Raw genomic sequence first — 56867 nt, 5'->3', positions numbered from 1 at the left:
GCACCTTGCCGCCGGTCACCAGCGCCGCCGCCAGGAACGGCTGGGCGTTCGACAGGTCCGGCTCGATGGTCAGGTCCCGGCCGAGCAGGGCGCCCGGCGTGACCCGCCACACGTTCGGCTCGCCGCCCGACTCCGGGGTGTCCACCTGCGCGCCGACCGAGCGCAGCATGTCGACGGTCATCCGGATGTGCGGCATGGAGGGCAGCGCCGAGCCGATGTGGCGGACCTCGACGCCCTGGTTGAAGCGCGGGCCGGACAGCAGCAGGGCCGACACGAACTGGGACGACGAGGACGCGTCGATCTCCACCGTGCCGCCGTCCAGCGCGCCACCGCCGTGCACCGTCAGCGGCAGGGCGCCGCGGCCGTCGTCGTCGATCCGGGCGCCGAGGACGCGCAGGGCGTCGATCACGCCGTTCAGGGGACGCTCGTACGACCTCGGGTCGCCGTCGAAGCGGATGGGGCCGTCGGCGAGCGCGGCGACCGGCGGCAGGAAGCGCATCACCGTGCCGGCGTTGCCGACGTCGACCGTGGCCGGGCCGGCCAGGCCGGTGGGGAGCACGCGCCAGGCCTCGCCGGAGCCGTCGGGGCCGACTCCTTCTTCGATGGCGACGCCCATCTCGCGCAGCGCACCGGCCATCAGCAGGGTGTCGCGGGAGCGCAGCGGGCGGCGCAGCCAGCCGGGCTCGGAGGCGAGGGCGGCCAGCACGAGGGCGCGGTTGGTGACCGACTTGGACCCGGGCACGTGGACCGTCGCATCGACGGCTCCGCTTGCGTGCGGGGCGGGCCATAGGGCGGTGTGTGCGGGGTTTGGGGCCATGGGCCCCACTTTAATGGTCGGTCGTGGTTCGGGTGCGGCGCCGTTGGGGCTGGTCGCGCCCCGCGGCGGAGCCGCACATCGATACGGCCCCGCGCCTCTGACGGGGAGTTCTCACCCCTCCAGGAGCCAGCGGCCCCCGCCTATCAACGAACAGAGCGACACGGCGTGGAACAGGAACAGCCACAGCCCCGCCGGAACATGCGTCAGCCGCGACAACTGGTCCGCGTCCGAGTCCCCCGCCCCGCCCCGCGACCGCTTCGCCTGGAGCTCGAACGCCGGACGCACCCCGCCGATGAGCAGGAACCACACCACCGCGTACGCGAACGCCGCCTGTACCTGTGGTCCCGTCAGCCAGGACACCACCACGAAGGTGCCGCCGGTGAGGACGACGGTCAGGGCGCCGTACGCGTTGCGGATCATCACCAGCATCGCCACCAGCAGGAGCGTCGCCAGCCAGAGCAAAGCGGTGATGTGGCCGGCGCCGAGGAGGGCGGCGCCGCCGAGGCCGAGGAGCGGGGGAGCGGTGTAGCCGGAGGCCGCGGTGAGGATCATGCCGATGCCGTGCGGCTTGCCGCGGCTGACGGTGAGGCCGCTGGTGTCGGAGTGGAGGCGTATGCCCGTCAGGGTGCGGCCGGTGAGCAGGGCGATCAGGCCGTGGCCGCCCTCGTGGGCGATGGTGATCGCGTTGCGCGCGATGCGCCACAGGACGTGCGGGACGACCACGGCGAGGGCGGCGACGAGAGTCGCGATCACCACCCACAGGTCGGGGTCGGGCTGGGAGCCGAAGACCTCGTCCCAGAGGGAGGCGAGCGAGTCGGATGCGGTGGTGTGCATTGTCGGCGGAGGCTCCCGTGGGTGTCGTCGAATCTGGCAGTGTGGCACGTATGTGCGGACGGTATCTGAGACGCCGATGTAGCAGCGATCGTTCCTGGCAGCAAATGTGCAGGTCACAGCGTTAGAGCCCCGGAGTGATCCGGGGCTCTTGCTCTACCCGTGCTGACTGTGGCCCGTCTGTCCCTTTTGCGCGCGGCCGGCACCGCTGCGGTGCCGGCATCTGTCCAGACTGGAGCCCCAGTTCAGCCGGAGTGGGTCTCGTCCACCACGTACCCTCGCCGCTTGTCGACGACATTGCGCAGGGGGCGGCCCTCGATGTGGCGGGTGAGGTTGTCGAGGAACACCTCGATGAGTGCCTCCCGCTCGCTCGTGGTCTCGCCGGCCGTGTGCGGGGAGATCATCACGCCGGGCATGTCCCACAGGGGCGACCGGGCCGGCAGTGGCTCCTGGTTGAAGACGTCCAGGGCGGCCCCGGCGAGTCGGCCGTCCGCGAGGTGGTGGATGAGCGCCTCCTCGTCGACGAGGCTGCCTCGGCCGACGTTGATCAGCCGAGCTCCGGTCTTCATCGCCGCCAGCGCGGACGCGTCGACCATGCCCCGGGTGGCCTTGGTGAGGGGGGCGGCCAGGACGACGTAGTCCGCCTCCCCCAGCGCCGTGCGCAGGGTCGTACGGCCGTGCACCGTACCGAAGTCGGGGTCGTCGCTTCGGGCCGTTCGCCCGGCGCCGCACACCCGCATGCCGACGGCGCGCAGCTGCCGGGCGATGGCGCGGCCGATGGGGCCCGTGCCCCAGACCAGGGCGGCGCGTCCGGTGATGCTGTCACTGGGACGGGGACGCCATTCGCGACGCTGCTGGTGTTCCCAGGTGCCGGGGAGGTCCTTGGCCAGGGCGAGGATCAGGCCGAGTACGTATTCGGCGGTCGGCTGGTCGTAGACGCCTCGCGCGTTGGTCAGGGTGACGCCCGGGTCGTCGACGAGGGCGGGGAAGAGGAGGGAGTCCACGCCTGCGGAGGACGCGTGGACCCAGCGAGGCGCCTTCTCCGGGTTGTCGGGCCATGACTCGCGGATGGCCGGGGTGATCGTGACCCAGGCCAGGAGGGCGTCCGCGCCGGGGAGGAGCAGGGGCAGCTCCTCCTCGGTCGCGTAGACCGTGTCCGCGAGCCGCTCGATGAGTCCTGTGGCGGGAGGCCGGCTGCCGCGGTACAGGACGACGAGTCGGTCGGGCATGTCAGGCTCCGGTGGGGACGGCGATGTACTTGTACTCCAGGAACTCGTCGATGCCGACGCGTCCGCCCTCGCGGCCGAGGCCGGACTGCTTGACGCCGCCGAAGGGGGCGGCGGGGTTGGAGACGAGGCCGGTGTTGAGGCCGATCATGCCGCTTTCGAGGCGTTCGCTGACGCGCAGGGCGCGGTCGAGGTTCTGGGTGAACAGGTAGCTGGCCAGGCCGCGGTCGGTGTCGTTGGCGGCGGCGACGGCTTCGTCCTCGTCGTCGAACGTGATGATGGCGGCGACCGGGCCGAAGACCTCCGTGTCCATGATGGCGGCCTCGGTGGAGACGTCGGCGAGCACGGTGGGCGGGTAGAAGCAGCCGGGGCCGTCGGGGAGTTCGCCACCGGTGAGCACCTTGGCTCCACGCTTGACGGCGTCGCGCACCAGCTCGTCGGCCTTGCTGCAGGCCGCGTCGTCGATGAGGGGGCCGACGTCGGTGCCGGGTTCGGTGCCGGGGCCGACGGTGAGGGCGGCCATGCGGGCGGTGAGACGGGAGGTGAACTCGTCGGCGACGGAGGTGTGGACGAAGATGCGGTTGGCGGCGCAGCAGGATTCGCCCATGTTGCGCATCTTGGCGACCATCGTGCCTTCGACGGCCACGTCGAGGTCGGCGTCGTCGAAGACGATGAGGGGGGCGTTGCCGCCGAGTTCGAGGGAGGTGCGTACGACGGTGTCGGCGCACTGGGCGAGCAGGAGGCGGCCGACCTGGGTGGAGCCGGTGAAGGAGAGTTTGCGGATCTGTCCGCCGCGCAGGAGCGGTTCGACGACACCGGCGGCGTCGGTGGTGGTGACGATGTTCAGCACACCGTCGGGCAGGCCCGCCTCCTTGAGGATGGCGGCGAGTGCGAGGGTGGACAGGGGGGTCTGGGGGGCGGGCTTGAGGACGATGGTGCAGCCGGCGGCGACGGCGGGGCCGATCTTGCGGGTGCCCATGGCCAGGGGGAAGTTCCAGGGGGTGATGAGCAGGCAGGGGCCGACGGGCTGGCGGGTGACGAGGAGGCGGTTCTTGCCGTCGGGGGCGGTGGTCATACCGCCGTCGATGCGTACGGCTTCCTCGGAGAACCAGCGGAAGAACTCGGCGGCGTAGGCGACTTCCGCACGTGCCTCGCCCAGGGGTTTGCCCATCTCCAGGGTCATGAGCAGGGCGAGTTCTTCGGTGCGGCTGATGATGATGTCGTAGGCGCGGCGCAGGATCTCGCTGCGGGCGCGGGGCGGTGTCGTGGCCCAGGCGGCCTGGGCGGCGACCGCGGCGTCGGCGGCACGCCGGCCGTCGGCGCGAGAGGCGTCGGCGACCTGGCACAGCTCCTCGCCGGTGGCGGGGTTGTCGACGGACAGGGTCCGGCCGGACTCCGCGTCCTGCCAACTCCCGCCTATGTAGAGCTGCTTGGGAACGTCACGGATCACGGGCATGGTCATGGCGTGTTTCTCCTTCTGAGGAATGTGCAGGGGTGCCGCGCCGTCAGCGAATGCGGTCCAGCGTCCGGTAGTAGGCGCCCGCGAAGGGCAGGAACCAGGCGGTGCCGTTGTAGAGGGGGATGCGGGGCGGGGCGATGTCGCGGACCGGGCTGACCTCGGGGTGACCGTCCATCACCTCGGCCATGACCTGCCCCATGTGCGTGGCCATCTGCACGCCGTGGCCCGCGTATCCCATGGAGTAGTAGACGCCGTCCTCGGTCTGCCCGGCGTGCACGATGCGGTCCATCGCGAAGCCGACGGAGCCGCCCCACACGTACTCGATCTTGGTCCGGGAGAGTTGGGGGAAGACCTCGCACATCTCACGGAACAGGACCTGCCCGCTCTTCTTGTCCGAGGTGGGGTCGGACGGTGCGAAGCGGGCGCGGCCGCCGAACAGCAGCCGGTTGTCCGGGGTGAGCCGGAAGTAGTGGCAGACCTTGTTGGAGTCGACGAGGAGGCGGCCCTTCGGGATGATGTCCCGGGCGAGCTCCTCACCGAGCGGCTCGGTGACGATGATGAAGCTGCCCACGCAGACCTGCTGGCGGCGCAGCCACGGGAAGTTCTTGTCGGTGTAGGCGTCGGTGGCCATCATGACCTGCCCGGCGCGGATCACACCGCGCTCGGTGCTGACCTCGAAACGGCCGGCGGCAGTGCGCTGCACGCCGATGGCAGCGTTGCGCTCGTGGATCTCGACACCGGTGCGCTCGCACGCATCGGCCATGCCGCGCACGAAGCGGCCGACGTGCAGTGCGGCGCTGAGCGGGTCGAGCAGGCCGCCGTGGTAGGCGTCGGATCCGATCTCGGAACGCAGCTCGGACTTGCCGATCAGTGTGGTCTCGTGTCCGAAGTACTTGGCCAAGTCGTGCTGTTGGGCCTTCTTGCTCTCGAAGTGCGCGGGGCGGGATGCGACGCCCAGGCGTCCGACGCGACGGAACTGGCAGTCGATGGACTCCTCGTTCACAAGCCGCTCGACGGTGTCCACGGCCTCGCCGTAGGAGTTGTAGATCTCGCGGGCCCGTTCGAGTCCGTACCGGCCGATGGCCTGCTGTACGCCGATGGTGAAGCCCAGGTTGGCCATGCCGCCGTTGCGCGCGGAGGCGCCGGTCCCGATCTGGCTCTTCTCGACGAGTGTGACACGGGCGCCCTTGCGGGCGGCGTGCAGGGCGGTCGACAGGCCGGTCAGGCCGGCGCCGACGACCACCAGGTCGGTGTCTTCGGAGAGCGGTTTGCCGGAGCGGTCGGGGAACGACCCGGCGGTCTCTACCCAGTACGGGATCGTCTTCATTTCGGACTCCTGCGGGAGGGATGTAGGGGACCCGGCTGGGCACACACGGGGGTGCCCGGCCGGTGGCTCTGTCAGCAGCCCGGCAGCGCTCGGCCGGCGCGTTCAGGTTGGGGAGCTGGGGCGGGGAGGTCAGGCGAGGGGTTCGGCGGGGAGGACGCCTTCGCCGTTGCGGTGGCCGCCGAGTTTGCGGACGAGGGCGACCAGGGCGAGGGCGAGGATCGCGAGGGCGATGAGGACCGCGCTGACCGCGGTGACGGTCGGGTCGACGTCGAACTGGAGGGCGTTGAAGACCAGCACCGGCAGCGTTCGGGTGTCGGGTGTCGACATGAACTGGGCGATGAAGAACTCGTCGAAGCTGGTGATGAACGAGAACACGGCGGCGGCGATGAGACCGGGTGTGGCCAGCGGGAAGGTGATGCGCCGGGCGATGGTCATCCGGCTGGCGCCCATGCTGGCCGCCGCGTCCTCCAGTCGCTCGTCGATGCCGCGCAGGGTCGAGATCAGGATGAGGATGGCAATGGGTGCGGCGAGCACGGTGTGTCCGAGGGCGATCGCGAGGGGGCTGCCGAGCATCCCGGCCGGTTCGAAGAACAGGAACATGCCGAGCGCGATGACCACCTGCGGTATGAGCATCGGGGCCAGGACGAGGCCGTAGACCGCTGCGTGCAGGGGGAGACGGCCGCGGGCCAGGGCCGTGGCGGCGGTGGTTCCCAGGATGAGGGAGAACACCGTGGTCAGCGCCGCGACCAGGCTGGACAGGGCGATGGAGGTGGCCCAGTTGCCGCCGGGCGCGACCATCTGCTCGTACCAGCGGGTGCTGTACTGCTCGGGCGGGAAGGTACCGATGCCGTCGGCCCCGAAGGAAGTCACCAGGATGATGACGATGGGCATCGCGAGGAAGAGCAGGATCGCGGTGGCGCCGAAGGCGCGGGCGATGTGTCCGGCTCGGGTGGCGGGCAGTTCCATCATGAGCTGCCTCCTGCGGCCGTCTTCTTGCGGCGGAGCTTGGCCAGGCCGAGCACGCCCAGGCCGGCGAAGGTGAGCAGGAGCAGGATGACGCCGAAGGCGGCCGCCGAGTTCCACTGGTCCTGCTTCATCACCTGCTGGTCGATGAGCGCGGCCACGACGGTCTGGTGGTCGCCGCCCATCAGCGCCGGGGTGATGTAGTAGCCCAGGCACAGGATGAAGCTCAGCAGACCTGCCGTACCCACACCCGGTGCGACCAAGGGCAGATAGATGCGGCGGAAGATGGTCAGCCGGGACGCGCCGAACCCTGCCGCCGCGGCCAGCAGCCTGCGGTCCACACCCCGCATCACACCCTGCAGCACCAGGACGGTGTACGGGAGCATCACGGAGGTGGTGCCGATGACGACACCGGTCTCGTTGTAGAGCATTGAGTACGGCGCGCCCGGGACGTGCAGGGATGTCAGCAGCGTGTTGATCAGGCCGTGTTCACCGAGCATGATGATCCACCCGTAGGTGCGTACCAGGGCACTGATGAAGTGCGGCACGACCACGATCAGCATCGCCAGGGCGGCGAACACCGGCCGCATGCGGGCGATGGCGTGGGCCAGGACGAACCCGACCAGCAGGCTGAGCACGGCCGTCTCGGCAGAGATCCGCACGGTGGACATCAGTACCGAGAGGTTCACGCCGCTCAGCGCGTCGGCATACCAGTGCAGGGTGAAGCCGCCGGTCTCGCCCTTCAGGCTGAGGGAGAGCACGCCGATGATCGGGTAGACGAACATCACCAGCAGGAACACCGTCACCGGGACGGCGTTGACCAGCGCGAGCCGGGAGCGGTGCCCGCGCATCGCGGACGTTTTCACGCGCACCTTGGCGGGTGCGAGAGCGGTGCCGGCCACGGCTCACCCCCCGTCCGTCTCGTCGAAGACACTGATGTCGTCGCGGTCGGCGGTGACGCAGACCCGCTCCCCCACGCGCGGCGGGGTCTGGGCCGTCTCGATCCGCAACGGAGGCGTGCCGGGCGCGGCGCCGTTCAGACGGACGGTGATCCGGGTCAGCGAACCCACGTACACCGCTGTTTCGACCGTGCCGGAACAACAGCTCTCCTCGGCACTGACCAGGCGGAGCTTGCCCGGTCGGACTGCGGCCCGGACCCGCTGTCCCGGAATGCACGGGTGCGCGCGGGCTTTGAGGACGCCGCCGGTGTCGAGGCGCACCGTGGTGCATCCGTCCTCTCCACCGTCCTCCACCTTCCCGGTGAAGAAGTTGGCGGCGCCGAGGAAGTCGGCGACGAAGGGCGTGCACGGACGTTCGAACAGGGCGCGCGGGGTGTCGAACTGCTCGATACGACCGTCTTTCATGATCGCGATGCGGTCCGACAGGACCAGCGCCTCTTCCTGATCGTGCGTCACATAGATGACGGTCAGGCCGAGTTCGCGCTGGATGGACTTGATCTCGGTCTGCATCTGGTCGCGCAGCTTCTTGTCCAGCGCGCCCAGCGGTTCGTCCATGAGGACGATCGGCGGTCGGTAGACCAGGACCCGGCACAGCGCGACACGCTGCTGCTGGCCACCGGAGAGTTCGCGGGGCTTGCGGCCGGCGAACTTCGACAAGCCCGCCGCCTCCAGGGTCTCCCCGACCCGGCGGCGGATCTCCGCCTTCGCCACCCCCCGCAGCTGCAGGGGGAAGGCGACGTTCTCCGCGACGGTCATGTGCGGGAAGAGCAGGTACTGCTGGAAGACGAAACCGAAGTCACGCTTGCCCGGGTTGAGCCCGGTGATGTCACGACTGTCGACTTCGATGGTGCCGGAGTCGGGCTCGGTGAACCCGGCCAACATCATCAGCGTGGTCGTCTTGCCGGAACCCGACGAGCCGAGGAAGGTGACGAACTCACCCGCCGCGATCTCCATGTCGACACCGTCGACCACCGTCGTCCCGCTGTAGGACTTACGCAGCCCCGTCACCGACAGGGATTTACCCGTCAGCGAGGAGGAGCGAGGGGCCAGGGCAGCGGCGAGGTCGTCGGCGGACAGCTTTCCGGCGGCCAGACTCTGGGTCCGCTCAGGCATCGGACCACTCCTGCCAGCGCTTGGTGACGGCGTCACGGTTCTTGTCCCACCAGGCCACATCGGCGTCGAACCCGGTCTTCAGGTTCTTGGGCGAGGTCGGCAGCGTGGCCAGGACGTCGTCCGAGAGCAGCTTGGTGGCGGCGGCGACGACCGGGCCGCCCGCGCCCGGGTTGAGCTTGGCGAACCCCGCCTGGATCTCGGGGCGCAGTGAGAAGTCGATCAGCTTGTAGGCCGCGTCGGTGTTGCCCGCGCCCTTCGGGATGCCCCAGCCGTTGGTCATCCTGCGGGCGCCGTTCCACTGGTAGGCGACCGGCTGCCCCTGCTTGATCAGCTCATCCGCGCGGCCACCCCAGATGCTGGTCATGACGACCTCCTTGCGGCCGATCAGGACCGCCGGCAGGGCGCCGGTGTTCCAGAACTTCTTCACATCACCGCGGATCCGCGACATTGCTGCGAACGCCCGGTCGACGTCCAGCGGGTAGAGCTTGTCCAGCGGAACCCCGTCGGCGAGCAGCGCGAACTCCAGCTCCGGCAGGTCGACCTCCGCGCTCTGCAGCGAGCGCGGGCCGGCGAAGGAGTCCGTGTTCCAGAAGTCGGCCCAGCTCTTCGGGACACGCTTCAGGCTGTCCGTGCGGTACGCCATCACGCTCGCCCACACGTTCTTGCCGACCGCGTGCTCCGCCAGTTGAGGCTCCGCGATGCCGGCGCCCTTGACACTCTTCAGCCGGTCGTAGTCCACCGGCTCCAGACACTCCAGACGCGCCATCTTCTGGAAGGTCAGCAGCCCGTTGTCCATCAGGTCGACCTGCGGACGGCCCTGCTTGACCTGCGCGATGACCTGCGCCGACTGGTAGTTGACTGTGGTGACCGTGATACCCGTCTCTTTGGCGAACGGCTCGTAGATCGCCTTGGTCAGAGCGTCGTTGTAGACGCCACCGCTGTTGCTGACGACGAGACTCTTCTTGCCGCCGCCCGAAGAGCCGCGGCTTTCGCCGGTGCCCATCAGGGTGCCGCAGCCGGTCACTGCGGTGGCAGCGGCTACTGCGCCTGCGGTGCGGAAGAGGGTTCTGCGTCCTATCCGGTTGCCTTCCATGGCGGTGCCTCCTGGAGATCGCTGGGGATACGGGGAACCCGTGATGCGGGGACGTACGGGTCCCGGACGGGGGACGTGGGACGTGGGACGCCGTAGGTCGGCGGACGGAATCGCGCAGGGCTCACAGGGGGCCGCGCGAGACCTGGGGAAGACCGAGAAGAAAGTGCTGCGTTGTGCGCGTGTGCTGGGGGGCCGCGTCAGATGCCGAGCATGCGGTTGAGGTCGTCCAGGGACTTCACCGGCACGTAGTCGTAGCCGTGGGTCACCGGGTCGTAGCCACGGTCCAGGAGGATCAGGTTGCGGAAGCCCATGTCGTGCATCGGCATCAGGTCGTAGCGGGTGTGCGAGGAGACGTGCACGAAGTCCTCGGGGGACGCGTCGAGCTGGTCGAGCATGTACTCGAACGCGGCGTATCGGGGCTTGTAGTAGCCGGCCTGCTCCGCGGTGTAGACCGCGTGGAAGTCCGCCCCGAGCCGGGGCACGCTCTCCTCGAGGAAGGAGTCGTCGGCGTTGGACAGGATCACCAGCTTGTAGTGCTCGCCCATCTTCTTCAGCGGTTCCGGCACGTCGGCGTGGGGGCCCCAGCTGCGGACGCCGTCGGCGAACCGCTTGCCCGCGTCCGGGGCCGCCTTGAGGCCCCACTTGCGGCAGACCCGCTCGAAGGAATCCTGCAGCACCTGCTCGTAGGCGTAGTACTGGCCGCGGACCTGGTCGTAGCGGTAGCCGCGGAACTCCCGTACGAACTGGTCCCACTGCTCAGCGGGGATCTGGTCGCCGACGAGCTCACGCGTGATGGGGGTGATCGGGTACTCGATCAACGTGCCGTAGCAGTCGAACGAGACGTACTTCGGGCGGAACGAGGGATTGCTCATGAAGGTGCTCCACTCTTGTGCTTGGGGGAACTGGATATGGCCGGTTCACGGCTCGACCGTTTTCAGGCATGCCCATGACGGTTTTTTCGGAGTTGTGCGACGAGTCCTGCCGAGCGGTCCCCCATGGGCTCGGCGGGGTCGAAGTGACCGTGGATCAGGCGACGCCGACCCCGGCCGGTGCGAGGAAGCCGACGGGATGATCCGTGGTGCCGTTGAGCGCCAGGTCGGCGGCGATCTCTCCCATGGCAGGCGAGAGCTTGAAGCCGCTGCCGGAGAATCCGGCCATCACGACGATGTCGTCCTCGCCGGGCAGATGACCGACGAGCGGGTTTCCGGACTCGGTGTAGCCCTCCATGTAGACCGACAGCCTGATGGGGTCGGGGTTCAGGTCGGGCATGAGTTCACGGATGAGGTCGCCGAAGGTGGCGAGTTCCCCGGGGCGGACCGTACGGTCGAGCCGTTCGGGCTCGGGCACCGGCAGATAGCGTGCGAGGGAGAGGCCGAGCTTGACGGAGATGCCGTCGGGGGACGGAAGCCCGTAGCAGTCGTGGGGTGTGCTGCGTACGAAGGCGGGGGCGCCGCCCGCGAACCAGTCGTGGCGGGTGGGGAGGTGCCAGGAGCTGATCAGCCGGCGGATGTCGACCGACCGCGGAAGGTCCGGGAGCAGCGTGTTGATCCACGGACCCACCGTGACCACCGCGGCGTCCACGTGGTCGGTGCCGTGGTCGGTGACGATGTGCACGCCTCCGCCGGGCGCGGGCGCGACCTCCCGCACCGGGGTGTAGCGGTGCAGCCGGGCGCCCAACTGTTCGGCGCGGGTGGCGGCGGCCTGGATCGACGCCTCGGGCCTGATGACGGCGCCCATCCGGTCGAGTACGGCGGTGTGTCCCTCGGGGAGGCGATGCTGGGGGTAGCGGCGGGTGAGGTCATCCCGGTCCAGCACCTCGTGGTCCAGATCATGGATGGCACTGGAGGCGAGCAGGGTGCGCATGGACGGTGAGGTGGTTTCTCCCATGATCAGGCAGCCGCTGCGGCGTCGCAGCGAACGGCCCGTCTCCTCCTGGAGCTGGTCCCACATCCGGTTCGCGAGCCGCAGCAGCGGAACGTACCCGGGTTCGCCGAGGTGGGCGGCGCGGAAGATGCGGGTCTCGCCTCCGGCCGCACCGCGGTCGTGACCTGGCGCGTACCGGTCGTAACCGATGACCTCGGCACCGCGGGCCGCCAGGCGCCACATGGCCTGGCTGCCCATGCTGCCGGCACCGATCACGGCGACACGCTTCCGGGTGCGCATGAGTCGCTCCTTTCGCCGAGGGCGGCGTGGGTGGCAGTCGTGGATCCAGCACCTGCGGCCGGTCGGATCCGGCCCTGCTGGGGATGCCATTCACTCTGGCCGCGGCCGATCCTGCAGGTCAACGCACACTCTGTTCCGCGTTGGGGCCTTCTTGAGACGGTCTGTCGCAGCGGAGGAACCGGCTCCGGGAGTTAACAGCACCCCTCTTGCCACGGTGATGGCCCGGTGCGAAGGTGTCCCCCGATCCCTCGGAGAAAAGCACTCCCTATGCCGCCGAAACGGCCCTCAACCGGGCACTTCCTCACCATCGCGGAGGTTCTGCGCCTCCCTGTGCTCGTCGAAGGGCTGCCGCGCGTCCTGGCCGGTGAGTCAAGGCTGGACCGCGCGGTGCGGTGGGTGCATGTCACCGAGCTGCTCAATCCGGCAGACTTCCTGGAGGGCGGCGAGCTGGTGCTGACGACCGGCATGCCGTATCCCGAGGACGCCTCGAAGCTGCGTGACTACGTCGACCAGCTCGCCGACGTCGGCGCGGTCGGCCTGATCCTGGAACTCGGCCACCGCTACCAGAAGGTGCCCGACGAGCTGGTCGCCGCCTGCCGCGCACGCGAGCTGCCGCTGGTCGAGCTCGCCCGCGGCGTCCGGTTCATCGACGTGACCCAGACGGTGAACGCCCTCATCATCGACGCCCAGGGCGCGCTGCTGCGCCGCGGCAGGGAGATCCAGGACATCTTCACCGCCCTGACGCTGCGGGGCGCGGCTCCCGAGGAACTGGTGCACACCACCGCGGAGCTCACCGGAGCCCCCGTGGTACTGGAGGACCTCACCCACCGGGTCCTGATGTGTGAACTGCTCGGCCGGCCGTACGAGCCGGTGGTGTCGGCCTGGTCCCGGCGTTCCCGGGCCGCGCCGACCCTGGAGAAGATCGCGCCGAGCGGCCCGGAGGGCTGGCTGATCGCCCCGGTGGAGGACCACCACGGGCTGTGGGGACGGCTCATCCTGCTGGACGGCCGGCAGAGCCCGGAGCCCGACCCGGAACACGTCCTGGTGCTGGAACGTGCGGCGGTCGCCCTGACCATGGCGCGTCTGGCCGGATCGGCATGGTGGGAGCGCCGGGCCCACCGCTCCGTGCTGCGGGACCTGTGCGAACGGCGTTTCCGCTCCCCCGCCGACGCCCGCGCCCGAGCCGAGGCGCTGGGGCTGCCGGCCTTCGGGCACCGCCTCTTCGCCGTACTGATCCGCCACACACGTACTGGCGCCGAGGGCGACCAACTCGACGAACGGATCGCGAAGGAACTGGCGAAGACCGGCATCCGTGCACTGGTCGGCGAGACTGCCCCGGGTCGGATTGGCATCCTCCTCGCGCTGGCGCAGGCCAGCGCCTGGCAGCCGGTCGCCGAGCGGATCGGTCGCCTGGCGCGCGAGGAGCTCGGCCCCGACTCTGTCGTCGCCGTCGGTCCCGGCGTGACCGACTTGTCGGGGATCGCCCGGTCATGGCAGGAGGCCGAGCAGACCGCCCAGGCCATCACGCCGGCATCCCTGGACCGGTGGTTCTACGTCCCCGCCGACATCGAACTGCCGGAACTCCTGGGCGTACTGCGGGACGACACCCGTCTCCAGCGGTACGCGGAACGGCAGCTGACCCGCCTCGTGGAACACGACGACCGCAATGGCGGCGACCTCCTGTCCGCGCTGCGCGCCTATCTGACGGCAGCCGGAAACAAGTCGGTCGCGGCGAAACGGGCCGGCATGTCCCGGCAGGCGTTCTACCAGCGCCTCCACACCATCGAACGGCTCCTGGGATGCGATCTGGAATCGGGCCTGGAACGCACCTCCCTGCACGTCGCGGTGCTGGTCCTGGACTCGCGGGGACCGGCGGCTCCCGGCGCGTGACATGCGACGGACAGAGACCGGTGTGAATCAGGCTTCGCCCGCCTGGTGGACGAGGACGGCGATCTGTGTGGTTCTCCAGGCCCAGCCTGGTGATGATGCGGCTGATGTGGACCTTCACGGTGGCCTCGCTCATGGGGAGCGTTCGGGCGATCTCCGCGTTGGCGGCTCCGGTGGCCACGGCGGCGGCCACCTCCCGTTCCCGGCCGGTGAGCCGGGACATTTTCCCTTTGGCCTCGGCGGCTTTGCTGCCCGCTCCGGTGGCGAAGCGGTTCAGCAGCCTGACGGCCGGAGCGAGGATCGCGGTTCACCGAGAACAGGAAAAGTGAGGTCAACGGCGTCCCGATGTACTTCGCCGCGGCCCTTCTCGCCCTGTCCGTGATCGGCCCGTGGGTGGTCGGTGCGGGCGACGGGGGTCGGGATGCCGAAGCGGGGATCGGTGCGCCGAACGGTCTGCCATTCTTGGACGTGTCCCGGGGGCTCGACACAAGAGCATCAAGGAGACGGCGGACACGTACGGGCAGATCTGGCGTTTGCGCAGGTCGGAGGGGTGCTACAGATGTGCGGACGGTATGCGGCGAGTCGTGGGCCCGAGGACCTCGCAGGAATCTTCGAAGTCGAGAAGTGGGAGCCCGAGGAGGCCCTGGCGCCCGATTACAACGTGGCCCCGACCAAGGAGGTCTACGCCGTACTGGACCGCCCTCTCAAGGACGTGGAGGACCCGAAGCCGGTTCGACAGCTGCGCAGGCTCAAGTGGGGACTCGTGCCGTCCTGGTCGAAGACCCCCGAGGGCGGCGCCCGGATGATCAACGCCCGTGCGGAGACCGTCCACGAGAAGCCGTCGTTCCGCCGCGCCTTCGCCACCCGGCGCTGCATCATCCCCGCCGACGGCTACTACGAGTGGGTCACCGGCACGCAGGAGCGGGACCTGGAGGTCGAGGGCAGGAAGAAGCGGCCGCGCAAGCAGCCGTACTTCGTGCTCCCCGCCGACGGGTCGGTGTTCGCGATGGCCGGGCTGTACGAGTTCTGGCGGGACAAGACGCTGCCCGACGACCACCCGCACGCCTGGTGGGTGACGTGCTCGGTGATCACCACGGAGGCGGAGACGACCCCGCTGGCCGTCGCCCCGGCGGACGGGCCGCACGTGCTCGCCGACATCCACCCGCGGATGCCCCTGATGCTGACCCCGGACCGCTGGGACACCTGGCTCGACCCGTCCCGCACGGACCCGCACGACCTGCGCGAGCTCCTCGCCCCGCCGCCCGCCGGGCTGATGCGCGCCTTCCCCGTCTCCACGGCCGTCAGCAATGTCCGCAACAACGGACCGGAGCTGCTGAAGGAGCTGGAGGGCCCCGAAGAGGGCACACTCTTCTGACGTGACGAAAGCAACGAACGTGACCAATGTGACCAGCGGCACGGAAGAGACCGTCGAGACCGACGCCGGTACCGCCCGCATCACCTGGCACAAGGCGAAGAAGCCCCGGCTGCTGCTCGCCGTCAGCCATGGAGCCGGCGGCGGCATCGGGGCCCGCGACCTCCAGGCCCTCGCCCACGCCCTCCCGGAGCACGGCGTCACCGTCGCCCTCGTCGAGCAGCCCTGGCGGGTGGCGGGGAAGAAGATGGCGCCCGCGCCCAAGACCCTCGACCTCGGCTGGCGCGGGCTGTGGCCCGCCCTCGCCGAGCCCGGCCTCCCGGTGATCTCCGGCGGCCGCAGCGCCGGCGCCCGCGTCGCCTGCCGTACGGCCGTCGAGCTCGGCGCGCATGCCGTCCTCGCCCTCAGCTTCCCGCTGCACCCGCCGGGCCGGCCGGAGAAGTCCCGCGCCGAGGAACTGCTCGGCGCGGGGGTGCCCACGCTGGTCGTCCAGGGCGGAAACGACCCGTTCGGGAAGCCGGAGGAGTTCCCGAAGGGGGCGTACGAACTGATCGAGGTGCCGTACGGCGATCATGGCTTCGTCGTGCCGAAGCGGGCGGGAATCGGCCAGGAAGAGGCTGTGAGAGTCGTCTCGGACGGTGTCGCGAGGTGGACCCGGTCACTCGGGTAAAGCTTCGGGAATGTTGAGCGGAGGACCTCTGTTGAGGCGGACAGAAGTGCTGAGGAAACCGGCACCGACGTCGTACGAGAGGAAGTCCGCCGCATGGGTTCGACCTACTGCCCGAGCCGCAGCAGCCGTGCCGACCTGGACTGGACGGTGCTGCACGCGGCCAAGGCTGCTCCTATTCGGGCGGCGGGCGGACCGGATCGTGTTCTATCCTCCGATTCTGGTGGGACCGGTCTCGGTCCTGCCCGGAATCTTGAGGAGGTGGGTCCGGTTCCCGGTACCGACGCAGGGACCGAACAAGGCCAGGCGGAGCAGCCCGAGGGCCAGGGCAGCACGAGCGCGGAGTCGACCGCGGAGCGCAGCGCGCGCTTCGAGCGGGACGCGCTCGAGTTTCTCGACCAGATGTACTCGGCGGCGCTGCGCATGACGCGCAACCCGGCCGACGCCGAGGACCTGGTGCAGGAGACGTATGCCAAGGCGTACGCGTCCTTCCACCAGTTCCGTGAGGGCACGAACCTCAAGGCGTGGCTGTACCGCATCCTCACCAACACGTTCATCAACTCGTACCGCAAGAAGCAGCGCGAACCCCAGCGCTCGGCGGCCGAGGAGATCGAGGACTGGCAGCTCGCGCGTGCCGAGTCGCACATGTCGACCGGTCTGCGCTCCGCGGAGTCGCAGGCGCTCGACCATCTGCCCGACTCGGACGTGAAGTCAGCGCTGCAGGCGATCCCCGAGGAGTTCCGCATCGCCGTCTATCTCGCGGACGTAGAGGGCTTTGCGTACAAGGAGATCGCGGACATCATGGGGACACCCATCGGTACGGTGATGTCCCGGCTGCACCGGGGCCGCCGTCAACTGCGCGGCATGCTCGAGGACTACGCCCGCGAGCGCGGACTGGTCCCGGCCGGCGCCGGAGAGTCGAACGAAGCGAAAGGCTCGGGCTCATGAGCTGCGGAGAGCCGCACGAGACGGACTGCAGTGAGGTACTCGACCATCTCTACGAGTTTCTCGACCGGGAGATGCCGGACGCCGACTGCACCAAGTTCGAGCACCACTTCGAGGAGTGCTCGCCGTGCCTGGAGAAGTACGGCCTGGAGCAGGCCGTGAAGAAGCTGGTCAAGCGGTGCTGCGGACAGGACGACGTGCCGACCGACCTGCGTTCCAAGGTCATGGGGCGGATCGAGCTGATCCGCTCCGGGCAGACCGTGCCCGAGCATGACGTGACAGCGACCCAGGTCACCCCGCAGGAGTCCTGAACTCCCGCCCGGGAACGGGCTGTCGTCACTCGAACGTGCTAATCCGCGGGTTATCGGCCCGCGGACTCCCCCCGCCCCGCCTTAGGCTCCGGACGCTGGACAGTCATGGCCGGGCTCGGGGGAGGGGCGTATGGAGGCGATTCCGGCACGGGCGCGGGTGTACGTGGCCTGTGTGGTCCTCGGTGCCCTGTGCTGTCTGCTCCCCCTGCCCACCGTGCGAACGCCCTGGTGGGCGGTCCTGCTGCTCGCCGTGCTGTACGCCGGCTGCGAGCGGGTCGCCGCCCGGTGGCGGTTCACCGGCACGTTCTACCCCGTGCTGCTCGCCGGCGCCTTCCTCCTGCCCCCGCCCGCCGCCGCACTGGTGGCGGTGCCGGGGGCGCTGCTGTCCGGGGTCGAGCAGCGGCCGCGATGGCTGCGCCGACTCTGGCGGGCCGCCCAGCTCGTCGTCAGCGTGTGGGTGGCCGCCCGGGTGCACGGGGCGCTGGACGGCCGGGACGCCGTCGGCACCTCCGACTTCCCGTACGCCCTCGCGCCGGCCGGGGCCGCGGTGCTGGCGTTCTGCCTGGCCCTGACCGTCCTTGACGGGGGGATCCTGGCGTTCGCCGTGGGGGCACCGCCCGCGCCTTCAGGGCAGCGGGGGAGGGTGCCGGTGCGGCGGGCCTGGCGGGGGCTGTTCGTACGGTCGCTCGCGCCCGTCGTCGTGCACGGGCTCGCCGGGCTGATGATGGCCGTGCTGTGGCGCAGCCCGTACGGGCCCGTCGCCGCGCTGCTCGTGCTGCTGCCGATGTGCGTGTCCTGGTGGGTGTTCGCCCAGTACCACCGGGAGCGGGCCGCCCATCAGGCGACGATCCGGGCGCTCGTGCAGGCCGTCGACATCAAGGACGGGTACACGCGCGGGCACAGCGAGCGGGTCGGGCAGGCGTCGATGATGATCGCGCGCGAGCTGGGGATGCCCGACGAGCGCGTCGAGGTACTGCGGTTCGCCGGGATCCTCCACGACGTCGGGAAGTTGGGGGTCCCCACCCGGTTGCTGCGCAAGGACGGTCCGCTGACTCCCGAGGAGCGGCGGGTGATCGAACTGCATCCCGAGTACGGGCACGAGATGGTGCGCGGGATCTCCTTTCTCGGGGAGGCCCGCGCGGCGGTGCTGCACCATCACGAGCGGCTGGACGGGAGCGGCTATCCGTACGGACTGGTCGGGGGCCAGATCCCGGAGTCGGCCCGGGTGGTGGCGGTGGCGGACGCCTTCGACGCGATGACCTCGACGCGCTGCTACAGCAGGGCCCGGCCCGTTCCGGTCGCCCTGGAGGAGCTGGAGCGGTGTGCGGGGACGCAGTTCGACCCCCGGATGGTGACGGCCCTCGTCCGCGCCCTGAGCCGGTACGGCTGGTGCCCGGCCGTCACCGCGGACGAGGCTCGCCCGCCGCGTCCCCGCCCCTCGGCCCCCAGCAGGCCGGGAGCGCGTCGATGAGCGGATGCCGGCCCCCTCTGCTCCTCACCCTCGTCCACGCCTCCGCCGCCCTCCTCGCCGCCGTCTGTCTCGCCACCACCCTCTGGACCGGCCTCGACGAGCGGGGTACGGCCCTCGCCTTCGGGGTGCTGGTCACCGTCGGCGAGCTGTCCCGGTGGACCGGGGCGCAGGTCAGGGAGGCCGCGCCGCTCGGGGCCGCGGGGGCGTTGTCGTACGCCCTGCTGGGCGCGGACGCGGGGGAGCCGACGCAGCACGGTGTGGCACAGGTCGTCACCGTCGTCCTCGCCGCCGCCCTCCTCGGCAGCGTGCCGCACATCGCGCGGGGCCAGCGCGGGACGCTCGACCATCTCGCCCGGCGGGTGCTGACCGTCGGCTTCGCGGCCGTCTGCTTCCAGCCCCTGTACAACCAGGGCACGGTCAGCGGCTGGGTCGGGCCCGCCCACGCCCTGCTGCTGCTCACGTTGCTCGCCCTCACCGCGCTGTGCGACGCCGTGCTCGCCGCCGCGCTCGCGCACTCCCGTACCCGGTGGCCCTTCGCTCCGCTGCTGCGGGACGAGCTGCGGGCGCTGCTGGGGATCGGGTCCGCCGTGTGTGCGACGGGGGCCGTGATGGCGCTCGCGGTCGCCGTGGTGGGGCTGTGGGCGCTGCCCGTGTTCTCGCTGCCCCTGCTGCTCACCCAGATGTCCTTCCGGCGGTACGCGGCCGTCCGGGCCACCTACCGGCAGACCATCGCCTCCCTCGCCCGGGCCACCGAGATCGCCGGGTACACCCCGGCCGGGCACGCCCGCCGGGTCGCCGCGCTCGGGCAGGCCGTCGGGCGGGACCTGGGGCTCACCGAGCCGGAGCTGACCGTGCTGGAGTACGCGGCCCTGATGCACGACATCGGGCAGCTCAGCCTCGTCGATCCGGTGCCGGCGGGCGCCACGGCCGGGCTGCCCGCGCAGGAGCAGCGCCGGATCGCGCTGCTGGGCGGGGCCGTCGTACGGCAGACCGGGGTGAACGCGCAGGTGGCGATGGTCGTGGAGCGGCAGGCCGACCCCTGGCGGGAGCAGCCGGTCGCCGCGCGGGTGGTGCGGGCCGTGAACGCGTACGAGGAGAAGGCCCGGGACGCGGGGCCCGGCGGGCCGCTGACGGCGCTGGAGGAGCTGCGGCTGGCGACCGCGGACGAGTACGCGCCCGAGGTCGTCGAAGCGCTGGCCCGTGTCCTGTCACGGGACTGTCTGACCCTCCCCCTCGCTGGGTAACCCATGGGTAATGAGCGCCCTTCCAGCCGTACGTGGTTGGATGCGAAGAAGAGGGTGTCCGGGGGCACAGCCAGCCCACTGAACGGAACTGGCAGGCGGGAATCGTGAGGATCTTCGGCAAGGGACGGCACCGGCCCTCCGCCTCTTGGCGGCAGGCCACCGACCGTGCGTTCACGCTGATCGGGGACGGTCGGTACGAGGACGCGGGGGCGCTGCTGACACGCGCCGCCGACCTGGAGCCCTGGCTGTCCGAGTCCTGGTTCAACCTCGCCCTCCTGCACAAGTTCCGGCACGACTGGGAGCAGGCCCGGGCGGCCGGTCTGCGGGCCGTGGCCCTGCTCGACCGGGAGACCGGCGCACCTGACTGGTGGAACGTCGGCATCGCGGCCACCGCCCTGCAGGACTGGCCGCTGGCGCGCCGGTCCTGGCAGGCGTACGGCCTGCGGGTGCCGGGCGGTGCCACCGCCTCCGGCGAGCCGGTCGGCATGGACCTTGGCAGTGCGGCCGTACGGCTGTCCCCCGAGGGCGAGGCCGAGGTGGTGTGGGGACGCAGGCTGGATCCCGCGCGGGTCGAGGTGCTGTCCATTCCGCTGCCGTCGTCCGGGCGGCGCTGGGGCGAGGTCGTGCTGCACGATGGTGTGCCCCACGGGGAGCGGACCACCGCCGCCGGGCACTCCTACCCGGTGTTCGACGAGATCGAGTTGTGGGCGCCCTCGCCCGTGCCCACCTGGGTGGTCCTCCTGGAGGCCGCCACCGAGGCCGACCGGGACGCCCTGGAACAGCTGGCCGCCGACGCCGGCTTCGCTGCGGAGGACTGGTCCTCGTCCGTACGGCTGTTGTGCCGGATGTGCTCCGAGTCCCGGATGCCGTCCGACGAGGGCGACGGCGAGCATCTCGACCCGCACGACCACAGCGAGCCGGGGCATCCGGGGCCGCTCGGCCATGTCACGGACGGGCAGCTGTGGGTGCCGGAGCGGGAGTGCGGGGTGGCTGCGCCGGCTTCGCTGGTGCGGGGGCTGCTGGACGGGTGGGTCGCGGACAGCCCGGATTCTCGTGACTGGCGGGACCTGGAAGAGGTCTGCTGAGGCCGTGCCGCCTCGCCGACCCCTTTAGGCTGTACTCGCAGAATTCCCAGGCATGCAGGAAGGCATACGTCGGTCATGGCGCAGCAGGACACCGATCAGCAGCACGCGGGCGTGCTTCCCGTGGACGACGAGGGCTTCGTCATCGACACCGAGGACACCGAGGAGCGCGAGAACGCCTGGCGTGAGCGCGGCACCTCGCGGCCCATCACGGTGGTCGGGAACCCGGTGCTGCACAAGGAGTGCCGGGACGTCACCGAGTTCGGCGCGGAGCTGGACCAGCTGGTCGCGGACATGTTCGCCTCGCAGCGCACCGCCGAGGGCGTGGGCCTGGCCGCCAACCAGATCGGCGTCGACCTGAAGGTCTTCGTGTACGACTGCATGGACGACGAGGGCAAGCGGCACGTCGGTGTCGTCTGCAACCCGATCCTCGTCGACCTGCCCGCGGACAAGCGCCGGCTGGACGACAGCAACGAGGGCTGTCTGTCGGTGCCCACCGCGTACGCGCCGCTCGCCCGGCCGGACTACGCCGAGGTGACCGGGCAGGACGAGAAGGGCAACCCGGTCAAGCTGCGCGGCACCGGCTACTTCGCTCGGTGTTTGCAGCACGAGACGGATCACCTGTACGGGTACCTCTACATCGACCGGCTCTCCAAGCGCGAACGCAAGGACGCGCTGCGGCAGATGGCCGAGAACGAGCCCCGCTACCCCGTGGTCGCCAACGACTGAGTGCTCTGCCGCCTCACAACTCCCTTACGCACGGCGTCTGGTCAGGAACACCCCCTGACCAGGCGCCGTTCGTCTGTCCTTCGCACATTCGATCGCTTGCGCTCTCTTAGTGATCCAAATCCAGACACACAAGGGGAGAATCTCAGCACTGTGGGCTAGTGAATGGAGCAAATCCGTTCCCAGAACGGTCAGTTGTAGGGCTGAATGGGATGAGCGGGGATACGCAACGGGCGCACGCCCGGCACAACGGGAGAGGTGTGTGCGCCAACTGGCGGCTGGAAGGGGTTTGTTCGTGCCTGCTTTCCCACACAGCACCACATCGACACCGACGGCGATCGCGGTTCCACCATCGCTCTCTCTCCAGGTGATCGAGGCAGCGTTTCCCAGGCAACTTCATCCGTATTGGCCCAGGCTCCAGGAGAAGACCCGTACCTGGCTCCTGGAAAAACGGCTCATGCCGGCGGACAAGGTGGAGGAATATGCCGATGGCCTGTGCTACACCGACCTCATGGCGGGGTACTACATCGGCGCCCCCGACGAGGTCCTCCAGGCGATAGCGGACTACAGCGCGTGGTTCTTCGTCTGGGACGACCGCCACGACCGTGACATCGTGCACCGCCGTCCGGCCGCCTGGCGGCGGCTCAGGTTCCGTTTGCACGCGGCCCTCGACTCCCCACACCACCATCTGCACCACGAGGACGCACTGGTCGCCGGGTTCGCGGACAGCGTGGCGCGGCTGTACTCGTTCCTGCCGCAGACCTGGAACGCCCGGTTCGCCCGGCACTTCCACGAGGTGATCGAGGCCTACGACCGGGAATTCCGCAACCGCACCGAAGGCGTCGTCCCCACGGTCGAGGAATACCTCGCGCTGCGGCGGCTCACCTTCGCGCACTGGATCTGGACCGATCTGCTGGAGCCGAGCGCCGGCTGCGAACTCCCGGACGGCGTGCGGAAACACCCGGCATATCGGCGGGCGGCGCTGCTCAGCCAGGAATTCGCCGCCTGGTACAACGACCTCTGTTCGCTCCCCAAGGAAATAGCGGGCGACGAGGTGCACAATCTCGGAATCAGCCTCATCACCCACCAGGGGCTGACTCTGGAAGAGGCGATCGCCGAAGTCAGGCGACGGGTCGAGGAATGCGCGTCGGAATTCCTCGTCGCCGAACGGGACGCCTTATGTTTCGCCGACGACCTCGCCGACGGAACGGTACGCGGAAAGGAACTGAGCGCCGCCGTGCGGGCCTGTGTCTGCAACATGCGGAACTGGTTCAGCACCGTCTACTGGTTCCACCACGAGTCCGGCCGGTACATGGTCGACAGCTGGGACGACCGGTCCACGCCCCCGTACGTCAACAACGAAGCGGCAGGTGAGAAATGACCGTCGAATCTGTGAAGCCCGCGGCCCCGGAGGCCCGGGAACTGCGCGAGCCGCCCCTGGCGGGCGGCGGTGTCCCCGTCCTCGGCCACGGCTGGAAGCTGGTGCGCGACCCGCTCAGCTTCATGGCCCGGCTGCGCGACCACGGCGACGTCGTACGCCTGAAGCTCGGCCCCAAGACGGTGTACGCCGTCACCGCCCCGGCCCTCACCGGAGCAATGGCGCTGAGCACCGACTACATCATCGCCGGCCCGCTGTGGGAGTCGCTGGAGGGACTGCTCGGCAAGGAGGGCGTGGCCACCGCCAACGGGCCCACGCACCGACGCCAGCGGCGCACCATCCAGCCCGCCTTCCGGCTCGACGCCATCCCCGCTTACGGGCCGATCATGGAGGAGGAGGCGCATGCGCTGACCGAGCGCTGGAAGCCCGGCGAGACCGTCGACTGCACCTCGGAGTCCTTCCGGATCGCGGTGCGCATCGCGGCCCGCTGTCTGCTGCGCGGCGACTTCATGGACGAGCGCGCCGAGCGGCTGTGCGTCGCCCTCGCCACCGTCTTCCAGGGCATGTACCGGCGGATGGTGATTCCCGCGGGACCGCTCTACCGGCTGCCGCTTCCGGCCAATCGCCAATTCAACCGCGCCCTGGCCGATTTGCATCTCCTCGTCGACGAGATCGTCGCCGAGCGGAGGGAATCTGGTCAAAGGCCGGACGATTTGCTGACGGCATTGCTGGAGGCGAAGGACGAGAATGGCGAGCCCATCGGGGAACAGGAGATCCACGACCAGGTCGTCGCCATCCTCACACCCGGGAGCGAAACCGTCGCGTCCACGATCATGTGGCTGCTCCAGGTCCTCGCGGAACATCCGGAACACGCGGACAGGGTGTGCGCGGAAGTCGAATCCGTCACCGGCGGGCGCCCGGTGGCATTCGAGGACGTCCGTGCACTCAGGCACACGAACAATGTCGTCGTCGAAGCCATGCGCTTGCGGCCCGCCGTATGGATTTTGACGCGACGGGCGGTGCGCGACACCGAACTCGGCGGGTATCGCATTCCGGCCGGTGCCGACATCGTCTACAGTCCGTACGCGATCCAGCGCGACGGGCGGTCCTATGCGGACAACCTGGCGTTCGACCCCGACCGTTGGCTTCCCGACCGGGTCAAGGACGTGCCCAAATACGCCATGAGCCCGTTCAGCGTGGGCAATCGCAAGTGCCCCAGCGACCACTTCTCGATGGCCCAGCTGACGCTCATCACGGCGGCGCTGTCGGCGAAGTACCGCTTCGAGCAGGTGTCCGGTTCCGACGACGCGACCCGGGTGGGGATCACCCTGCGTCCGCAGCGGCTGCTGCTGAAGCCGGTCCCCCGGTGAGAGGTCAGGCCGCCTCGGGGCCCCGGAACGTGCGCCGGTAGGCGTTCGGCGTGGTGCCCACCGACCGGACGAACTGGTGCCGCAGCGCGGCCGCGTTCCCGAACCCTGTTCGACCGGCTATCGCGTCCACCGTCTCGTCCGTCGCCTCCAGCAGCCGCTGGGCCAGCAGCACGCGTTGGCGCAGGATCCAGCGGTAGGGAGTCGTACCCGTCTCCTGCTGGAAGCGACGGGCGAAGGTGCGCGGGGACATGTGGGCACGGTCGGCGAGCTGCTCGACGGTGACCTCCTCGTCGAGGTGCTGCTCCATCCACACCAGCACCTCGCCGACGGTGTCGCACTGCGACCGGGGCAGCGGCCGCTCGATGTACTGCGCCTGCCCGCCGTCCCGGTGCGGCGGTACGACCATCCGCCGGGCGATCTTGTTGGCGACCTCGGGCCCCTGCTCCTTGCGCACGATGTGCAGACAGGCGTCGATACCGGCGGCGGTGCCGGCCGAGGTGATCACCGGGTCCTCGTCGACGTACAGCACGTCCGGCTCGATGATCGCCCCCGGATAGCGCCGGGCCAGCTCCTCCGCCTGCCGCCAGTGCGCACTGCACCGCCGGCCGTCCAGCAGCCCCGCCGCGCCGAGCACGAAGACGCCCGAGCAGACGCTGAGCACCCGGGCGCCGCGGTCGACGGCCCGGACCAGGGAGTCCAGGAGCTCGGGCGGATAGTCACGCGTGACGTAGTCGCTCCCGGCCGGCACGGCGATCAGATCGGCCTCCTCCAGCCGCTCGAGGCCGTACGGCGTGGAGACGGTGAGGCCGCCGACGTGCGTGCCCAGCGAAGGGCCCTCCGCCGAGACGACCGCGAAGTCATAGGCGGGCAGGCCCTCGTCGCGGCGGTCGATGCCGAAGACCTCGCAGACGACGCCGAGTTCGAAGGGATGCACGCCGTCGAGCAGGACGGCGGCCACGTTGGTCAGCATGCTGCCAGTGTGCCTCGGAAGTGGCAGTAAATCGAGGGTGTACGGCAGTCCTGCCACTGTTGGTAAGGAGTCTGGGGGGCGACAGTAGTGACATGACTACCGCACAGACAGAAGGACTGATCGCGATGCTCACCGTCCTCGGAATCCTCGTCCTCCTGGTCCTCCCGTCAGTGATCGGGATCGTGCACGACAGGCGCGTCGACCGTCAGATCAGGGAGGCCCAGGAGGCCCGGAAGGTCGCGGAGGGTCAGAAGTCCTCGTCCAGGTCCACGGTGCCCTCCACCGCGACCTGGTACGCCGACGGCCGCCGCTCGAAGAAGTTGGTCAGCTCCTGAACACCCTGGAGCTCCATGAAGGAGAAGGGGTTCTCCGAGCCGTACACCGGGGCGAAGCCGAGGCGCGCCAGGCGCTGGTCGGCGACGCACTCCAGGTACTGGCGCATGGAGTCGGTGTTCATGCCCGGGAGGCCGTCACCGCACAGGTCGCGCGCGAACTGCAGCTCGGCCTCGACGGCCTCCTTCAGCATGTCGACGACCTGCTGCCCGAGCGCGTCGTCGAACAGCTCCGGTTCCTCCTTGCGGACGGTGTCGACCACCTCGAAGGCGAAGCTCATGTGCATCGTCTCGTCCCGGAACACCCAGTTGGTGCCGGTGGCGAGGCCGTGCAGCAGACCCCGGCTGCGGAACCAGTAGACGTACGCGAAGGCACCGTAGAAGAACAGGCCCTCGATGCACGCGGCGAAGCAGATGAGGTTGAGGAGGAAGCGGCGGCGGTCGGCCTTGGTCTCCAGGCGGTCCAGCTTCTCGACCTCGTTGATCCACCTGAAGCAGAACTCGGCCTTCTCGCGGATGGAGGGGATGTTCTCCACGGCGTCGAAGGCGGCCGCCCTGTCCTCCGGGTCGGGGAGGTAGGTGTCGAGGAGGGTCAGATAGAACTGGACGTGGACCGCTTCCTCGAACAGCTGCCTGCTCAAGTACAGCCGCGCCTCGGGGGAGTTGATGTGCTTGTACAGGGTCAGCACGAGGTTGTTCGCGACGATCGAGTCGCCCGTCGCGAAGAACGCGACCAGCCGGCCGATCATGTGCTGCTCGCCCTGGGACAGCTTCGCCAGGTCGGCGACGTCCGAGTGGAGGTCGACCTCCTCGACGGTCCAGGTGTTCTTGATGGCGTCCCGGTAGCGCTCGTAGAAGTCCGGGTAGCGCATGGGGCGGAGGGTCAGCTCGAAGCCCGGGTCGAGCAGGTTCTTTTCGGTGGAGCTCATTACTGGCAGGCCTCGCAGGACTCGGGGTTTTCCAGGGAGCAGGCGACGGCCTCGGGATCGGGGGCCGGCTGCTGTACGGGGACAGCGGCCTGGGCCGCGCGGGCGATGCGGGTCGCCGGGCGCGAGCGCAGGTAGTACGTCGTCTTCAGGCCCGACTTCCAGGCGTACGCGTACATCGAGGAGAGCTTGCCGATGGTCGGCGTCTCCAGGAACAGGTTCAGGGACTGGGACTGGTCCAGGAACGGCGTCCGGGCCGCCGCCATGTCGATCAGGCCGCGCTGCGGGATCTCCCACGCCGTGCGGTACAGCGCCCGTACGTCCTCGGGGATCCAGGCGAAGCCCTGCACCGAGCCGTTCGCGTCGCGCAGTGCCTCGCGGGTGCGGGCGTCCCAGACGCCCAGCGCCTTCAGTTCCTTCACCAGGTACGAGTTGACCTGGAGGAACTCACCGGACAGCGTCTCGCGCTTGAACAGGTTGGACACCTGCGGCTCGATGCACTCGTACACACCCGCGATCGACGCGATGGTGGCGGTCGGCGCGATGGCGAGGAGCAGGGAGTTGCGCATGCCGGTGGTGGCGACGCGTGCCCGCAGGGCCGCCCAGCGCTCCGGCCAGGTCAGCTCGGTGTCGTAGTGGTCGGGGTGCAGAACACCCCGGGCCGTACGGGTCTTCTCCCAGGCCGGCAGCGGGCCGTTGCGCTCGGCGAGGTCGGCGGAGGCCTGGTACGCGGCGAGCATGATGCGCTCGGCGATGCGCGTGGAGAGCCGACGGGCTTCCGGCGAGTCGAAGGGCAGCCGCAGCTGGAAGAAGACGTCCTGCAGGCCCATGACGCCGAGGCCGACCGGGCGCCACTTGGCGTTGGAGCGGCCCGCCTGCTCGGTCGGGTAGAAGTTGATGTCGACGACGCGGTCGAGGAAGGTGACGGCGGTGCGGACGGTCTCGTCCAGCCGGTCCCAGTCGATGTCGCTGTCGACCACGAACGCGCCGAGGTTGACCGAGCCCAGGTTGCAGACCGCCGTCTCCCCGTCGTCCGTGACCTCCAGGATCTCCGTGCAGAGGTTGGAGGAGTGGACGACGTGACCCGGCTCGGCGGTCTGGTTGGCGGTGCGGTTGGCGGCGTCCTTGAAGGTCATCCAGCCGTTGCCGGTCTGCGCGAGGGTGCGCATCATGCGGCCGTAGAGGTCACGGGCCGGGATGGTCTTGCGCGCGAGGCCCTTCTCTTCGGCCTCGCGATAGGCGGCGTCGAACTCCTCGCCCCACAGGTCGACCAGCTCCGGCACGTCGGCGGGGGAGAACAGCGACCACTGCGCGTCCGCGTTCACACGGCGCATGAACTCGTCCGGGACCCAGTGCGCGAGGTTCAGGTTGTGCGTACGGCGGGCGTCCTCACCGGTGTTGTCGCGCAGCTCCAGGAACTCCTCGAGGTCGGAGTGCCAGGTCTCCAGGTAGACCGCGGCCGCGCCCTTGCGCCGCCCGCCCTGGTTCACGGCGGCGACCGAGGCGTCGAGGGTCTTCAGGAACGGGACGATGCCGTTGGAGTGCCCGTTCGTGCCGCGGATCAGCGAACCGCGGGCGCGGATGCGGGAGTAGGCGATGCCGATGCCGCCGGCGTGCTTGGAGAGCCGGGCGACCTGGTGATAGCGGTCGTAGATGGAGTCCAGCTCGTCCTTCAGGGAGTCGAGGAGGTAGCAGGACGACATCTGGGGGTGCCGGGTGCCGGAGTTGAAGAGGGTGGGGGAGGAGGGGAGGTAGTCGAGGCGGCTCATGAGCCGGTAGAGGGCGGCGACTTCGTCCAGCGCACGGATGCTGTCGTCCTCGGCCAGGCCACTCGCGACACGCAGCATGAAGTGCTGGGGCGTCTCGATCACGTGCCGGGTGATCGGGTGCCGGAGCAGATAGCGGCCGTGCAGGGTGCGCAGGCCGAAGTACCCGAAGCGGTCGTCGGCGTGCACGTCGACCAGCGCGTCGAGGCGGTCGGCGTGGACCCGTACGAACTCGGCCGTACGGTCGGCGATGAGGCCCTCGCGGTGGCCCACCGCGACCGACTCCGTGAAGGACGTGACGCCCTGGGAGGCGGCCTCGGCGCGGATGTTGACGGTCAGCAGGCGGGCGGCGAGCCGTGAATAGGCAGGGTCCTCGGAGATGAGGCCGGCGGCCGCCTCGGTGGCCAGCTCGCGCAGTTCCGTCCCGTCGGCCCGCGCGGACCGGCCGCGCAACGCGGCGGCGGCGACCCGGCCGGGGTCGGCGTCGGGGAGGTCGGCGGTCAGCTCGGTCAGGGTCCGCAGCAACGCGGTCCCGGGACCGTCGTCGGACACCGGGGTCACTGGAGCTGAAGCTGAAGCCGGGTCTGCTGGCGCGATGGTCACGTGGGGCTCTCCCTCGCTCGGCACGGGGGCCTTGCGGAGGGCAGACGGCAGCACACGAGCGCACACGGCGTCGCGCCCACCGGCCCACTCCACGAGGCCCGGACGTCATGGCACCCGGACCTGATGGCCGGGCACGCTGTCGGCAGGTCCTCGGACTGACGCCCATACACGCATATGCGCGCATGAGTACACCGTTGCGGGACAGTTCCGGATTCGCACCGGATTCCCCTGCGGCGACAGCGAGCATGAGCATACATCTTGTGCCGGGTGAGGACAGCACCCCCATATGTTGTGTCGCGCCGGTTTCAGAGCGTCAACTCGTAGGTGAGCAGAGTGATGTCGTCCAGGTGCGGAATCGGGTTCCAGTCCCGTCCGGGAGTGCGGACGAAGCCGAGGCGTTCGTAGATGCGGTGGGCGGAGTGCATGGTGCGTTGCGTCGACAGCACGACGGCCGTGCAGCCCTCGGTGGCCCGGGCGCGGTCGACGCACGCGCGGACGAGGGCTTCGCCGGTGCCTCGGCCGCGGGCCTGGTGGGCGACGGCGAGCATCCGTATCTCGGCTTCGCCGGGGGTGGCGATGTCGGCCATCGGGCCGCCGGACGGTACGAAGGTCACGCCGCCGAGGAGGTGGTCGTTCTCCACGGCTACGAGGACCTCGGCGGCGGAGGCTCGCTTGGCCACGTCCTTCAGCTCGCCGAGGTACTCGTCGCTCTCGCCGAAGTCGAGGAGGCTGTCCCGGAGGTAGGCCTGGGCTGTGATCTCGCCGAGGGCGTCGTATTCGGTGGGGTTCACTCGCCGGATTCGGATGTCCATGCGAGTGAGTGTGTACGACAGCGGGCCGCCGTCGTGCTTGACTTTCGGCGGCCCGCTGCGGGTTCGTCGTGGCTGGTCGCTCCCCCACTCTCGGCTCCGCTCGAGCGGGGGGACCCCCATCGCGGCGGAGCCGCATATTGACACAGCCCCGCGCCCCCTGGGTGGGTTCAGTGAGCGGTGCCAGCAGTTGCCGGGGGAAGCTCCACCTGGACGCCCGGGTCACCCGCGTCCGCCGTATAGTCCTGCGGGGACGTCTCGTCGATGCCCTCGGGGGCCTTCAGGGCCTTCAGGACGAAGGTCAGGACCACCGTGACCACTACGTTCAGGACGAACGCCGTGAGGCCGATGTAGCCGATCTCCCCGATGCCGGGGATCTCCTTGGACGAGCCGCCGAAGTGCTTCTGGGTCGGCGAGGCGACGCCGTACGCGGCGACCGTGCCGTAGACCATGCCGACCGCCCAGCCTGCGAGCAGGGCCCAGCGGTGGAACCAGCGGGTGAACAGGCCGCCGACCAGGGCCGGGAAGGTCTGCAGGATCCAGATGCCGCCGAGGAGCTGGAAGTTGATGGCGACCGTCTTGTCCATGGTGAGGACGAAGGCCAGCGCGCCGACCTTCACAAGGAGGGACACCAGTTTGGAAACCTTCGTCTCCTGCGCCGGTGTGGCGTCCGGCTTGATGAAGTCCTTGTAGATGTTGCGGGTGAAGAGGTTCGCGGCCGCGATGGACATGATCGCCGCCGGGACCAGCGCGCCGATGCCGATCGCCGCGAAGGCCACGCCCGCGAACCAGTCGGGGAACATGGTCTCGAAGAGCTGCGGGATCGCCAACTGCCCGTTGCTGACCTTGATTCCGGCCGCGATCGCCATGAAGCCCAGCAGCGCCAGCAGGCCCAGCATCAGCGAGTACAGGGGCAGGATGGTGGTGTTGCGGCGGATGACCTCACGGCTCTTCGAGGACAGCGTCGCCGTGATCGAGTGCGGGTACATGAAGAGCGCGAGGGCGGAGCCCAGCGCCAGCGTGGCGTACGTCCACTGGCCCGCCTCGCCCGGTACCAGCGCGCCGCGCGGCGCGCCCGTGGCCGGGTTGGTCTGGCTGTACGCCTCGCCCGCCTTGGCGAAGATCTCGTCGAAGCCGCCCAGCTTGATCGGGATGTAGATGATCGCCACCGCGATGACGATGTAGATCAGCGTGTCCTTCACGAACGCGATCAGCGCGGGGGCGCGCAGGCCCGAGGAGTAGGTGTAGGCCGCGAGTACGCCGAACGCGATCAGCAGCGGCAGGTCCTTGATGAACCAGTTGGTGTCCTCCCCGCCGCCGACGCCCATCACGTCCAGGACGGCCTGGATGCCGACCAGTTGGAGCGCGATGTACGGCATGGTCGCGAGGATGCCGGTGACGGCCACGGCGAGCGACAGGCCCTTGGAGCCGAAGCGGCCGCGTACGAAGTCCGAGGTCGTCACGTACCCGTGCTTGTGCGAGACCGACCAGAGGCGGGGCAGGAACGTGAAGATCAGCGGGTAGATCAGGATGGTGTACGGCACCGCGAAGAAGCCGGCCGCGCCCGCCGCGTAGATCGCCGCCGGTACGGCGACGAAGGTGTACGCCGTGTACAGGTCGCCGCCGAGCAGGAACCAGGTGACCCAGGTGCCGAACGACCGTCCGCCCAGGCCCCATTCGTCGAGGGTCTGCTCGTCGGCGGCCCGGCGCCAGCGCGCGGCCAGGAAGCCCATGACCGTGACGGCCAGGAAGAAGAAGATGAAGACGGCGAGTGCGACGCCGTTTACGCCGTCCTTCATTCCGACGCACCCCCCTTGGCGGAGCGGGCGCGCTGGTCGCGCTGCCACAGCTTGTACGCGATCATCGTCAGCGCGGCGGAGATCAGCACCCACAGCATCTGGTACCAGTAGAAGAACGGGATGCCGATGAAGGCGGGGTCGACCTTCGCGTACGAACCCACCCACAGCATCGCCACGAAGGGCGCGAAGAGGCAGAGCGCGATGACCACGCGGGCCGGTGTCACCACCGGTGGTCTCACTTCAGGCGCATTCGACATACCGCGGCTCCGTCCCCTCACTGATCATCTGTGCAACGCGCAGGCAATCTAGGCGACGGTGTCAGGAGAGCGGAAGACCTCGTCCGCATATCGGTATGTGGTGGTTCTGTGTCCCCCCTTCGGCCCCGTGCCCGTCTCCCTCTCAGCAGCAGCGGAACCGTTCCTAAAGGCTGAGCGGGAGTGAGTCCTGTTGCCAGGATCCATGCTCAGCCGAACGCCCCGAGCGGTGTTGGGCGTTCTGGTTGCCCGCGTTCGCTCCGCGGTCCGGCGGCACGGATCGTGTCCGTGGTCCGGGAATGCGGGGGCGGGTTTCCTCACGCCCACGGGTTCCCGGTCCGGCCTGGACGGTCCGATGCCCCACACGATCGCTCCGGTCGTGTGGGGGCGGTGTCGTCCGTCGCCGGATCGGGTGCCCTTGGGCGCGCCGTCCGATCGCCACGGCGGCAGCGTCGTGGCGAGTGGTCTTACGCGTTGTGCCGGTGAGGGGCTTCTGCCAGTGCTGGGCGCCCCACTTCGAGGTGTAGGCCGGGTCCACGGCGATGACCGCGATGCTGGTCTGGTCGGCCATCGAGGTCAGCCGGGCGCGGAGTCTGCCGGTGGGCATGCCGGAGATGAGCTGCCTAAACTGGCGTTTGCGGCCGTGTTTCTCGCGGGTCTTCTCCGCGCCGAAGTCCAGGTCCTCGACCGCGATGGCCTTCACGCCGCAGATCCTGGCCCAGTGCAGCAGACGGGTGAGGGCGTGACGGATCTGGGCATCGCGGTGATCGGCAGTGCCGGACAGGTCGAAGAAGAACCGGCGCGGATTCCCGATGGGGTTGCCGTGGGTGTCGAGGCGCCAGGCGGCGAGGTGATCGGCATTCGTGTCGACGCCGATCACGCCCTGTGCGAGGGCGGCGGCCAGGGGGATGGTCTTCGACACCGGGATCTGCCAGGACGCGGTCAGGTACCAGCGGTCACGGGCCACGTCCCAGTGGATGCGGTAAGCCACCGCCCGGTTCGCCTCCACCCGGTCCGCCCACTCCTGCCCGCGATGCGGGAAGCACACCGTCGCGGCGAGCACGTACCGGCCGTGCGGGGCATTGGCCAGCTCGGTGAGCGGGGCCGGGAGCTTGATACTGACCTCGCCGTCCGGGCTGACGCGGAGGGTCTCGTTGCCGTACCTCTTGCCGGATTCGCCGTCGGCCTGCAGGAACCAGCGTGATGCTTCCCACCGCCGGTGCCACTGGGTCTCGGTGAGCTGCGCGGCAGGCAGGTGGTGCCGGGTGCGGGCCAGCCGCTTACCGCCCCGCACCACGTGCACGGTCCCGGCCTCACGGTCGGCGCGCTCGCGCTCCAGACGGTCCTGCAGCACGTACAGGCGGCGGGACTTGGCGTGCCACTCCTGTGTGCTGCGGTAGCCGCCGGGCGCCTTCCTCGAGCCCTTCGCGCCGACCGGCAGCGACAGCCGGTGCGCGATCGTACGGATCCCCGCCTCCAGGGACTGGATGTGGGCGAGCTGGCCACGGCGGGCGAGCGCCCACTGGTCGTGGCTGGCTTTGGTGATCGACCCGGCCCAGCGGGACGACGACACCGGCGTCAGGCCCCGCTTACGGGCAGCCCACGTTTCCGCGGAGTGCTCCAGACCATCCGCGCACCGCGCCCTCAGATCACCGGAGGCGAGCGAGCCGAGGTGCGCGCCCACCAGCGCGAGGACCTTCTCATCGGCGGGCGCGATCTGCTTCAACCGGGTACGGACCGCCACACCCGTGGGACCGGGCACGACAAACGACGCCGCAAGCTCCCGCAACCTGCCCACCCCACACCCCCATACAGCCCCTCGAAAAGCCGGTCATCACACCCAACGAGCACCACCCGAAAAGGTCACACATTCGACAGGCGAACTCTGATTCCCATCCCGGGACAGCAACACCCAGCCGCCGACCGGGAGCCTCAGCACTCACTCACACACGCCAGAACGCACTCGCACTCAGTCAGACCCCAGCAGTTCCCAATCCCTGCTGGGGGTCCGCTTCCTGCCGCTCCGTGCGCATCCGCTCGAAGTCGCGCCGGGACGGCGCCGGGGCCTGCGGGCGCTCCGCGCGTACGTGCGCGACATAGCGGTCGTAGGCCGACTCGTCCGCCGCCTGGGCGAGGTCGGCGGGGGAGATGAAATACAGACCGGGGTCGATGATGCTCGCCACCAGGGCCATCACCGCCACCGACGACCGCGTGCAGTACTCGTCCGGGTGCTGGGACCCGTCCTAGTCCTGGGGCCTCTTGAGCCTTGCCACGAACTTGTAGCGGTCGCCGCGGTAGACGGACCGCACCCATTCCACCGGTTCGCCCTGCCGGTCCACCGAGTGGCGGGACAGCATCAGCATCGGCAGGCCCACGTCGGTGCCGAGCAGGCCGGCCTCGCGCGGGGTGGCCAGCGAGGTCTCGATGGTCTCCTCGGCCTCGGCGAGATGGACGTCGTACACCTCGGCGAGCGCGGTGTAGAGGGATGTGTGCTTCACCAGGCTGCGGCGCAGTGCCGGGAAGCGCTTCGCGCTCAGGTGCGTCGTCTCGATGGCCATCGGCTCGCCGTTGGCCATGCGCAGGCGCTCGATGCGCAGCACCCGTCCGCCGGTCGTGATGTCGAGCAGGCCGGCGAGGCGGTCGTCGGCGGTGATGTAGCCGATGTCGAGCAGCTGGGAGGTGGGTTCGAGGCCCTGGGCGCGCATGTCCTCGGTGTAGGAGGTGAGTTGGAGCGCCTGCGAGACCTTGGGTTTGGCGACGAAGGTGCCCTTGCCCTGGATCCGCTCCAGGCGCCCCTCGACGACCAGTTCCTGAAGGGCCTGGCGCACGGTGGTGCGCGAGGTGTCGAACTCGGCGGCCAGGGTGCGCTCGGGCGGCACGGGGGTGCCGGGCGACTGCGTCTCCGTCATGTCGAGGAGATGCTTCTTCAGGCGGTAGTACTTGGGCACGCGCGCGGTACGGACGGTCGCCCCACCCTCGTTCTCCGCACTGCTGACGTCGGTGCTCATGTTCTGCCTTCCCGGCTCCGGGTGCCGAAGCGGCCGACGTCCCGTCGGCCACGGCTCACATCGTGGCACGGCAGCGTACCGGGATGTCCCGCACGCTGCGTGATCCCCTCTGTATACCCTCACGCCGCCCGCTGGTCTAGTCCACAGAGTCGTCCAGTGGTCTGTCCGATCTGCCGGGCTCGTAATGAAGGATCCCTGCATATCGCGGTCCCGTAACGGACCGCTGAAGCCCAGGGGAGCACTCTTGACAGCCCTATTGGTCTGGGCCAAGCTCCCCCTACTGGTCTACACCATTGGTCCAGTCCCGGCCCCGAGGGCAGACCCAGGTCAGCCGCAGGGAAGCAGGGGGGTTTGTGGGCATCCCTGAGGAGGGTGGCGTGAAGCGCAAGCTGACAGTCGCGATCGGTATCGCGGGCATGATGGTCTCCATCGCGGCGTGCGGGGGCGAGAGCGACAGCGGGGGCTCGGACAAGAGCGGGGCGGACGCCAAGGAGCTCACCGTCTGGCTCACCGTCGACGCCCAGAACAACTGGCCGGAGCTGGTGGAGGCGGCCGACGCCGCGGTCGCGAAGGCACACCCCGGCATCAAGATCAACCACGAGTACTACGGCTGGCCCGACAAGAACGCCAAGCTCGACGCGGTCCTCGCCACCGACAAGGCCCCCGACGTGGTCGAGATGGGCAACACCGAGATGCTGAGCTACATGGTCAAGGGCGCCTTCGCGCCCCTCGATCCGGCGAAGTTCGACAACTCATCCGCCTGGCTGGACGGCCTCAAGGCCTCGGTGACGTACGAGGACAAGACGTACGGCGTCCCCTACTACGCGGGCGGTCGCGTCGCCAACTGGCGCAAGGACCTGTTCGCCTCGGTGGGCGTCAAGTCCGCCCCGAAGACGTACGAGGAGCTCACCGCCGCCCTGGACAAGGTCCAGAAGGACAAGGGCGACAAGTTCAGCGCCTGGTACCAGCCCACCCGTGACTGGTACGCGGCCATGTCCTTCGTCTACGACGCCGGCGGCTCCATCGCCGTCGAGTCGGGCGGCGAGTGGAAGGGCAACCTCTCCTCGCCGGAGTCCGTCAAGGGCCTGAAGGAGTTCCAGAAGGTCGTCGACACGTACATGCACGGCGACAAGACCAAGGACGAGTCCGACCGTTACATCGTCTACGGCCAGGGCAAGTCCGGCATGATCTTCGCCCCCGCCTGGGAGGGCGCGACCGCCGCGGCCCCGGAGAACGACAAGACCGGCAAGCTCAAGGACAACGTCGAGAACTTCGTGATGCCCGGCCCGTCCGGCAAGAACCTCCCCGTCTTCCTCGGCGGCAGCGACCTCGCCGTCCCGGTGAAGTCGGACGCGCAGGCGGTCGCCGCCGAGTGGATCAACGCCTTCACCGGCGCCTCCGGCCAGAAGGGCCTGATCGCCAAGGGCAACCTGCCCAACAACAGGACCGACCTCGCCACGCTGAAGAACGACCCGGCGACGGCGGTCCCGGCCACCGCGGCCGAGTCCAACTGGTTCGTCCCGATGGCACCGGGCTGGGGCCAGGTCGAGAAGGCCCAGGTCCTGCAGACCATGCTGCAGAGCATCGGCACCGGCAAGAAGTCGGTCGAGGACGCCGCGAAGGAAGCGGACGCCGCGATCGACGAGGTCATCAACACCAAGTGACCAAGGGCAGGGCCCCGTTGACACCGGCGGGGCCCTGCTTGTCGTACGGACCGCGTCTGTGGGGCGTACGAGGGCTTTGTAGGACCTTGAGGGACCGCTGAGGAGCGCGCGGATGAGTGCCGACACGACTACCCCTGCCAAGGTGCCGCCGCGGCAGGCACCCCCACCACCGGCCGTCGCCAAGAAGCCACCCAGCGGGCGGGCCGCCGGCGGAGCGGGTACCCCCTGGCTCCTGCTCGCCCCCTGCCTGCTGATCCTGGGGCTCGTCCTCGGCTATCCGCTGGTACGCCTGGTCACCCTCTCCTTCCAGAAGTTCGGGCAGTCCCAGCTGTGGGGCTTCCAGCCGGCCGAGTCGGTCGGGTTCGACAACTTCACCAAGGTGCTCGGGGACAGCGAGTTCTGGGCGGTCGTCGTACGGACGATCGTCTTCGCGGCCGGCTGCGTGATCTTCACGATGGTCATCGGCATGCTGATCGCGCTTCTGCTCCAGCGGGTCTCCGGCTGGGTGAAGACGCTCATCAACATCGCGCTGGTGGCCAGTTGGGGCATGCCGATCATCGTGGCCACCACGGTCTTCAAGTGGCTGTTCGACGCGGACTACGGCATCCTCAACGCGCTGCTCAGCAAGCTGCCGGGCGTGGAGATGATCGGCCACAACTGGTTCGCCAGCGGGCCGCAGGGCCTGGCCGTGATCATGCTGCTGGTGGTCTGGGGGGCCGTGCCCTTCGTGGTGATCACGCTGAGCGCCGGCCTCACCCAGGTCCCGCAGGAACTGGAGGAGGCGGCCCGCCTCGACGGCGCCGGCGCCTGGGGCGTCTTCCGGTACGTCACGCTGCCCATCCTCAAGCCGATCATCGTGATGCTCACGACCCTGTCGGTCATCTGGGACATGGGCGTCTTCCCGCAGGTCTTCGTGATGCGCAACGGCCATCCCGAGGCCGAGTTCCAGATCCTGACCACCTACTCCTACGACCGTGCCTTCGTGGTCAACGACTACGCGCAGGGCTCGGCGATCGCCCTGCTCACCGTGCTGTTGCTGCTCGGCGTGGTCGCCGTCTACATGCGCCAGATGCTGAAGATCGGAGAGGTCGAATGAGTACGCTGACGACTCCCGTACGGGCACCCGGGGCGACTTCCGGTTCGACTCCCGTGCGCCGGAAGTCGAAGGCCGGCTGGAACCTCCTCGGCCTCCTCGTCTTCGTCACCGCCGGCTTCCCCGTCTACTGGATGCTCAACACGGCGTTCAAGCCGGCCAAGGACGCCATCGACCCGGACCCGAGCGTGCTGCCCACCGGCCTCACCCTGTCCAACTTCAGCCGCGCGCTGGACATCGCGGACTTCTGGGGTCCGGTCGGCCGCAGCCTCGTCGTGTCCCTCGCGGTGGTCCTGATCGGCATGGTCGTCGGCCTGCTGGCCGCGCTCGCCATCTCCCGCTTCGCCTTCCGCGGCCGGAAGATCGTGATCGTGGGCATCCTCGCGGTCCAGATGGTCCCGCTGGTCGCCATGATCATCCCGGTCTTCCTGCTCCTGAACGACCTCGGCCAGTACGACCGGTTGACGGGTCTGATCATCACCTACCTGACCTTCATCCTCCCCTTCACGGTGTGGACGCTGCGCGGCTTCGTCGTCAACATCCCGAAGGAACTGGAGGAGGCGGCGATGGTCGACGGCTGCTCCCGCACCAGCGCCTTCATCCGGGTGGTGTTCCCGCTGCTGGCCCCCGGCATGGTCGCCACCTCGGTCTACGGCTTCATCCAGGCCTGGAACGAGTACCTGTACGCCCTCATGCTGCTCAGCCAGAAGAACCAGACCGCGACCGTCTGGCTCGGCAACTTCACCACCAAGCACGGCACCGAATACGCCCCGATGATGGCCGGATCCACCATGATGGCCGTGCCGATCGTCGTCCTCTTCCTCCTCGTCCAGCGCAAGATGGCCGCGGGCCTGACCGCGGGCGCCGTGAAGGGATAACGCACCCGATGACGACATTCGCCAGCGGTACAGACACTCTCACGCGCGACGCGCTGACGGTCCTCCAGCCCGGCTTCCCGGGCACCACCGCCCCCGACTGGCTGCTGCGCCGCCTGGGCGAGGGCCTCGCCTCCGTCGGCCTGTTCGGCCGCAACATAGCCTCACCCGAACAACTCGCCGCGCTGACGGCCCAGTTGCGCGCCGAACGCGACGACGTCCTGGTCGCGATCGACGAGGAGGGCGGAGACGTGACGCGCCTGGAGGTGCGGACGGGCTCCAGCTTCCCGGGCAACAACGCGCTGGGCGCGGTGGACGACACCTCGCTCACGCAGGAGGTGGCGTCGGAACTCGGCCGCCGCCTCGCGGCCTGCGGCGTGAACCTCAACTGGGCCCCGTCGGCCGACGTGAACTCGAACCCCTCGAACCCGGTGATCGGCGTACGGTCCTTCGGCGCCGACCCCGACCTGGTCGCCCGGCACACGGCGGCCTACGTCACCGGCCTCCAGTCGGCCGGCGTCGCCGCCTGCACCAAGCACTTCCCGGGCCACGGCGACACGGCGGTCGACTCCCACCACGCGCTGCCCCGCATCGACGTGGACGCCCCGGCGCTGCGCGAACGCGAACTGGCCCCGTTCCGCGCGGCCATCGCCGCCGGCACCCGAGCGCTCATGACCGCCCACATCCTGGTCCCGGCCCTGGACCCGGAACGCCCGGCCACTCTGTCCCGCCGGATCCTCACCGACCTGCTCCGCCGCGAACTCGGCTACGACGGCCTCATCGTCACCGACGGCATGGAGATGCAGGCCATCGCCGGCACCTACGGCATCGAACGCGGCAGCGTCCTCGCCCTCGCCGCCGGCGCCGACGCCATCTGCGTGGGCGGCGGCCTGGCCGACGACGCGACGGTACGCCGCCTGCGCGACGCCCTGATCACCGCCGTACGCACCGGCGAACTCCCCGAGGCCCGCTTGGCGGAGGCCGCGGAACGGGTACGCGAGCTGGCCCGGTGGACGGCGTCGGCGGCCCGCACAGCGGGGGACGTCCTGCCGGACTCCCTCGGCGATGACGTCGGCCTGCGCGCGGCCCGGCGCGCCCTGCGGCTCACCGGCGGGGAGAACTTCACCCCGCTCACCGAACCGCCGTACGTCGCCGCGTTCACCCCGGTGGCGAACTTCGCCGTGGGCGACGAGACCCCCTGGGGCGTGGCCGCGGAGCTGTCCCGCCTGCTCCCCGGCACGCGGACGGGCACCTTCACCGACGAGGACGCCGCACACACGGCCCTGCGGTCGGCCGACGGGCGCCGCATCGTGGCCGTCGTCCGCGACGAACACCGCCACCCCTGGACGGCGGCGGCCCTCGACACCCTGCTGGCGGCCCGCCCCGACACGATCGTGGTCGAAATGGGCCTCCCCCAGGCCACCCCCCGAGGCGCCCTGCACATCGCCACCCACGGCGCGGCCCGCGTCTGCGGGCGGGTGGCGGCGGAGGCCATCGCGGGGGTGTAGCCGGTTGGCGAGGCGGGGGCGGCGGGGACGGCGGGGACGGCGTCAAGGCAGTGCCCACCGGCGGGACCTTGCACCCGCCCGGCACGACGGCTCCTGCGGGCCTGGAGCACAGGCCTCCGTAGGGGGGAGGGGCAGGCCCCTGTACGTACGGGCGGCCTGCATCCCGCTCGGAAGGCGGGGGCCGCGCACGGGCCGGGCCCCGCCCGGCGGTCAGGCTCCCGCGCGGGCAGGGCGGCACCCGGCGGACAGGCTCGTCGTGCGGGCCGTGCGCCAATCTCGCCCGGCGGGCGAGCTCCGCGCGGGCAGGGCCCCAACCCGCCCGGCGGACAGGCTCGCCATGCGGGCGGTGAGTCAGTCCCGCCCGGCGGTCAGGCTCCCGCACGGGCCGGGGCTCCAACTCCATCCGGCGGGCGGCCCCCGCACGGGCAGGACGCCGACCCACCCGGCGGACAAGCTCCCCGTTCACGGGCGGGCCCCAACCCCGCCCGGCCACCCCACCCGCATGACAAAGGTGCCGGTCAGCCCTCCCCGGTGCGGCCGGCACCTTCGCGCATCCCGCTCCCGCTAAATCCCCTGCCAGTCCGGCTTGTTGGCGTACGTGTGCCGGAAGTAGTCCGCCAGCTTCAGCTTGGACGCGGCGGCCTCGTCGACCACGACCGTGGCGTGCGGGTGGAGCTGCAGAGCCGAGGCGGGGCACACCGCGGCGACCGGTCCCTCCACGGTCGCGGCGACCGCGTCGGCCTTGCCCTCGCCCGTCGCCAGCAGCACCAGGTGCCGCGCCTCCAGGATCGTCCCGATGCCCTGCGTGATGACGTGGTGCGGCACCTGCTCGATGTCACCGTCGAAGAACCGCGCGTTGTCGACACGGGTCTGCTCGGTCAGCGTCTTGATCCGCGTCCGCGAGGCCAGCGAGGAGCACGGCTCGTTGAACCCGATGTGCCCGTCGGTGCCGATCCCGAGCAGCTGAAGGTCAACCCCGTCGGCCGCGGCCAGCGCCCTGTCGTACGCCTCGCATGCCCCCTGCACGTCCTCCGCCGTGCCGTCCGGCCCCATGAACGCCTCCATCCCGATCCCGAGCGGCTCCAGCACCTCACGCCTGAGCACCGAGCGGTACGACTCCGGGTGCTCGGCGGGCAGCCCCACGTACTCGTCGAGCTGCGCGATCCGCGCCCGAGAGGCGTCCACGGCACCGGAGCGCACCTTCGCCGCCAGCGCCTCGTAGATGGGCAGCGGCGTCGAGCCGGTGGCCACGCCGAGCAGGGCGTCGGGCCTGCGCCGCAGCAACTGTGCCATGGCCTCGGCGATGAGCTCGCCGCCCGACTTGGCGTCCGGAACGATGACAACTTCCACGCTGGGCCTGCCGATCTGAAGAGGGGCACTCACCTATGACCCGATAGGGCCTATGTGGTTTAGACCAATCTAACAGAGGCGGCTCCTACGGCCCAGGTAGCAGAACAAGGGGGACGCAGGCGCGCTGAGCCGGCGGAGTCCTACGTCAGCGAACCTCCCGTCACGTCCACCCAACTCCCCGTGACCCACCGGCCGCCATCCGACGCCAGGAACGCCACCACGTCCGCGACGTCGCCGGTCTCGCCCACCCGGCCCAGCGCCGAGAGCGCCGCCGCGTCCGCCCACGCGTCCTCGCTCTTGTGCAGCAGTTCATACGTGTTGTCGGTGGCGATGATCCCCGGTGCCACCGAGTTCACGGTGATGTTCCGGGGGCCGAGCACCTTCGACAGGTCCCGGGAGAGCACGTCCAGCGCGCTCTTCGTCATGGCGTACGCCATGTTGTTCGGCATCGCCGCTGTCCGGGCGAGTCCCGACGATATGTTGATGACCCGGCCGCCGTCCCGCAGGCGGGGCATGCCGTGCTTGACCAGGAAGAACGGTGCCTTCACGTTCACCGCGAAGACCGTGTCGTACTGCTCCTCGTCGAGCTCCTCGATCGGCCTGGTGCTCCCGATGGCGGCGTTGTTCACCAGGATGTCCAGGCCGTCCGCGTGCCGGTCGAACTCCTCCCACAGGGCCTCGGCGTCTCCCGGCAGCCCCAGTTCGACCCCGATCGCGAAGGCCGAGCCGCCGGCGGCCTCGATCGCCGCCACCGTCTCCTTGGCCGCCGCCTCGTTCCTGCCGTAGTGCACTGCGACCCGGGCGCCGTCGCGCCCCAGCCGCTCAGCGATTCCTCGGCCGATGCCCCTGCTCGCCCCGGTGACCAGAGCCGTCCTGCCCGCAAGTACGCCCATGTCGGCGCCCCCTTCGCATTTTCTAGCGGTCGCTACAGAAAAGACCGTACAACACGACCCCGACATTTCTCTAGCACCCGCTATACAATTCACTCCATGGTGAGCAGCGAGGAGACGAAAGCGCAGGCCAGGACCGCACCCAAGCCCCGGGGCCGCCCCCGCTCCTTCGACCGCGAGACCGCGCTGGAGAAGGCGCTCCTCGCCTTCTGGGAGCACGGCTACGAGGCCACATCGGTCTCGGACCTCACCCGCGTGATGGACATCGGTGCGCCCAGCCTCTACGCGGCCTTCGGCGACAAGCGCTCGCTGTTCGAGGAGGTCGTGCGGGAGTACGGCACGAAGTACGGCTCCTTCGGTGACCGCGCCCTCGCCGAGGAGCCCACGGCCTGTGCCGCCGTCGAGCGCATGCTGCGGGAGGCCGCCGTCGAGTACACCGACCCAGCCCACCCTTCCGGCTGTCTCGTGATCCATGCGGCGACCAACTGCACGACCCCCGAGATCGAGCAGTCCCTGCGGGATCGTCGCAACGCCAACATCGCCGCGTTCGAGAGCCGTATCAGGGCCGACATCGCCGCGGGCGAACTCCCGCCCGACACCGACGCCGCCGCCCTCGCCCGGTACACCGGCGCGATCATCCAGGGCATGTCCCAACAGGCGCGCGACGGCGCGAGCCGGGGGGAGTTGGAAGCGCTCGCGGAAATTGCCATGACCATCTGGCCCCGCACATGAACCCACACGGGTTAGGCTGCGTGGTGGATGCCAGGGCGTCCTACTACTGGGGACACCGTAGCGACGCCCGCGGAAAAAGTCCCAACAACAAACAGGCTTCAACGCATGGACACACGAAGTGGTCTAGTCCACAATGCGTAGGGACAAGTAAAAACGCGCATGCTTCCGCCTTCCCCGCACAGGAAGGCGGACCGAGGAACCGGAGCTCTCTGCCCTGACTGCCCCGGGTCCTCATCCTTCGGCCGACTGGGACCGCACACCCCACGGTCGATGTTGCTCCGGGCTGCGGTGCCGGGAGGGTTGAGGGTCCCTCTCAGGCGCCGCGGCCCGCGGGTGTTTTTCGGGCCCGCCCAAATGCCCGGGTACGCTCGCACACGTGCCCTCCATGAACGAACTCGTACACCAGCACACGGCCCTCGACGACTCCGACCTCGAGTGGCTCCACCTGCTGGTCTCGGAGTGGCAGCTGCTCTCCGACCTCTCCTTCGCCGACCTCGTGCTGTGGGTCCCCACCCGCGACGGCACTCGCTATGTCTCCGTAGCCCAGATGCGGCCCAACACCGGCCCCACCTCCTACCAGGACGACATGGTCGGCCACCTCGTCCCCCGCGGCCGCCGCCCCCTGCTGGACGCCGCCCACGACGAGGGCCGGATCGTGCGCGAGGGCGACCCGGAGTGGCGCGAAGAGGTCCCGGTCCGCGTCGAGTCGATTCCCGTACGACGGGAAGGGCGCGTGCTCGGTGTCATCGCGCGCAACACCAACCTCCTCACCGTGCGCACTCCGAGCCGCCTGGAGCTGACGTACCTCCAGAGCGCCTCGGACCTCGCGCAGATGATCGCGGCCGGTTCCTTCCCGTTCGCGAACCAGCAGGTCGACATGGACGCCTCGCCCCGCGTCGGCGACGGTCTGATCCGCCTGGACGCGGACGGCGTCGTCCAGTACGCCTCGCCGAACGCGCTGTCCGCCTACCACCGGATGGGCCTCGCCTCCGACCTCGTCGGCCACCACCTCGGCAAGACCACCGCCGAACTCGCGCCCACCCACGGGCCGGTGGACGAGGCGCTCGCCAAGGTCGCCAGCGGGTGGGCGCCGCGCGAGTTCGAGATCGAGGCCCGCGACGGTGTGATCCAGTTCCGGGCGATCCCGCTCAAGCCCAAGGGCACCCGGATCGGTTCACTGGTGCTGCTCCGCGACGTCACGGAACTGCGCCGCCGCGAGCGCGAGTTGATCACCAAGGATGCGACGATCAGGGAGATCCACCACCGCGTCAAGAACAACCTCCAGACGGTGGCGGCGCTGCTGAGACTCCAGGCCCGGCGCATCGACTCCGAGAGCGGCCGCGAGGCGCTCGAAGAGGCGGTCCGGCGGGTCGGGTCCATCGCGATCGTGCACGAGACGCTGTCCCAGAATCTGGACGAGCGCGTGGAGTTCGACGAAATCGCCGACCGAGTCCTCGCGATGGTCGCCGAGATTTCGCCGGGCAAGGTCGCCGGCCGGCGCACCGGCCGCTTCGGCATCCTGGACGCGGAGGTCGCCACACCGCTGTCCATGGTTCTGACCGAGATCCTTCAGAACGCCCTGGAACACGGCTTTCGCGAGGGCGACACCGGCACCGTGGAGGTCTCCGCGGTCCGGGGCGGCACCACCAAGGAGTCCCGCCTCCTCGTCACCGTCCAGGACGACGGTGTCGGCCTCCCCGAGGGCTTCGACCCGCACACCGCCGGCAACCTCGGCCTGCAGATCGTACGAACCCTGGTGGAGGGCGAGTTGGGCGGCACGTTCGACATGGTTCCGGCTCCCGAGCGGGGAACCCAGGTGATCCTGGACATTCCGGTGCGGGCACACAAGTAGCGCCGCGCGAGAGGCCGGACCGGAGTCGGCGCACAGCAAAGAGCCCCGGACCGTTCAAGGTCCGGGGCCCAACATGCTCGTTGCCAGCATTTGCTGCGCATCGGGGGTACTGCGCGCTGCGGCTCGGGGGCGGGAGATGCGTACTCGCTGTACGCGCCGCCAAGCTCAGGCTGTTTGCGGGGCGGGTGTGTCAGGCAGAAGCCTGACGGGCCCGGTTGCGGGCGGCGCGGCGCTTCATGGCGCGGCGCTCGTCCTCGCTGAGACCACCCCAGACGCCGGAGTCCTGGCCGGACTCGAGCGCCCACTGCAGGCACTGATCCATAACGGGACAGCGACGGCAGACGGCCTTGGCTTCCTCGATCTGCAGCAGCGCAGGACCGGTGTTGCCGATGGGGAAGAAGAGCTCGGGGTCTTCCTCGCGGCAAACGGCGTTGTGACGCCAGTCCATGGCTGCTACCTCTCCTTGGTATTACATGCAAGTTGCTTGTGAATGTGAACGCTTTCACGAATCCCTCAACAAGTGAAGGGCCGACTGCCAGGTTTCCTGGTGTGGTCCTGTGATTTGGAGAGGGGTTCCGGTGATCTGCTGAGGCCGATGCTGCGGGCCGTCCCGATCGCCACGTAGAGACTCGCAAACCTCAGCGGCGGATACAACCCCTTCCGGAAAGTTTTTTTTGATTCCTCGGTGTCGACTAGGTCACAGCCGTACTTCCATGGGGTGGACCCTGGTCTAAACGTTCGAGTGAAAGGACTTTGGCCCCTTCTGCTCACACAATCACACGCAGTGCACGGCGTACGCCTGTGAACGTCACGCTCGTACGCAGTCCGAGGTGGTCGCCGTCCATCTGGAGGGGCAGCGGCACCTTCGAATGCAAGGTGAACTGGTCCAGGTCGTGCAGGGATACCGCGTGCTTGCCGTGCGGTCCACGCTCGGGGGACGAAGTGAGCAACTGGGTGCCATACCGGGCAACCGCGGTCGTCGTCATACGGCTGAGACCGAGTACGTCGAGGCCTTTATCGAACGAGGCCTTAGGTGACGCGTACATCGGGTGATTGCCCAGGAAGGTCCACGGAGAGGTGTTCGAGACTATGGAGAGGACCAGATCGGTCACCGGCTCCGTGTCCGGCCGCTCCAGCGTGATCGTCCCGTGCCGCCGGTGCGCCTCGCCGAAGAACTGGCGCATCGCCTGGCGGACGTAGAGCGCGTGGGTGGACCTTCTGCCGCGCTCGCGCTGCTGCTCGACGCGCCCCACCACACCGGCGTCGAAGCCGAGTCCGGCGTTGAAGGTGAACCAGCGGGACGGCACGGCCTCGTCGTCCGTGCCAGGGGTACCCGAGGTCAGGCCCAGGCCGACCGTGCGTTCGCTGCCCTCGCGCAGGGCGTCGAGCAGGGCGCCGGTGGCTTCCACGGCGTCGTTGGGCAGCCCCAGGGCGCGGGCGAAGACGTTGGTCGAGCCGCCGGGGACCACCGCGAGGCCGGGCAGGCGCTCCGGGTCGGGGCCGGCGTGTAGGAGGCCGTTGACCACCTCGTTGACCGTGCCGTCGCCGCCGAGGGCCACGATCAGGTCGACGTCCGCGCTCTCCGCCGCCTGGCGGCCCAGGTCGCGCGCGTGGCCTCGGTACTCGGTGGTGACCGCCTCGAGCTTCATCTCGCTCGCGAGCGCGTGGATCAGGACGTCGCGCGTACGTGCGCTTGTGGTGGTTGCCGCCGGATTGACCACGAGAAGTGCACGCATGAGTTGCAGCGTACCTACTGGGTGGTACCGGGCACAGGGCGAGGTAGGGATCAAGTAAGACTTCCGGGCGTGAACCTTGCCACGAGGGCGTACGGACCGAGAGTTACCCTGCTGGGGTGAGCGCTGAAAACCCCACCCCCGAAGCCGCGGAAGCCGCCCGAGCGGCGGAGCCCCGTCCCGGCCGGCTGACCGCCGCGGCGGCGCTGACCGCGCTGGAGGGGCTCGCCCTGGCCGTCGGCGGTGCCTGGATGCTGGTGGAGGGCTTCGCGGGGGACCCGGACGACCGGCAGTCGGCCGTCACCGGCGGCATCACCCTGATCGTGCTCGCGCTGCTGCCGCTGCTCGCCGCGCGCGGACTGCTCGCCCGGCGCAGCTGGAGCCGGGGGCCGGCCGTCATCACCCAGATCATGGCCTTGCCGGTGGCCTACAACCTGCTTCAGGCCGACAGCGTGGCGATCCCGGCGGGCATCGCGCTCGCCGTCGTGGCCTTGGCCGCGCTGGTGCTGCTCATCAATGCGGAGACGACCCGGGCCCTCGGGATCCGGGGGCCCGGCAACGTGCAGAAGTAACCGCCGCAGGCGTTGCTCACGAAGCATTGCTCCCGAAGCATTGCCCCCGGAGCGTTACTCCTGAGGCGTTACTCCTCCACCAGCAGCTTCTCCCGCAGCTGTGCCAGTGTCCGGGCCAGCAGCCGGGACACGTGCATCTGCGAGATGCCGACCTCCTGCGCGATCTGCGACTGGGTCATGTTGCCGAAGAACCGCAGCAACAGGATCCGCTTCTCGCGCGGGGGCAGGTCCTCGAGGAGCGGCTTGAGCGACTCCCGGTACTCGACGCCTTCCAGCGCCTCGTCCTCCGCGCCCAGGGTGTCCGCGACCGCCGGGGACTCGTCGTCGGTGTCGGGGACGTCCAGGGACAGCGTGGAGTACGCGTTGGCGGACTCCAGGCCCTCCAGGACCTCCTCCTCCGAGATGGCCAGCTTCTCGGCCAGCTCGTGCACCGTCGGGGAGCGGCCGTGCTGCTGGGACAGCTCGGCCGTGGCCGTGGTCAGCGCGAGGCGCAGCTCCTGGAGCCTGCGCGGCACCCGCACCGCCCAGCCCTTGTCGCGGAAGTGCCGCTTGATCTCGCCGACGACCGTCGGGGTCGCGTACGTCGAGAACTCCACCCCGCGGTCCGGGTCGAAGCGGTCGACCGACTTGATCAGGCCGATGGTGGCGACCTGGGTGAGGTCGTCCAGCGGCTCTCCCCGGTTCCGGAAACGGCGCGCGAGGTGCTCGACGAGCGGCAGGTGCATGCGGACCAGCCTGTTGCGCAACTCCGCGTACTCCGGGCTGCCGTCCTTCAGGGTGCGCAGCTCCAGGAACAAGGCACGCGCCCCGCTGCGGTCCTGAGGGTCGTGCCGCGTGGCCTGCACGCGCTGCGGGGCCTTCTCGTCGTCTCGCTCGTGCTCGCTCATCGTCCCGCCCGTAGCCCTTCCCCGAGCCCTCGCCTGCGCTCGGACAGGGGACACCCCGATCCGTCCGTCCAGAGGCGTGCTCTGTACGGCACCTTCCCGATCACCCTGCCCGTCGTCCACGACGCCGGTCTCCGAGGAGTCGTCCTCCGGGTGCGGACGGGCCTGCTCGGGGATGCCGTCGATGCCGTCCGCCATGCGTCGGGACGTGCTCGGGCCGCCCGTGTCCTCGGCGACCGGCAGCTCCCGTGTGCCGCGCTCTTCGTCCCGCACCGGCCCGTCCCCGTCCCTCACGCCGGCCCGGGTCCCGCGCCGCGCTGTTTGTAGAGGCTGATCGAAACGGTCTTGTCCTCGTCGACCGCCGATGAGACCTTGCCCGCGAGGGCCGACAGCACGGTCCAGGCGAAGGTGTCCCGCGCGGGGGCGTGACCGTCCGTGGTCGGCGCCGAGACGGTGACCTCCAGTGAGTCGTCGACAAGGCGGAAGACGCAACTGAGTACGGAGCCGGGCACGGCCTGCTGCAGCAGGATCGCGCAGGCCTCGTCCACCGCGATGCGAAGATCCTCGATCTCGTCGAGGGTGAAGTCCAAACGGGCCGCGAGACCGGCCGTGGCCGTACGCAGCACCGACAGGTAGGCACCCGCAGCCGGCAGCCGGACTTCGACGAAGTCCTGGGTCGCGGGCTCGCCTGCGATCTGGGACACCCTCACCTCCAAGGTGGTACAAGCTTCTCGGGGCCGAGGGTCGCCCCCCGGGATAACGCGATACGTGGTTCTGCGGTGACGCTACCGCGCTCTCGACTTTCCTGTCCCCAGGACCCCAACCCCACGCTGTCACTCATAGTAAACATGCGAACACGCTCCGTGGCTAGGGGGTTCGCGGACCCAATTGGGAAGAGCGCGCGCCGGGTTGACGTACCCAGGCGTCAGACGGTCGAACCGTCCGGATCGAGGGTCATACGAGGACGTGGTCGACGAAGCACCACCGCCATGCCTCACCGGGCTCGAAGGTCCGCATGATCGGGTGTCCGGAGTCCTTGTAGTGCTCCGTCGCGTGCCGATGCGGAGAGGAGTCGCAGCAGCCGACGTGGCCGCAGGTCAGGCACAGCCGAAGCTGTACCGGGTGTGTGCTGGACGCCAGACACTCCAGGCAGGTCTCGCTCAGCGGCCCGGGTTCCGGGTGCGGCAGCGCGTCGGCGTGCGTGCACTGTTTCATGATTGCCAGGTTACGACGGCTGTGCGGACGACCGCGCGGAATACCGAGGGCGGGCGAAGGACGATGAACGAGGGTGGGCGAGGATCATGGATGTGATGCCCCTGCTGTTGCTGGTGGCGGGCAGCGCGGTGATCGCCGCGGCCGCCCGCCGGACCCCCGTGCCGGCACCGCTGCTGCTGGTCGCCGCCGGGCTCGTGATCTCGTACGTCCCAGGGGTCCCGGACTACACCCTTGATCCGCACATCGTGCTGCCGCTCATCCTGCCCCCGCTGCTGTACACGGCGGCCACCGACAGCTCGTACCTGGATCTGCGCGCACAACTGCGGCCCGTGGCACTTCTGTCCGTCGGGTACGTCCTCTTCGCGACCTTCGCCGTGGGCTGGGCCGCCTACCTGATCGTGCCGGACCTGCCGCTGACCGCGGCGCTGGTGCTGGGCGCGGTGGTGGCGCCGCCGGACGCGGTCGCGGCCACGGCCGTCGCGCGCCGGGTCGGGCTGCCCTCCCGGGTCACCACGATTCTCCAGGGTGAGTCGCTGGTGAACGACGCCACCGCGATCACCGCCTACCGGGTGGCCCTGGCGGCGGCGGTCGGCGAGGGCGCCACCTGGGCCGGCGGGATCGGCGAGTTCCTGCTCGCGGCGGTCGGCGGCGTCGGCTTCGGGCTGGTGCTGATGGTGCCGATCCACTGGCTGCGCACCCACCTCAAGGAGGCGCTGCTGCAGAACACGCTGTCCCTGCTGATCCCGTTCGTGGCGTACGCCGCCGCCGAACAGGTGCACGCCTCCGGTGTTCTCGCGGTCGTCACGGTCGCGCTCTATCTCGGACACCGCGCGTGGGAGGTCGACTTCGCGACCCGCCTCCAGGAGGACGCGGTGTGGAGGATGGTCGCGTTCGTCCTGGAGTCGGCGGTGTTCGCCCTGATCGGACTGCAACTGCCCGTGATCCTCAGGGGCCTCGGGGAGTACGAGGGCGGCCGCGCCGCCTGGTACGCGGTCGCCGTCTTCCTCGTCGTCGTGGTGACCCGGTTCGTGTGGGTGTACCCGGCGACCTTCCTGCCCCGCCACCTGTCGGCCCGTATCCGGGAACGCGAGGAGAACCCCACCTGGAAGGCGCCGTTCGTCATCTCCTGGGCCGGCATGAGAGGCGTGGTCTCCCTGGCCATCGCCTTCTCCATCCCGATGACGATGCATGGCGGCGAGCCCTTCCCCGAGCGCAACCTCATCCTCTTCCTGACCTTCACCACGGTCATCGGAACACTGGTCCTCCAGGGCCTCACCCTGCCCCCGCTGATCCGCCTCCTGAAACTTCCCGGCCGGGACGCCCAGGCCGAGACCCTCGCGGAGGCGAACGCCCAGGCGCAGGCCTCCCGGGCCGCCGAGCGCCGCCTGGACGAACTCCTCTCCGACGAGCGCAACGCCCTCCCACCGCCGCTCGCAGACCGCCTCCGCAGCGTCCTGGAACGCCGCCGCAACGCCGTCTGGGAACGCCTCGGCCAGGTCAACCCCCTCACCGGCGAAACCGTCGACGACACCTACCGCCGTCTGGCCCGGCAGATGATCAGCGCCGAGCGCGCGGTCTTCGTCAAGCTCCGTGACGCCCGCCACATCGACGACGAGATGCTGCGGACGCTGCTGCGCCGGCTGGACCTGGAGGAGGCGGCCGCCTATCGGGAGGCGGCGTGAGCATCCGGCCAAGAAGCAGCCCAAGCGCGGCTTCAGCCGGAAGTCCCGCCCGTCACCGGCCGAACGGCGCCCCGGTCACCACCGCGACCACCGCATCCCCCTTCCCGAACGCCCCCTCCTCCATCATCACGACAAGCCCATACAGCAACTTGGCGACATAGAGACGCTCGACCACCACCCCGTGCCGCTCCTCGAAGTCCTTGGCGAAGGCGTCGAGTTCGGCGGTGGTACGGCCGTAGCCCCCGAAATGGAAGCGGTCGTCGAGTGCCCAGTCGCCGCGCCGCTCGCCGAAGGCCTGCTCCTGGAGCCGCTCGATGTCGGCCGCCAGGAAGGCGCCTTTCAGCACCGGTATGCCCAACGCCCGTTGCCCGGGCTCCAGTCCTGCCGCCAGCCCGGCCAGTGTGCCGCCCGTACCGCAGGCGAGCGCGACGACATCGGCCTGCCCCCGCAGCTCCTCGCCGAGCTCCCGACAGCCTCGTACGGCAAGCGCGTTGCTGCCGCCCTCCGGGACGACGTACGCCCCTTCGGCGCCGGCCGCCCGCAGCAGCCTCGCCTGGATCTCCGTCTCGCCCTTGCGTCGATATGTCGTCCTGTCGACGAAGTGCAGCCGCATGCCGTCGGCCACACACCTGGCGAGGGAGGGATTGAGAGGGCGGTCGGCCAGTTCCTGGCCCCGCACGATACCGATCGTGGGGATGCCCAGGAGGCGGCCGGCCGCGGCCGTGGCGCGCAGGTGGTTGGAGTACGCGCCGCCGAAGGTGACGACCGTACGGCCGGCTGCGGCGATGATATTGGGGGCGAGTTTGCGCCACTTGTTGCCGACGAGTTCGGGGTGGATCAGGTCGTCGCGCTTGAGCAGCAGGCGGACGCCCCGGCGAGTGAAGCGGTCGTCGGTGACCTCCTGCAACGGCGAGGGGAGCCGTGGGCGGAGGGCGGCGAGGTCGGAGGCGTCGGGGCTGGTCACAGCTCCATTGTCGCCACCCGTTGACGTCATCTGTCCGGTGCGGTCGCGTCAGGTCACTTCAGGCGATCCCGGATCCGCTTGCGCATCGACGCCATCGTGAAGCCCCGCGGATCCACTTTCCCCGGCTGCCACTCCAGATGGCCGACGACCGATCGTTCCGTCCAGCCGTGGTGGCGGCAGATCGCGGCGGCCGCTCTCTCGATCGCGTCCAGCTGGGCCTCGGGCCAGTGGTCCTTGCCGTCGCCGAGGTTCTCGCACTCGAAGCCGTAGAAGTGACGGTTGCCGTCGGTGTTGGCCTCGTTGTCGTGGGGGAGTGCCTTCTCGGCGATCACCGCGCGCAGGACGTCGTCGTCACCGAGACCGGCGTGGTTGGCGCGGCCGTAGCCGACGAGGTGCACACGGCCGTCCTTGGTGATGACGCCGTGGCACAGCGGGCCCGGGAGGCCCTCGTAGCCGTTCCGGCAGAGCTTCACCGTGCGTTCGCTGCCCTTGGTCACGGTGTGGTGGATCATCACGCCGTGGACGGGGCCCCACGGACCCTTGTGGTTGCGGTTGTGGTGCTCCCAGTCGCCGACCTCGACGACGCTGATCCCCTCCGCCCGCAATCGGGCCAGGAAACCACCCGCGGACATGGGTGAGGCCATGGCCGCCTCCTTCACGCTGCACGCCGACCGCCGTGCGCGGCCGCCTCATACCGCTTGCTTGTATCGGAAGCGGAGGATCCGGACTAGCGGAGGATCCGGACTACTCGTCCGCACGGCGTGCGAGCCGATCCGGACAACCTCTGTCCGGTCCCCGGACAGGCGAAGTGGAAGGCGGTGTTGGACGGGATCCCCCTATGTGCCCAGTCGGACGGTGATCCATTCCCGCTCGTTCGTGTAATAGCACCGGAACGGTCCGTGATGGAAGGCTTGTGCGTGGAGATCGACGCGTGGCGCAGATCAGCGCCGGGCAAACCGGGAGGGCAATTCCTTATGTCGGTAGGCGAAGAGGTCCGCACCGAGCAGGACAGGCCGCAGCAGAGCCTCGGCACGGCGGCCGCGCGGAACCTGGCCACCACCACCAAGTCCGTACCGCAGATGCAGGAGATCAGCTCCCGCTGGCTGCTGCGCACGCTGCCCTGGGTGAATGTGCAGGGTGGCACGTACCGGGTGAACCGGCGCCTCACCTATGCCGTGGGGGACGGCCGGGTGACGTTCGTGAAGACCGGTGACCGCGTCGAGGTGATCCCCGCCGAGTTGCGCGAGCTTCCCGCACTGCGGTCCTACGAAGACGAGGAGGTGCTCACCGAGCTCGCCCGGCGCTGCGAGCAACGGGAGTTCGACGCGGGGGCGGTGATCGCAGAGTTCGGCAGCCAGACCGACGAGGTCTTCCTGCTGGCGCACGGCAGGGTGGAGAAGGTCGGCACCGGCCCGTACGGCGACGACGCGGTCCTCGGAGTCCTCGCCGACGGCGCGTACTTCGGCGACCAGGGGCTCCTCGACCCGGACACCATCTGGGAGTACACGGCCCGGGCGGTCACCGCGTGCACGGTGCTCGTCCTGCCCCGCCAGCATGTCGAGCAGGTCGCCGAGCGCTCCGAGTCCCTGGGCGGGCACCTCCAGGAGCAGCGCGCGATCCCCTCGCAGCGCACCAACAAGTTCGGCGAGAAGGAGATCGACCTCGCGGCCGGCCATGACGGCGAGCCGGACATCCCGCACACCTTCGTGGACTACGAGGCCAGGCCCCGCGAGTACGAACTGAGCATCGCCCAGACCGTACTGCGCATCCACTCCCGCGTGGCCGACCTCTACAACCAGCCGATGAACCAGACCGAGCAGCAGATCCGGCTGACGGTCGAGGCGTTGAAGGAACGCCAGGAGCACGAGCTCGTCAACAACCGCGAGTTCGGGCTGCTGCACAACTGCGAGTACGACCAGCGGCTCCAGCCGCACGACGGCGTGCCCAGCCCCGACGACCTGGACGAGCTGCTCAGCAGGCGGCGCGGCACCAAGCTGCTGCTCGCCCACCCGCGCGCGATCTCCGCCATCGGGCGCGAGCTCAACAAGCGCGGCCTCGTCCCGGAGACCATCGAGATGGCGGGCAACCGGATTCCCACCTGGCGCGGCGTGCCGATCTACCCGTGCAACAAGATCCCGGTCACCGAGGCCCGTACGACCTCGATCATCGCCATGCGTACCGGCGAAGCCGAGCAGGGCGTCATCGGTCTTCAGCAGGCCGGCATCCCGGACGAGATCGAGCCGAGCCTGTCGGTGCGCTTCATGGGGATCAATGAGCAGGCGATCATCAAGTACCTGGTGACGGCCTACTACTCGGCCGCGGTCCTCGTGCCGGACGCGCTCGGCGTCCTGGAGAACGTCGAGATCGGCCGCTGGAGGTGACGTCCCCGCACCTGAAAGCCGTGTCCCCGCCCTTCGGGGCGGGTACACCCCGGTCGTACGCGCCCAGCCACAGAGCAGACGCGACGGTCCGCGGACTGCCGAGGGGGACCCCATGGCCGAGTTCATGACGGAGACGAAGCAGGGCGTCGGCGCACAGTCCACCGGACAGTGCGCCGGACACCCCAGCGGGCACTCCGCGGGCGCGCATCCGCTCGACGGGCACGAGGCCGGGGTGATCCTGGAGCGGGCCCGGACGTCGGTCGACCCCGAGCTGCGTTCCGCCCTCGAGTCGTTGCCCGGCTCCATGCGCCGTATCGCGCTCTACCACTTCGGCTGGGAGCAGGCGGACGGCAGTCCGGCGGCGGGCAACGCGGGAAAGGCCATACGCCCCGCGCTCGTTCTCACCGCGGCTGCGGCACTGGGCGGACCGGGGGCGCGGACGGCGGCCGTACGGGCGGCCGCGGCGGTGGAACTGATCCACAACTTCACGCTGCTGCACGACGACGTGATGGACCGGGACACCACCCGGCGGCACCGGGCCACCGCGTGGACCGTGTTCGGTGACGCCGACGCGATCCTCGCCGGGGACGCGCTTCAGGCGCTCGCCCTGCGGCTGCTCGCCGAGGATCCCCATCCGGCGTCCGCCCGGGCCGCCGCCCGGCTCGCGGACTGTGTCGTCGAGCTGTGCGCCGGCCAGCACGCGGACACCGCCCTGGAGCTGTGCCGCCCGGGCGATGTCACCCTCGACGAGGCGCTCGCCATGGCCGAGGCCAAGACGGGAGCGCTGCTCGGATGCGCCTGCGCGCTGGGCGCCCTGTACGCGGGGGCACCGGAGGAGGACGTCGAGGCGCTGGACGCGTTCGGCCGTGAGGCCGGGCTCGCCTTCCAGCTCATCGACGACGTGATCGGCATATGGGGCGATCCCGGCAGCACCGGCAAGCCGGTCGGTGCGGATCTCGTCGCCCGCAAGAAGTCGCTGCCGGTCGTCGCCGCGCTCACCTCCGGCACGCCGGCGGCCGGAGAACTGGCCGAGCTGTACGGCGTTCCGTACGAGGAGGGGGATCTGGAGCGGACTGTTCTCGCCGTGGAGCGGGCGGGCGGTCGCGACTGGGCGCAGGTCCAGGCCGCCGACCGCATGGCCCGCGCCATGCAGGAGCTGGCCCGCGCGGTGTCCGACCCGGAGGCGGCGGGCGGGTTGCTGGCGCTGGCGGAGTTCGTGACGCGGCGCAGCAGCTGAAGTTACCCCGGAGCCGTCGGGGCCGTGCGGTCCTGACCCCGCGCGGCTGTCGGCGGCTCCGGTCGGGCGGGTCCCGCACATCCCCACGGTGTGCGGGACCTCGCCGGTTCGTCCCGATAGGCTCAACGCTCGTACGGTCAAGGGCAGTTGACGCGAAGGGGCGGAACATGGGCGTGGTGATCCGGACGGCGAGCGCGGACGACCGTGAGCTGGTCGTCCGACTGCTGGACGCGGCCTTCCAGGACGATCCGGTCAGTCGTTGGGTATTCCCCGGCGACGAGCACCGCCGTACGACGCACCCCAGGCTGATGGCCGCGTTCACCGACATCGTGTTCGCCGAGGGCCGTGTGGACGTCACCGAGGACGGCACGGCGTGCGCGCTGTGGCTGTCCGTACCGGCGGCGGACGACCACGGTCAGGGCGACGGCCAGGACACCGGCGAGGACGACGGCCCCGCCCAGGTGCGCGCCGCCGTCGACCCCGACAACGAGCGCGTCGAAGTCATCGGCCGGCTCACCGCCGGTATTCACCCCTCGGGCCGCGCCCACGCCTACCTGTGGATGATCGGCGTCGCCCCCGAGCACCAGGGCGAGGGCCTGGGCACGGCGCTCATCGCCTCGGTGCTCGACCGCTGCGACCGCGAGGGCCTGCCCGCCTATCTGGAGGCCAGCAACGCCCGCAGCCGCAAGCTCTACGAGCGCCTCGGCTTCGAGCTCGTCGGCGCCCCCCTCGACCTGCCGGACGGCCCGCAGATGCGGCCGATGTGGCGCGAGCCGCGCAGCTGAGCCAGGTCCTCCGGTGTGCCGGCATCCGGCAGTTGAGCGGCGTCTTCGGTATGTCGCCCCGTACCTGAGCCGCGCTTTCGGTGTGCCGGCACCCGGCAGCTGGGCCCGGCCTCCGGCATACTGCCCCGGCAGCTGAGCCCCGCCTCCGGCACGCCGCCCCGCACCTGAGCCCGGCCTCCCGTATGCCGCCCCCCGCAGCCCCACCCTTCCCGCTACCGTTCCTGGGCAGTGAGCGGGAGTGAGTCCGCGCACTGGCACGCCCCGAACGGTCTTGGGCGCACTGGTCGTCCGCTTTCGCAACCGGGTGGCGACACGGATCCTGTCCGTGGTCCGGTCCCGGAAGGGCGGAGTCCCTCACGACCTGGCCATATGAACGCGGCCAGAGGCGACGGGGAGGCCCTGAACCATCTCGCTGGTGGAGCAGGGGCCCCGCACGCCGGCACCGCGCTCGGCGTCCCAGATCGCGTCGCTCACGTTACTCCGGCCTGAACTGGACACCGCAAGCCCGAAAGCCGACGATCACACGATCGAGCTAAATCACCCTCACGCACGCTTCCCGGCGAGCAGTTGCCTACCCCT

51 protein-coding genes, 1 pseudogene and 1 riboswitch (1 of these 53 running past the window's edge) are annotated in these 56867 nt (G+C 69.8%); of the genes and pseudogenes, 22 read left to right on the top strand and 30 right to left on the bottom strand.

Annotation, left to right across the window (positions count from 1 at the left end):
• The 11 genes from aroA to solA form a co-directional block, all read right to left on the bottom strand.
• On the bottom strand, positions 1 to 817 hold the 5' portion of the coding sequence (gene aroA / locus AC5P09_RS00260; RefSeq protein ID WP_493871847.1) for a 3-phosphoshikimate 1-carboxyvinyltransferase. 500 nt of this gene lie to the left of the window's left edge; the window shows 817 of its 1317 coding nt (coding positions 1–817); its start codon is at positions 815 to 817; its stop codon lies beyond the left edge, outside the window.
• A 111-nt stretch (positions 818 to 928) separates the two neighbouring features.
• A complete protein-coding gene (locus AC5P09_RS00255) occupies positions 929 to 1651 on the bottom strand; it encodes a M50 family metallopeptidase (protein ID WP_307677214.1) in 723 nt (240 codons plus the stop codon).
• 242 nt (positions 1652 to 1893) lie between these two features.
• Positions 1894 to 2877 (bottom strand): D-2-hydroxyacid dehydrogenase, encoded by a 984-nt coding sequence (locus AC5P09_RS00250; protein ID WP_493871846.1) that lies wholly within the window; start codon positions 2875 to 2877, stop codon positions 1894 to 1896.
• 1 nt (position 2878) lies between these two features.
• A complete protein-coding gene (locus AC5P09_RS00245) occupies positions 2879 to 4330 on the bottom strand; it encodes an NAD-dependent succinate-semialdehyde dehydrogenase (protein WP_493872287.1) in 1452 nt (483 codons plus the stop codon).
• Between the two features lie 49 nt (positions 4331 to 4379).
• Entirely contained in the window at positions 4380 to 5660 is a 1281-nt protein-coding gene (locus AC5P09_RS00240; protein ID WP_493871845.1) for an NAD(P)/FAD-dependent oxidoreductase, read from the bottom strand.
• 129 nt (positions 5661 to 5789) lie between these two features.
• The gene (locus AC5P09_RS00235) at positions 5790 to 6629 is read right to left on the bottom strand and encodes an ABC transporter permease (RefSeq protein WP_493871844.1); all 840 of its coding nucleotides are present in this window, start codon (positions 6627 to 6629) and stop codon (positions 5790 to 5792) included.
• Positions 6626 to 7525, bottom strand: coding sequence for an ABC transporter permease (locus AC5P09_RS00230; RefSeq protein ID WP_493871843.1), 900 nt, complete (start codon positions 7523 to 7525; stop codon positions 6626 to 6628). Before AC5P09_RS00230 ends, AC5P09_RS00235 begins: the two co-directional genes overlap by 4 nt.
• Before the next feature lie 3 nt (positions 7526 to 7528).
• Positions 7529 to 8695, bottom strand: coding sequence for an ABC transporter ATP-binding protein (locus AC5P09_RS00225; RefSeq protein ID WP_493871842.1), 1167 nt, complete (start codon positions 8693 to 8695; stop codon positions 7529 to 7531).
• Entirely contained in the window at positions 8688 to 9788 is a 1101-nt protein-coding gene (locus AC5P09_RS00220; RefSeq protein ID WP_493871841.1) for an ABC transporter substrate-binding protein, read from the bottom strand. Before AC5P09_RS00220 ends, AC5P09_RS00225 begins: the two co-directional genes overlap by 8 nt.
• Positions 9789 to 9985: 197 nt before the next feature.
• Positions 9986 to 10660: a haloacid dehalogenase type II gene (locus AC5P09_RS00215; protein WP_493871840.1), complete on the bottom strand. Its 675-nt coding sequence runs from the start codon at positions 10658 to 10660 to the stop codon at positions 9986 to 9988.
• Positions 10661 to 10814: 154 nt separating this feature from the next.
• Positions 10815 to 11951 (bottom strand): N-methyl-L-tryptophan oxidase, encoded by a 1137-nt coding sequence (gene solA / locus AC5P09_RS00210; protein WP_493871839.1) that lies wholly within the window; start codon positions 11949 to 11951, stop codon positions 10815 to 10817.
• Between the two features lie 267 nt (positions 11952 to 12218).
• Between solA and AC5P09_RS00205 the strand changes: the two genes are divergently transcribed.
• Positions 12219 to 13841: a PucR family transcriptional regulator gene (locus AC5P09_RS00205; RefSeq protein ID WP_493871838.1), complete on the top strand. Its 1623-nt coding sequence runs from the start codon at positions 12219 to 12221 to the stop codon at positions 13839 to 13841.
• A gap of 121 nt (positions 13842 to 13962) precedes the next feature.
• Here AC5P09_RS00205 and AC5P09_RS00200 read toward each other — a convergent pair.
• A pseudogene (locus AC5P09_RS00200) lies at positions 13963 to 14061 on the bottom strand (LuxR C-terminal-related transcriptional regulator); the annotation flags it as partial.
• A gap of 336 nt (positions 14062 to 14397) precedes the next feature.
• On the opposite strand from AC5P09_RS00200, the gene AC5P09_RS00195 reads away from it, so the two are divergent.
• From AC5P09_RS00195 to AC5P09_RS00150, 10 genes are all read left to right on the top strand, one after another.
• Complete coding sequence (locus tag AC5P09_RS00195) at positions 14398 to 15213, top strand: SOS response-associated peptidase (protein ID WP_493871837.1); 816 nt, start codon at positions 14398 to 14400, stop codon at positions 15211 to 15213.
• A 1-nt stretch (position 15214) separates the two neighbouring features.
• Positions 15215 to 15880 (top strand): alpha/beta hydrolase family protein, encoded by a 666-nt coding sequence (locus AC5P09_RS00190; RefSeq protein WP_493871836.1) that lies wholly within the window; start codon positions 15215 to 15217, stop codon positions 15878 to 15880.
• Between the two features lie 258 nt (positions 15881 to 16138).
• Positions 16139 to 16825, top strand: a complete 687-nt coding sequence (gene sigR, locus AC5P09_RS00185) for an RNA polymerase sigma factor SigR (protein WP_493871835.1) — start codon at positions 16139 to 16141, stop codon at positions 16823 to 16825.
• Positions 16822 to 17133: a mycothiol system anti-sigma-R factor gene (gene rsrA, locus AC5P09_RS00180; protein WP_266433986.1), complete on the top strand. Its 312-nt coding sequence runs from the start codon at positions 16822 to 16824 to the stop codon at positions 17131 to 17133. The genes sigR and rsrA overlap by 4 nt, the downstream gene beginning before the upstream one ends.
• 130 nt (positions 17134 to 17263) lie before the next feature.
• Positions 17264 to 18604 (top strand): HD-GYP domain-containing protein, encoded by a 1341-nt coding sequence (locus AC5P09_RS00175; protein ID WP_493871834.1) that lies wholly within the window; start codon positions 17264 to 17266, stop codon positions 18602 to 18604.
• A complete protein-coding gene (locus tag AC5P09_RS00170) occupies positions 18601 to 19848 on the top strand; it encodes an HD-GYP domain-containing protein (protein ID WP_493871833.1) in 1248 nt (415 codons plus the stop codon). The genes AC5P09_RS00175 and AC5P09_RS00170 overlap by 4 nt, the downstream gene beginning before the upstream one ends.
• Positions 19849 to 19952: 104 nt before the next feature.
• Positions 19953 to 20933 carry a tetratricopeptide repeat protein gene (locus AC5P09_RS00165; protein WP_266433980.1) on the top strand — a complete coding sequence of 327 codons (981 nt, stop codon included), beginning with the start codon at positions 19953 to 19955 and terminating at the stop codon, positions 20931 to 20933.
• Positions 20934 to 21008: 75 nt separating this feature from the next.
• Entirely contained in the window at positions 21009 to 21659 is a 651-nt protein-coding gene (gene def, locus AC5P09_RS00160) for a peptide deformylase (RefSeq protein ID WP_493871832.1), read from the top strand.
• A gap of 292 nt (positions 21660 to 21951) precedes the next feature.
• A complete protein-coding gene (cyc1, locus tag AC5P09_RS00155) occupies positions 21952 to 23037 on the top strand; it encodes an epi-isozizaene synthase (protein ID WP_493871831.1) in 1086 nt (361 codons plus the stop codon).
• Positions 23034 to 24404: a bifunctional albaflavenone monooxygenase/terpene synthase gene (locus tag AC5P09_RS00150; RefSeq protein ID WP_493871830.1), complete on the top strand. Its 1371-nt coding sequence runs from the start codon at positions 23034 to 23036 to the stop codon at positions 24402 to 24404. Before cyc1 ends, AC5P09_RS00150 begins: the two co-directional genes overlap by 4 nt.
• A gap of 4 nt (positions 24405 to 24408) precedes the next feature.
• Here AC5P09_RS00150 and AC5P09_RS00145 read toward each other — a convergent pair whose 3' ends face one another.
• The 9 genes from AC5P09_RS00145 to AC5P09_RS00105 form a co-directional block, all read right to left on the bottom strand.
• Positions 24409 to 25374 (bottom strand): helix-turn-helix domain-containing protein, encoded by a 966-nt coding sequence (locus AC5P09_RS00145; RefSeq protein ID WP_493871829.1) that lies wholly within the window; start codon positions 25372 to 25374, stop codon positions 24409 to 24411.
• A gap of 247 nt (positions 25375 to 25621) precedes the next feature.
• A complete protein-coding gene (locus tag AC5P09_RS00140) occupies positions 25622 to 26635 on the bottom strand; it encodes a ribonucleotide-diphosphate reductase subunit beta (RefSeq protein ID WP_493871828.1) in 1014 nt (337 codons plus the stop codon).
• Positions 26635 to 29001 carry a ribonucleoside-diphosphate reductase subunit alpha gene (locus AC5P09_RS00135; RefSeq protein WP_493871827.1) on the bottom strand — a complete coding sequence of 789 codons (2367 nt, stop codon included), beginning with the start codon at positions 28999 to 29001 and terminating at the stop codon, positions 26635 to 26637. The genes AC5P09_RS00140 and AC5P09_RS00135 overlap by 1 nt, the downstream gene beginning before the upstream one ends.
• A 124-nt stretch (positions 29002 to 29125) precedes the next feature.
• Positions 29126 to 29254, bottom strand: a riboswitch (cobalamin riboswitch).
• Positions 29255 to 29306: 52 nt separating this feature from the next.
• Positions 29307 to 29813, bottom strand: coding sequence for a GNAT family N-acetyltransferase (locus AC5P09_RS00130; protein ID WP_493871826.1), 507 nt, complete (start codon positions 29811 to 29813; stop codon positions 29307 to 29309).
• 167 nt (positions 29814 to 29980) lie between these two features.
• Entirely contained in the window at positions 29981 to 31609 is a 1629-nt protein-coding gene (gene mctP, locus AC5P09_RS00125; protein WP_493871825.1) for a monocarboxylate uptake permease MctP, read from the bottom strand.
• Positions 31606 to 31866, bottom strand: a complete 261-nt coding sequence (locus tag AC5P09_RS00120) for a DUF3311 domain-containing protein (protein WP_493871824.1) — start codon at positions 31864 to 31866, stop codon at positions 31606 to 31608. Before AC5P09_RS00120 ends, mctP begins: the two co-directional genes overlap by 4 nt.
• 163 nt (positions 31867 to 32029) lie before the next feature.
• The gene (locus AC5P09_RS00115) at positions 32030 to 33625 is read right to left on the bottom strand and encodes a nuclease/transposase family protein (protein ID WP_493871823.1); all 1596 of its coding nucleotides are present in this window, start codon (positions 33623 to 33625) and stop codon (positions 32030 to 32032) included.
• A gap of 211 nt (positions 33626 to 33836) precedes the next feature.
• Positions 33837 to 34064, bottom strand: coding sequence for a YbdD/YjiX family protein (locus AC5P09_RS00110; protein WP_493871822.1), 228 nt, complete (start codon positions 34062 to 34064; stop codon positions 33837 to 33839).
• A gap of 42 nt (positions 34065 to 34106) precedes the next feature.
• Positions 34107 to 34871, bottom strand: a complete 765-nt coding sequence (locus AC5P09_RS00105; protein ID WP_493871821.1) for a GntR family transcriptional regulator — start codon at positions 34869 to 34871, stop codon at positions 34107 to 34109.
• A gap of 377 nt (positions 34872 to 35248) precedes the next feature.
• Here AC5P09_RS00105 and AC5P09_RS00100 point away from each other — a divergent pair, with 377 nt between their 5' ends.
• The 4 genes from AC5P09_RS00100 to AC5P09_RS00085 all read left to right on the top strand — a co-directional run bounded on the left by AC5P09_RS00100 (position 35249) and on the right by AC5P09_RS00085 (position 40011).
• Positions 35249 to 36535, top strand: a complete 1287-nt coding sequence (locus AC5P09_RS00100; protein ID WP_493871820.1) for an extracellular solute-binding protein — start codon at positions 35249 to 35251, stop codon at positions 36533 to 36535.
• A gap of 112 nt (positions 36536 to 36647) precedes the next feature.
• Complete coding sequence (locus AC5P09_RS00095; protein WP_493871819.1) at positions 36648 to 37631, top strand: carbohydrate ABC transporter permease; 984 nt, start codon at positions 36648 to 36650, stop codon at positions 37629 to 37631.
• Complete coding sequence (locus AC5P09_RS00090) at positions 37628 to 38506, top strand: carbohydrate ABC transporter permease (RefSeq protein ID WP_493871818.1); 879 nt, start codon at positions 37628 to 37630, stop codon at positions 38504 to 38506. Before AC5P09_RS00095 ends, AC5P09_RS00090 begins: the two co-directional genes overlap by 4 nt.
• Before the next feature lie 8 nt (positions 38507 to 38514).
• Entirely contained in the window at positions 38515 to 40011 is a 1497-nt protein-coding gene (locus AC5P09_RS00085; protein ID WP_493871817.1) for a glycoside hydrolase family 3 protein, read from the top strand.
• A gap of 564 nt (positions 40012 to 40575) precedes the next feature.
• Here AC5P09_RS00085 and nagB read toward each other — a convergent pair.
• Both nagB and AC5P09_RS00075 read right to left on the bottom strand, forming a co-directional pair.
• Complete coding sequence (nagB, locus tag AC5P09_RS00080) at positions 40576 to 41361, bottom strand: glucosamine-6-phosphate deaminase (protein WP_493872286.1); 786 nt, start codon at positions 41359 to 41361, stop codon at positions 40576 to 40578.
• 140 nt (positions 41362 to 41501) lie between these two features.
• Positions 41502 to 42254 (bottom strand): SDR family oxidoreductase, encoded by a 753-nt coding sequence (locus AC5P09_RS00075; protein ID WP_493871816.1) that lies wholly within the window; start codon positions 42252 to 42254, stop codon positions 41502 to 41504.
• Between the two features lie 96 nt (positions 42255 to 42350).
• On the opposite strand from AC5P09_RS00075, the gene AC5P09_RS00070 reads away from it, so the two are divergent.
• Both AC5P09_RS00070 and AC5P09_RS00065 read left to right on the top strand, forming a co-directional pair.
• Positions 42351 to 42983 carry a TetR/AcrR family transcriptional regulator gene (locus AC5P09_RS00070; RefSeq protein ID WP_493871815.1) on the top strand — a complete coding sequence of 211 codons (633 nt, stop codon included), beginning with the start codon at positions 42351 to 42353 and terminating at the stop codon, positions 42981 to 42983.
• 376 nt (positions 42984 to 43359) lie between these two features.
• A complete protein-coding gene (locus tag AC5P09_RS00065; protein WP_266433940.1) occupies positions 43360 to 44835 on the top strand; it encodes a sensor histidine kinase in 1476 nt (491 codons plus the stop codon).
• 190 nt (positions 44836 to 45025) lie between these two features.
• Here the strand turns inward: AC5P09_RS00065 and AC5P09_RS00060 are convergent, their stop codons facing one another.
• Together AC5P09_RS00060 and AC5P09_RS00055 are read right to left on the bottom strand one after the other, a co-directional pair.
• A complete protein-coding gene (locus AC5P09_RS00060) occupies positions 45026 to 45283 on the bottom strand; it encodes a WhiB family transcriptional regulator (protein ID WP_006142322.1) in 258 nt (85 codons plus the stop codon).
• A 319-nt stretch (positions 45284 to 45602) separates the two neighbouring features.
• Positions 45603 to 46571, bottom strand: a complete 969-nt coding sequence (locus AC5P09_RS00055) for a diacylglycerol/lipid kinase family protein (protein ID WP_493871814.1) — start codon at positions 46569 to 46571, stop codon at positions 45603 to 45605.
• A 116-nt stretch (positions 46572 to 46687) separates the two neighbouring features.
• On the opposite strand from AC5P09_RS00055, the gene AC5P09_RS00050 reads away from it, so the two are divergent.
• Positions 46688 to 47140 (top strand): hypothetical protein, encoded by a 453-nt coding sequence (locus AC5P09_RS00050; RefSeq protein WP_493871813.1) that lies wholly within the window; start codon positions 46688 to 46690, stop codon positions 47138 to 47140.
• 68 nt (positions 47141 to 47208) lie between these two features.
• On the opposite strand, the gene AC5P09_RS00045 is transcribed toward AC5P09_RS00050, so the two are convergent.
• The 3 genes from AC5P09_RS00045 to AC5P09_RS00035 form a co-directional block, all read right to left on the bottom strand.
• The gene (locus AC5P09_RS00045) at positions 47209 to 48318 is read right to left on the bottom strand and encodes an RNA polymerase sigma factor SigF (RefSeq protein WP_493871812.1); all 1110 of its coding nucleotides are present in this window, start codon (positions 48316 to 48318) and stop codon (positions 47209 to 47211) included.
• Positions 48315 to 48728 (bottom strand): ATP-binding protein, encoded by a 414-nt coding sequence (locus AC5P09_RS00040; RefSeq protein ID WP_019058277.1) that lies wholly within the window; start codon positions 48726 to 48728, stop codon positions 48315 to 48317. The genes AC5P09_RS00045 and AC5P09_RS00040 overlap by 4 nt, the downstream gene beginning before the upstream one ends.
• A gap of 250 nt (positions 48729 to 48978) precedes the next feature.
• Positions 48979 to 49239, bottom strand: coding sequence for a UBP-type zinc finger domain-containing protein (locus AC5P09_RS00035; protein ID WP_493871811.1), 261 nt, complete (start codon positions 49237 to 49239; stop codon positions 48979 to 48981).
• 86 nt (positions 49240 to 49325) lie between these two features.
• Between AC5P09_RS00035 and AC5P09_RS00030 the strand changes: the two genes are divergently transcribed.
• On the top strand, positions 49326 to 50921 hold the full coding sequence (locus tag AC5P09_RS00030; RefSeq protein ID WP_493871810.1) for a Na+/H+ antiporter: 1596 nt from the start codon (positions 49326 to 49328) through the stop codon (positions 50919 to 50921).
• A gap of 52 nt (positions 50922 to 50973) precedes the next feature.
• Here the strand turns inward: AC5P09_RS00030 and AC5P09_RS00025 are convergent, their stop codons facing one another.
• Positions 50974 to 51915: a 1-aminocyclopropane-1-carboxylate deaminase/D-cysteine desulfhydrase gene (locus tag AC5P09_RS00025; protein ID WP_493871809.1), complete on the bottom strand. Its 942-nt coding sequence runs from the start codon at positions 51913 to 51915 to the stop codon at positions 50974 to 50976.
• A 23-nt stretch (positions 51916 to 51938) separates the two neighbouring features.
• Positions 51939 to 52529, bottom strand: coding sequence for an N-acetylmuramoyl-L-alanine amidase (locus AC5P09_RS00020; RefSeq protein WP_493871808.1), 591 nt, complete (start codon positions 52527 to 52529; stop codon positions 51939 to 51941).
• 330 nt (positions 52530 to 52859) lie between these two features.
• Here AC5P09_RS00020 and AC5P09_RS00015 point away from each other — a divergent pair, with 330 nt between their 5' ends.
• The 3 genes from AC5P09_RS00015 to AC5P09_RS00005 all read left to right on the top strand — a co-directional run bounded on the left by AC5P09_RS00015 (position 52860) and on the right by AC5P09_RS00005 (position 56288).
• A complete protein-coding gene (locus AC5P09_RS00015; protein ID WP_493871807.1) occupies positions 52860 to 54266 on the top strand; it encodes a family 2B encapsulin nanocompartment shell protein in 1407 nt (468 codons plus the stop codon).
• 112 nt (positions 54267 to 54378) lie between these two features.
• Positions 54379 to 55503 carry a family 2 encapsulin nanocompartment cargo protein polyprenyl transferase gene (locus tag AC5P09_RS00010; RefSeq protein ID WP_493871806.1) on the top strand — a complete coding sequence of 375 codons (1125 nt, stop codon included), beginning with the start codon at positions 54379 to 54381 and terminating at the stop codon, positions 55501 to 55503.
• Positions 55504 to 55670: 167 nt separating this feature from the next.
• The gene (locus tag AC5P09_RS00005) at positions 55671 to 56288 is read left to right on the top strand and encodes a GNAT family N-acetyltransferase (RefSeq protein ID WP_493871805.1); all 618 of its coding nucleotides are present in this window, start codon (positions 55671 to 55673) and stop codon (positions 56286 to 56288) included.
• Positions 56289 to 56867: the final 579 nt, after the last annotated feature.

The sequence above is a fragment of the Streptomyces sp. a15 genome, assembly GCF_059026085.1.
This window is presented reverse-complemented; position numbering and strand designations above follow the sequence as displayed.

Coding starts and splice junctions, on each gene's coding strand:
- AC5P09_RS00090 (WP_493871818.1), top strand. CDS start 37,628: ATGAGTACGCTGACGACTCCCGTACGGGCACCCGGGGCGACTTCCGGT.
- AC5P09_RS00005 (WP_493871805.1), top strand. CDS start 55,671: ATGGGCGTGGTGATCCGGACGGCGAGCGCGGACGACCGTGAGCTGGTC.
- AC5P09_RS00120 (WP_493871824.1), bottom strand. CDS start 31,866: ATGTCGAATGCGCCTGAAGTGAGACCACCGGTGGTGACACCGGCCCGC.
- AC5P09_RS00055 (WP_493871814.1), bottom strand. CDS start 46,571: ATGCGTGCACTTCTCGTGGTCAATCCGGCGGCAACCACCACAAGCGCA.
- AC5P09_RS00145 (WP_493871829.1), bottom strand. CDS start 25,374: ATGCTGACCAACGTGGCCGCCGTCCTGCTCGACGGCGTGCATCCCTTC.
- solA (WP_493871839.1), bottom strand. CDS start 11,951: ATGCGCACCCGGAAGCGTGTCGCCGTGATCGGTGCCGGCAGCATGGGC.
- AC5P09_RS00030 (WP_493871810.1), top strand. CDS start 49,326: ATGGATGTGATGCCCCTGCTGTTGCTGGTGGCGGGCAGCGCGGTGATC.
- def (WP_493871832.1), top strand. CDS start 21,009: ATGGCGCAGCAGGACACCGATCAGCAGCACGCGGGCGTGCTTCCCGTG.
- AC5P09_RS00215 (WP_493871840.1), bottom strand. CDS start 10,660: ATGAGCAATCCCTCGTTCCGCCCGAAGTACGTCTCGTTCGACTGCTAC.
- AC5P09_RS00130 (WP_493871826.1), bottom strand. CDS start 29,813: ATGGACATCCGAATCCGGCGAGTGAACCCCACCGAATACGACGCCCTC.
- AC5P09_RS00035 (WP_493871811.1), bottom strand. CDS start 49,239: ATGAAACAGTGCACGCACGCCGACGCGCTGCCGCACCCGGAACCCGGG.
- AC5P09_RS00195 (WP_493871837.1), top strand. CDS start 14,398: ATGTGCGGACGGTATGCGGCGAGTCGTGGGCCCGAGGACCTCGCAGGA.
- AC5P09_RS00250 (WP_493871846.1), bottom strand. CDS start 2,877: ATGCCCGACCGACTCGTCGTCCTGTACCGCGGCAGCCGGCCTCCCGCC.
- AC5P09_RS00175 (WP_493871834.1), top strand. CDS start 17,264: ATGGAGGCGATTCCGGCACGGGCGCGGGTGTACGTGGCCTGTGTGGTC.
- AC5P09_RS00245 (WP_493872287.1), bottom strand. CDS start 4,330: ATGCCCGTGATCCGTGACGTTCCCAAGCAGCTCTACATAGGCGGGAGT.
- AC5P09_RS00220 (WP_493871841.1), bottom strand. CDS start 9,788: ATGGAAGGCAACCGGATAGGACGCAGAACCCTCTTCCGCACCGCAGGC.
- AC5P09_RS00205 (WP_493871838.1), top strand. CDS start 12,219: ATGCCGCCGAAACGGCCCTCAACCGGGCACTTCCTCACCATCGCGGAG.
- AC5P09_RS00255 (WP_307677214.1), bottom strand. CDS start 1,651: ATGCACACCACCGCATCCGACTCGCTCGCCTCCCTCTGGGACGAGGTC.
- rsrA (WP_266433986.1), top strand. CDS start 16,822: ATGAGCTGCGGAGAGCCGCACGAGACGGACTGCAGTGAGGTACTCGAC.
- mctP (WP_493871825.1), bottom strand. CDS start 31,609: ATGAAGGACGGCGTAAACGGCGTCGCACTCGCCGTCTTCATCTTCTTC.
- AC5P09_RS00105 (WP_493871821.1), bottom strand. CDS start 34,871: ATGAGCACCGACGTCAGCAGTGCGGAGAACGAGGGTGGGGCGACCGTC.
- AC5P09_RS00025 (WP_493871809.1), bottom strand. CDS start 51,915: ATGACGTCAACGGGTGGCGACAATGGAGCTGTGACCAGCCCCGACGCC.
- AC5P09_RS00010 (WP_493871806.1), top strand. CDS start 54,379: ATGGCCGAGTTCATGACGGAGACGAAGCAGGGCGTCGGCGCACAGTCC.
- AC5P09_RS00140 (WP_493871828.1), bottom strand. CDS start 26,635: ATGAGCTCCACCGAAAAGAACCTGCTCGACCCGGGCTTCGAGCTGACC.
- AC5P09_RS00095 (WP_493871819.1), top strand. CDS start 36,648: ATGAGTGCCGACACGACTACCCCTGCCAAGGTGCCGCCGCGGCAGGCA.
- AC5P09_RS00060 (WP_006142322.1), bottom strand. CDS start 45,283: ATGGACTGGCGTCACAACGCCGTTTGCCGCGAGGAAGACCCCGAGCTC.
- AC5P09_RS00020 (WP_493871808.1), bottom strand. CDS start 52,529: ATGGCCTCACCCATGTCCGCGGGTGGTTTCCTGGCCCGATTGCGGGCG.
- AC5P09_RS00235 (WP_493871844.1), bottom strand. CDS start 6,629: ATGATGGAACTGCCCGCCACCCGAGCCGGACACATCGCCCGCGCCTTC.
- AC5P09_RS00015 (WP_493871807.1), top strand. CDS start 52,860: ATGTCGGTAGGCGAAGAGGTCCGCACCGAGCAGGACAGGCCGCAGCAG.
- AC5P09_RS00085 (WP_493871817.1), top strand. CDS start 38,515: ATGACGACATTCGCCAGCGGTACAGACACTCTCACGCGCGACGCGCTG.
- AC5P09_RS00070 (WP_493871815.1), top strand. CDS start 42,351: ATGGTGAGCAGCGAGGAGACGAAAGCGCAGGCCAGGACCGCACCCAAG.
- AC5P09_RS00240 (WP_493871845.1), bottom strand. CDS start 5,660: ATGAAGACGATCCCGTACTGGGTAGAGACCGCCGGGTCGTTCCCCGAC.
- AC5P09_RS00170 (WP_493871833.1), top strand. CDS start 18,601: ATGAGCGGATGCCGGCCCCCTCTGCTCCTCACCCTCGTCCACGCCTCC.
- AC5P09_RS00225 (WP_493871842.1), bottom strand. CDS start 8,695: ATGCCTGAGCGGACCCAGAGTCTGGCCGCCGGAAAGCTGTCCGCCGAC.
- AC5P09_RS00075 (WP_493871816.1), bottom strand. CDS start 42,254: ATGGGCGTACTTGCGGGCAGGACGGCTCTGGTCACCGGGGCGAGCAGG.
- AC5P09_RS00150 (WP_493871830.1), top strand. CDS start 23,034: ATGACCGTCGAATCTGTGAAGCCCGCGGCCCCGGAGGCCCGGGAACTG.